The organism is Paenibacillus sp. 01T442 (assembly GCF_056398345.1).
In genome coordinates, this window is the sequence record NZ_JBFTPF010000001.1 from 403,700 (window position 1) to 461,370 (window position 57,671).

Sequence of the window (57,671 nt, forward strand, 5' to 3'; positions counted from 1 at the left end):
TCATCGCAGCCATCGTGATTATCATCATTTCGATTGCGGCCAGCTACTTCATCTACACGAAAAAGGATGTTCATACCGTATAAATGCGGGGGAGAGGAGGGAACAGCACGTGAATATTTTTTGGCGAGAACTGAAAACGTATCGGAAATCGATGATTTTTTGGAGTCTAGGACTCATTTTTCTAATCGCAAGCGGCATGAACAAGTATCAAGCAACGGCAGCGAACGGACAGATTAATGATCTTATGGCGGAAATGCCGAAGTCACTCCAAGTGATTATGGGTGGCGGCGCGTTAGATTTATCGAAGGCTAGCGGTTATTTTGGCATCTTGGTCCTATATTTCTTGTTAATGGCAACGATCCATGCGGCAATGCTGGGTGCTAATATCATCGCGAAGGAAGAGCGGGACAAGACGGCAGAGTTCCTATTCGTGAAGCCTTTATCCAGGCATCAAATCATCACTTGGAAGCTGCTAAGCGCTTTAGTGAACATACTTATTTTTAACCTCGTGTCATGGATTTCGAGCATGTTGATTGTTGGGGCTTATAGTAAAGGTGAGGCCGTCAACGGGGATATCTCGATCGTCATGCTAGGTATGTTTATTCTACAGCTGCTCTTTCTAGTCATCGGAACATCCATTGCAGCCGTTAATCGGAATTCCAAAAAAGCAGCTTCGCTGGCAACAGGCATCATGCTCATCACGTTTATCTTATCCATTGCCATTGATTTCAACGATAAGCTGGCATTCTTGAAATATGTAACCCCGTTTAAATTCTATGAGGCGAAAAATATCATGTATGGAGGTGGATTTGATGCCGTGTATGTCGTTATCTCCACAGTCCTCATTGTCCTGTTAACGGTTGTTACGTATGTTTCCTTTAAGAAACGAGATTTGCACGTTTAAAAAGTAGAAGGACCTTTCACCCTATCCATCGCTGGATGCGGGCAAAAGGCCTTTTTTATTTTATGAGATTAATGATTGAATGATAGCTTATTTCTTTAGATCCAAACGCACATCGCGACCATCATCTTGGACAGACAGCTCTTTACCCGCAGCCTTCAGGGAATTGACATGATTCACCCAAGCGTCTAGCATGATGGCACCATCTTTCCAATCCTTCACTTCACCAAATACCGTAAAGCCATCGCCTGTGCCAGTAGCCATGAAATCATTGGTTGTTACTTTGAACGTACGATCGGTATTGAACTTGCCATCGACATAGATCGGAGTGCCATCTGCCAAAGTGATTTTGGAATATTTCTCACCAAGCGGCTTCGTATTATCCCATTCAACCTTCAAACCTGAGAATTGAATTGCTGGGAGACTTGTATACTTGTCCGTAACTTCGAGTGCTTTTTTGATTTGAGCAGCAGTCATTGTACCCGTTACGTTGTAATTGCCAAAAGGAAGTACTTCGAACATTTCGCTGTAAGTTAGTTCACCTTTGTCAATATCCGTGCGAATACCGCCAATATTCGTGAAAGCAATATCGGATTTCTCAGAAGCACGCATCGCATCTGTGATGCTGTTGCCTAACTGTGTTGCCCCGTCGCGATCAGCCCCGCCATTTGCTTCAAAGCGGAAAGATTTACGATTTAGCGGCTCTGCAACTACGACTTCTACTTCGCTGGATTTCCCCGAAATTTTGGCTTTATAGTCTTCGACCGTTTGGTGAATGTTCGCGTCAGCTGTCGTTAGGTTTGTGTATGTTTCCAGCAAGCTTGCATTGGAGGATACGACTTGCTTGGTGGATTTGTCTACAAAGAGTTGAATGTGTCCAACCGCATAAAGCCAGCTTTGAGCCTCAACAACGGGAATGCCATTTACGATTCCGGCTACACGCATGTGGGAGTGACCACCAACAATCGCATCTAAGGTGCCATTTCCAGTGCCTTTTGCAAGATCAGCAAGTTCACTAATGATTTCAGCGGACTTCTGGTTTTGCTCACCTGGGAGGTGGGAGGTAACCATGATGATATCCACACCTTTAGCGCGAAGCTCGGCTGATAATTCTTTGGCCAAAGGAACTGGATTTACAAAAGAAAGGCCTTCGATGTTCGTTGATTTTGTAGTTGTCGTCGTTTGTGGCGTTGCGAAGCCGATGATGCCGATTTTCAGGCCATCTTTTTCAACTATGACATAGGGCTGTGTCCAGTCCACGCGTTTACCTGTTTGATCATCGATAATATTAGCCCCAAGGATAGGGAATTTAGCCCTCTTAATATTATCGATCAGAACGTCACGGCCGAAGTCGAATTCATGATTTCCGATAGCTGCAGCATCATATTGTACTTGCGCCATCGTATCCATCACGGATTGGCCATTCGTTGTATTGGAAATCAGCGTACCTTGCCACGCATCTCCGCCGTCAACTACGACGGTTCCTTTGGGATTCACAGCACGGAAATCCGACACGATACCGCCTAATGTTTCGATACCGCCTTGACCTTGGTTGCGCTTTTTATCGAAGCCGACTTCGATTTTACCGTGAATATCGTTCGTTGTTAAAATATCAACCACTTTAAATAAAATAGGTTTAAGCGCCTTAGCGACTTCATCGCGCGTTACTTCAGCAGTAGGATTGAAGTTACCGTCGAGTGTAGGTGTGAAAATTCCGCTAATGACGGCATAAGCGACATATGGGCGGGAGTCTTTGGCTATCGATGCGGAGTCTTTGAAGTAGTTCAACACATTCTCATTTACTTGTGGCAGTTTGCCGCCAGTTACGACTTTCACAATTAACTCAGCTAGCTCTTGACGAGTCACAGAAGCATTCGGATGAAAGGTACCATCAGCAAAGCCGCTAATCAGTTTAGCAGCAACGGCATTCGCAACCGCTTGTTTTTGCCAAGTCGCAATGTCCGTGAATGTTACTGTACTCGAATCAGCACTTTGCAGCTTGGCAGCACGGTTAATCATCGTTACCACTTCAGCGCGAGTAGCTGCATTTGCACCACGGTAGTCTGTATCTCCGTAACCCTCCACAACGCCGTTATCAATGGCAAGACGCATATCGGATTTCATTGAAATAGGTGAAGTTGTTGGTACGGTTGTTTCGGCAAATGCTAGACTGCTAGCGAAGGAGCCAGTGAGAACGGTTACAAGCGCCATAGCCGTAAGGCGGGTAGTAAATGTTTTTTTCATGTGTTAAATATTCCTCCTCTATATGAATAGAACAATGGTTAATAAGTTCGTCTTTTAGTATAAAGGAAATGCTAGATTATGAGAAGTAAAGAAATTATTAACTATTTAGTAAGTAAAAGAGGGTGCCCCAAGCCAGGAATGTGGCGGGGCACCCTCTTTGCATATCGCATACTGCTGTGAAAGATGCAAAAGTGCAACCTTTTTTACCCAATTACCCGCACTAACTGAAATGCTTGCAAATGTGCAACTATTTTTGTCGGATTCCTGATTTTGGCACCTATTCGGGCTTAAAGGATGCTTTTTTGCACTAATTTCTCTATGTTTAGCTATTCTCGCCGAGAATAAGTGTACTTTCGCATCTTTGCCAGGTTAGAATGCGCTTCCTGCGCTCTTTACAAGCTTCAGCTTTCTACAAAGAGATTACTCCTGCGCCGCTAAGCTCATTTCCACACACATAAGGATAAACGCGCCAGCGCCGTGCAAATCGTTCTCGCTTGTAGGACGGGCGATGTAGTGAGCGTAGTCCCCGATTCCCGTACCGATACAGATCTGGCCAATGATCACATGACCGTTCTCATCAAACTTCAGCGTATCGATGACGCCTTGATAGCCTTTCCATGCATAGGTCAAATACTTCGCATCCAAATAGCCGAATCGTACAGCTTTGGCAATGGCATGCACATATAAAGCGGTGCAGGAGTTTTCCAGCCAATTATCCGCCATGTCACCTTTATCCACAACCTGATACCATAAGCCTGTCGCGGCATCTTGGAATGGGATCAAAGCGATGAGCAGGTCTTGAAGAATGCTCGTTAACTCAGCTTTATCTTTGTGGTCCGCAGGAAGGTACTCGAACATTTCCAACAAAGCAACAGGATACCAGCCGATCGCGCGTCCCCAGAATTCTGGTGCCAAGCCTGTTACAGGATCAGCCCAAGCTGCAGCTTTAGTTTCATCCCATCCGTGGTAAAGCAGACCGGTGTTAGGGTCCTTGGTATGCTTCTCCATGAGAATAGCTTGATAGGTCATCATGTCAAAATACGCAGTTTCGTCGAAGGTTTTACCGAACTGCGTAGCAATCGGCCCCGCCATGTATAGGCCGTCCAGCCACATTTGATTCGGATAACGTTCCTTATGCCAGAAACCGCCGGATGGATTGGTTTTCCATGCTTTTAATAGGGGAACCAATGTGTGCAAGGCTTTCTTATACCGTTCATCGCCAGTTTTCTCATACAGATTAAAGAGCAGCACGCCAGGCTGGATATCATCCAGCTCTTCCGGATTGTACTTCTTGATGCTGCCGTCAGCGAGGATTTGGCTATCCACCCAACGTTTGATATACGTATAGTATTTATCGTCGTTCGTTTCCCGCCAACATTTCTCCATACCTGATAGGAAAACACCTTGATGATAATGAAACCGATCTGGCGGAAGCTGTTCGGGCTCAAATTTGGCCATTAACGCTTCGCATGCCTTCTCCGCCCATTGGAGGGGAGTTAGTGCTTCTTGGGTCGTGTTATTTATTTGGATGTTGTTTTCTGAAGTTTGCATCTTCGTTTATTCCTCCTTCAATCTACTTAAGCTTATCTTAGCAGAGGAAAATGTACATTTATTGCGGAAATACGCAATTTCTTCTTATATCTTGCAGGATATGAGGAGAGGCGTATAATAAATGGCAAACGGAGTGAAAGGCGAGTAGAACATGGAAGATTTTCAATTCGATAACGGCGAAGGTTCCTTCTCCGTATCTTATCGCAAAGCCTTAAGTCACAATATGCCGGTTAACCATTTTCACAGTACCTACGAAATCTTCTATTTGATGTCCGGCAAACGGACGTTTTTTATAAAGGACAGGACGATGATCATCGAAGAAGGGGATGTTGTCATCATTTCTCCGAATATCCTTCATCGAACCACCAATACGGAAATGCCGAAGCATGAGCGGCTCATTGTGAATATTCATGAGAGCCAGATGACCTCGGTGAATGGTGCCTATCGGGATATCTTTCAGCCCCTTTTTGAGCATGCCTACTTCATCATAAAATGTCCGCTGCAAGACAAGATTGCGATCGAGTCGGTTGCTCAGAGCATTATGCAGGAAATGCAGGAAAAGAAGCCTGGCTTCGAGATGTTTGCGCAGACGTTGGTGCTGCAGTTGCTCATTATTTGCTGTCGGCATGCCCAACAAAATGCGCTGGAACCCCTGGAACCTCCTAGCCCTATGCACGAGAGAATCTTAGAGGTTGTTCGTTATATGAACACCCATTACATGCAGGATCTGCCGCTGCATCTGTTGGCGGAGAAATTTTATGTAAGTCCCTATTATTTAAGCCGATTTTTCAAAGAAGCAACGGGGTTTACGTTCGTGGAATATTTGAACAGCGTTAGGATTAAGGAAGCGAAAAAGCTCTTGGAGCAAACTTCGCTGAAAGTAAGTATGATTGCCAGAAAGGTCGGCTTCGGCAGTGTAACGCATTTTGGCAGAGTTTTCAAATTGGTGACGGGACATGCCCCGTTGTATTATAGGAAGGACAAATAGGAGAAAGGCAGCAGGACCGCTGGTTCGGTTTCTGCTGCCTTATATTTCACTTACAGAATGGCCCATATCTAGCGATAAAAATAGCATACGCGTCATCGGGTAATTGCAATATATCACCTGTGGATCGCATGTGTTCTTTGATATGTTCAAGTAGTGCAAGAATCCCATTTCGATGAACATCTTGAAATGCGAGATTGTCCCGTTCTTGGGGATCCTTTGCCGTATCATACAATTCAAGAAATATTTCGTCCTTAAACCAATCCACGATGAGTTTATGATCTCCTTCGATTACACATCGCTGGAAATTGCCTCGGGCTCCGTTACCGTCAAATTGGATGAAGAGACGCTCACGGTTTAATTGTTGTCCATGCACAAGCGGTAATAACGATGTACCTGCAACGCCCTCAGGAATCGGAATGTCTAGATAGTCGCATAGCGTCGGTACGATATCGATGGCACTGACAAGTGCATCCGAATCCGAAGTCTCAGACTTGAATCCATCAGGGAATTTCAGGAATAACGGCGTACGTACAGATTCTTCATACATGCACATTTTCTGCCATAAGCAGTGGGAGCCAAGCATTTCGCCATGGTCGCTAGTGAAGATCAGAAGTGTATCGTCATAGATCCCTTGTGTCTTCAGTTCTTCGATGATTCGTCCTACGCAGTCGTCGAGCAGCCGGACAAGTCCGGCATACACGGTCCATATCCGATACCACTCTTCTCGAGAGTAACGTACCCCGATTGCACCGGTCAGGTTATAAAGCTGAAGGGGAGACTGATTCTTCGCCCATTCGCCCACATTGTCCGGAAGCGTAATATCTTCTTGGGTATACATAGAATACCACGGATCAGGAATATCCAACGGTGGATGGGGAGCCAGGAACATAGCGCTCAGGAACAGCGGCTTCGTCTGATCCCGCTGTTGCAAGGCATCCAGCGTATCGTTCAAGATGAAGCCATCGAAGAATGCGTCAAATCCTTCTTCATATCGGCCTGTCGTGGGAATGGAGTAGGCAGCCACACGGGTAGTCGTTCCGCCTGCCATTTCTGGAACAAGTCCTTGGAAAGAAGCTCCGCCAGGTGCTCGTTTTCCTTGCTCTTTGAGATATTTGGCGTATCGACCTTCGAGCGGCAACCAATGGGTCTGAGAGTGTGCAGATTGATCGAAACGATCCTCTGTCAACAGATGCTGTTTGCCAGTATGCCAGCTGTCCCAGTCTTTTTCAAGGAGCTGATAGAGATTGGGTGTGTTGCTGCGTACATGTCCATGAGCAGCATCTTGCTCATCCCAAGGATTGATTAAACAACCGGTTTGGTTCGGATACCGCCCCGTAAAGAAGGATCCGCGAGCAGGAACACATAGTGGAGAGGCGCAGTAGGCACGATTGAATCGGAAACTCTCCTGCGATAGCTTGTGGATATTAGGCGCGAACTGGGGGGAGATTAGGTCGGCACGTAATTGGTCAGCCATAATGATCACGACGTGCGGCTTCGTTGGTTTGTTCATGCACAGTTCAACTCCTATATCGTTCAAATCCTATACTAGAGTTCACTCTACGTGTGCATAATGAAGACTGTCAATAATGTGAACGTTGAAATCACGAATAGAAGATGTAGATGGGAATTGGATGATTGCAGAAGTTGGTTTTGGGTGATGCATCCATGATATGGCTGATTTCTAAACGCTAGCCGGCTAGCTAAGATAGATGTGTAACCGCTGCTACATGGGGGCAAATAGGGAGGATGAAATTAATATGCAAAATCAAAAGTCATCAGGTTCAAAACGAAACCAAAAGGCAAGCCTGCTGCTATCATGTCTCTTGGTTGGCAGTCTAGCTGCTGGGTGTTCCAATCAAGGTACTACATCTACTAGTACAAGTGAAAGCGCTGCAACAGCAAAAAGTACGGAAAAGATCAGTTATAAATATTGGTCACCGCTTAATCCGAATGCGGCATCCGTCGTCAAAACGTTAGGCGAGGTAGAGATGTATAAGGAACTGGAGAAGCGTACGGGTATTCATGCGGATTTCTCTCATCCGCCACAGGGGAGCGAGAAAGAGCAGTTCAACCTATTAATTGCATCCAGAGATTTGCCTGACTTGGTTGAATATGACTGGTTAACGTACCCAGGCGGCCCGGAGAAAGCCATTAACGATAAGGTTATTATTAAGTTGAATGATCTGATAGATAAGAGTGCGCCTAATCTGAAGAAGTATTTGAACGATCACCCAGAGGTTACGAAGCAAGTCAAGACGGACAACGGGACGATGTATGTCATTCCGTCACTTGGAATTGGCCAAAAGAATACATTTAGCGGCCCCCTTATTCGTAAAGATTGGCTGGACGAACTGGGTCTGGCAGTTCCCGAAACGCTGGATGAATGGACCAACGTGTTGCGGGTATTTAAAAGCAAAAAGGGCGTAGCGGCGCCGTACACGACCTATATTGATAAAGCGGATCCCAATAAGCTCAATGACTTCATCTCAGGCGCATTCGGTATTGGGAGAGATTTCTACCTAAGTAACGGCAAAGTGAAATACGGTCCGATGGAGCCTGCCTATAAGGATTATCTGAACTTTTTGCGTGGATGGTATAAGGAAGGTTTGATCGATCCTGATTTCGGAGCCAATGACAAGAAGACACTTGATGCTAAAATGACTTCGGGTAAATCCGGCACGGTTTTCGGGTTTGCAGGCAGCAGCATTGGCGTCTACATGAAGGCTGGCGTAGAGAAAGATCCTAAATATAATCTGGTTGGCGTACAATACCCGGTACTTAAGAAAGGTGACGAACCGCAGTTCGTCAATAGAGACTTTAATTATCGCTCCAAAGGAAGTGTAGCCATTACGGCAGCAAATAAGCATCCGGAAGAGGCTGTGAAATGGCTCGACTTCTTGTTCAGTGAAGAGGGGCATATGCTGGAAACTTTCGGTATTGAAGGTTCGACCTATAAGATGGAAAACGGCTATCCCAAATATACGGACTTGATTATGAAAAATCCGGATAAGCTGGCTGTGTCTCTAGCCATGACCAAGTATACACGTGCCAACTACCCGTCTCCCGGCTTAATTAACGATGATCGTTATCTGGAACAGTTCTACGAACTGCAACAACAGAAGGATGCCGTCCAAGTATGGGGGAAATTCGAGAAAAACGTAGATAAAGTTAAAATGCCTCTTGTAAGCGCTACGCAAGAAGAATCGGAACAGTTGGCTAAAATCATGGCGGAAGTAAGAACATTCAGCGATGAGATGTATACGAAATTTATTATGGGTTCAGAGCCCATCGACAACTTTGATCAATACGTTAATCAGTTGAAGAAGATGAATATCGAGAAAGCCATTCAATTACAGCAGGCATCGGTAGAACGTTACAACAAGAGATAGCATGGAAAGGGTGTAGGATATGCCGCATTTGCAAACGAACCAAGCAAGTGCGGCAGATGTTCGTAAACTGGGGGCTCCCCCGGCTGCGGGCTTCTGCCGACTTGCTATGAAAGACATTGTACGGAACAAAGCGATTTATATCATGCTCATTCCCGTTCTCCTTTATTATGTTATCTTTCAATACGGTCCCATGTATGGCGCTGTGATTGCTTTCAAGCAATTTGATTTGGCTAAAGGCGTATGGGCCAGTCCGTGGGTAGGATTTGATCATTTCCGAGACTTTTTCCAGGGTTACTACTTCTGGAGGGTCATCCGCAATACCCTTGCTATCAGCTTATTACAGTTGGTGTTCGCATTTCCCGCACCAATCTTGCTCGCACTATTATTAAATGAACTTTCGCGAAAGTGGTTTAAACAGCTCGTTCAGACCATCACGTATATGCCTCATTTCATCTCCCTAGTTGTTGTCTGCGGCATGATTGCTCAATTCACATCGAGAGATGGCATCATAACCGATATCGTTGTCTGGCTGGGAGGAGAAAGAACGTCCCTGCTTGCACATGCGGACAACTTCCGAACGATCTTCGTTACATCGGGCATCTGGCAGCAGGTTGGTTGGGGTTCTATCATTTATCTAGCCGCATTGTCTGGCATTAACCCTGAGCAGTATGAGGCTGCGACTGTAGACGGGGCGGGGCGGTTCCGCAAGCTATGGACGATTACGATCCCTGGAATTCTTCCCGTTATTGTTATCCTGTTTATTTTACAAATCGGTCATATGATGGATGTTGGCTTTGAGAAGATCGTCTTGCTGTATAACCCAAATACGTATGAAACAGCTGATGTCATCAATTCCTTCGTGTATCGGCAGGGATTGGGAGGCAGCTTTGAATACAGCTTTACAACCGCAGTTGGCTTGTTCCAATCACTCATCAACTTCACTTTGCTCATAAGTGCCAATTATATTAGCCGTAAACTGAACGAAACGAGTTTATGGTAAACCGTAGATAGAAAGGAGGTTAGAATGATCATGCATAAAAAATCATACGGATCTATCGTGTTCGATGCTTGTAATGTCGCTCTAATGTGTCTGTTCATCATTGTCACAGCGTACCCTTTCCTATATGTTATTGCGGCTTCGTTTAGCAACTCAGATTTGCTTATGAGTCATAATGGCTTATTATTTAAACCACTTGGCTTTCAATTCGAGGCTTATAAAATGGTGCTGTCCAATCCGAATATTGTTTCTGGATACCGGAATACCCTGATGATTGTCGTTGGTGGAACGATTCTCAATGTATTCTTAACATCACTTGCTGCATATGCGTTATCACGCAAAGCGCTGATGTTTGGGCGCCCCATTATGATCGGTATCGTGTTTACGATGTTTTTCTCTGGCGGTTTGATTCCCACTTATTTGCTCGTGTATAATACACTCCATCTAGGGAACAACTTGCTTGCCCTTGTTTTGCCAACAGCTATATCCACATGGAATTTAATTGTGCTGCGAACGTCGTTTGCGGCTATCCCTGAAAGCTTGCTTGAATCAGCTAAAATGGATGGCGCCGGAGAATTTACGACTTTGTTTCGTATCGTCGTCCCTTTATCCATGCCCGCAATTGCCGTTATGATTTTGTTTTACGGTGTGGGACACTGGAATTCATGGTTCCCGGCAATGATTTATTTGCGGGATCGTGAATGGTATCCACTGCAACTCATTATGCGAGAGATTCTTCTGCAGAATAGTGTGGACTCCATGATGGGAGCAGATGATAAATTCTCGGTTGGCGAGAGTATTAAATATGCCACGATCGTAGTTGCTACCGTGCCGATTCTGTTGGTATATCCGTTCTTGCAAAAGTACTTTGCAAAGGGAGTCATGGTCGGGGCTATCAAAGAGTAATAGAATGCTAGAGGGAACGGGGGTGATCGAATTGAAGAGAATAATCAAATTTAATCGTTGGAGCATCTTGTGGTCATGGTTTCTCTCCTATTCCCTCATCCTGCTGATTCCTATTTTGATTGGTTTTTTTGTGTACGTGCAAGTCCGGCAACTGGTGGAAACTGAGATCAATCGTGCGAATGCGGCACTTCTTGAGCAAGTCAAACAAGTTCTGGATGGGCAAATGGATAGCATTAATCGAATGAGTGTACAAGTTGCCTTCCTGCCTCAGGTCAGGGGGCTGCTTTATGCGGAACAGCCGTTGACTGAACAAACGAGGTATTCGATTACGTTGGCATTAAATGAGTTTAAAAACTTAACAGTGGCGCACGAGATGGTCGCGGATTCTTATATTTATTTTAGAAAAGGTAACTTTCTTCTCTCGCAAAGCGCTGTCTACGATCCTGATGATTACTTTGAAACACATCATACAACGAGCAAAAACGCGAAGAATGAATGGTATTCCCTCCTGAACCACAAGTATATGGGAGATCTGGTTGTGTATCCGTACACGAACGATATTGGCGTAACCAAACAAGCAATTCTCTACATGCGTTCACTGCCGGCAGAAGACCGGGGAGAGTCGCTTGCAACGAGTGTGTCCGTATTGGAGTTGGAACGATTCCAAGAACCGATTCAGAAAGTAAACTGGATTAATCAAGGATCTGTTTTTATTCTTAATGAAGAGAACGGTGTTCTTGCATCTACCAAAGATATACGTCTGCCTTCTTCTATTTCCTATGGTCAATTGTCTGGGAAAAGTGGTACAGTCTATGAAACTTGGGATGGGGAAGAGATGGCCGTATCTTACATATCCTCTGATAGCGCCAGGTTGAAATATATATCTGTGCTGCCTGTAAAAGTATTTCAAGAGAAATCTTCCTATATTCGTAATCTGACGATTGTTGGGCTTCTGGCTACGCTCATGATCGGTGCGGCGACGGCTTATATGCTGGCGAGACGCAGCTACCACCCCGTTAACAAACTTGTTCGATCGCTTTCAAGCCAAGCTCAGTTTTCGATCGCTGAAGTTAAGAATGAGTATTCGCTTATCTTTCATGCACTTGATCAGCAAAATAAAGTGCTGCGCAATTATTTGTTTGAGCGTTTGATGAAGGGGCGGCTGGAAATGAATTTCCCGCTGAGTGAAGCCTTGGAAACGCACGGCATCACCTTTGTTGGCGAACGTTATGCCGTTCTGCTTATCAATATTGAAGATTACTCGGAAATGTTCAAAAGCCAGCACGCAGATAATGAGAGTCAGCGGAAATTTGTTCAAATGATCGTCGGCAATATCGTCGAAGAGATGTGCAGGCAGCAACACCTCGCGTATACGGCAGATTTGGACGATATGTTGGCTTTACTGATTAATGTGCAAGATGGATCGGATGAAGAGGTACAAGAGGAACTTTATCGACTGATTGGTGAGGCACGACAAATCATCGAGACGAAGTTCAATATTCATTTTACAACGGCAATAAGCCGTATTCATCTGTCGACCAGCGGTATTCCGATGGCTTATCAAGAAGCATGGAAAGCCATGGAGTACAAGATGCTGATGGGGAGTACGGAGATCATTCAATACGAGCAGCTGCAAAGTCATGAACCTGACTATTGGTTTACGTGGGAAAAGGAACAACGGCTGATCACCGCGATTAAAGCAGGAGAATCCGTGTTAGCGCTTGGCATTCTCGACGAGGTATTTGACGCTATGCATGCTCATAAGCTTCTGCCCATCGAGATGGTCCGATGCTTCCTCTTCGATATGGCTGGGACCGTGATGAAAGCTTTGTACGAAGCAGACTATAGCCGTGTTTCCATGACAGATCATCAAAAGTCCTTATGGCGATTATTGGAATGTGAGAATGTGAACGATATTCAAAAAGGTTTGTCCGATATTTTGAGGCAGATTACCAACGATCTTAGTCAGAAAAAGAACCGACCTTCCGGTCTTGTGGACGATCTGACAGCCTACATCCAGTCACACTACCAGGAAGCTAATCTTGGCGTGGCCGCCATCGCGGAGCACTTTGGTATGAATCCGGTCTATTTGACCCGTGTATATAAAGAGCACACTAAAGACACTTTATTGGATGCTTTGAATAAGGCAAGAATACATGCAGCGAAAAATCTGCTCGCAGATAGTGAGCTTCCCATTAAAGATATCGCAGAGCAGGTTGGTTTCTTCAGCAGCAATACCTTTATCCGAACGTTTAAGAAAATGGAGAGTATCACACCGGGTATGTACAGGGATATGCTGAAAGGACTTATGGAGACATGATAATTTGTGATAAGAGGTAGGGCTAAGCCCGCCTCTTATTTTTTTTGTAGATCTAAATTACTCAAAGCTGTAACAGCATCTAGAATAAGCTTGGCGTAAGCTTCAGCACCCTTACCTGTTAAGTGGACACCATCACTGACAAACCAATCCGGCTTATTTGCACTATAGGAATACCAGTCGACGAGTTTGACATTCGCATGCCCTCTACTAACACCGGCTAAAGTACCATTTACCACATATTCCCACTTTTTGGGTACTCGTGTATTGATGAGAATAATCTTGCGGTTTTCTCCAATCGTCTCGAGCAGAATATCAAGCTGTTCCGAGGTAAAAGGTCCATTCGTACCGAGGTGAATAACGACAATTGGATTTAATTTGTTCTCGGCTTTGAATTGCTGGATGATGTCAGGAGCTTGCGATAGTTGCCGACTGACTTTCCCGTCTACGGTAATCCCTGGAATCATTTTCTCCAAAACTGGAGCAGCGCCCAGCATGACGGAATCCCCGATAGCTGTGACACTTGGGGTTAACAGAACAGGATTATAAGTGCCAGAAGCGTTCACTAGGGTAGGGCCTGTCAATACATTTGAATTCTCAGCTTTAGGCGATGCCGTTGGGGCAGGACTAGGGCTGGTGAGCCCAGCTGGATTCTCAACTTTAGGTACCGTCGGGACGGGACTTGTCCGTGCAGGTGAATTGTCAGCTTTTGGTGATGCTGTTGGTGTAGGAGGACTTGTCAAAGCAACCGAAGTCTTTCCTCTAGGTGTAGATGTCGGGACAGGGCTTGTCGTTTCTGGCGGTTGGTTAACGACAGGAGAAGAAGTCAGGACTTCGCTCGATAATTCAGGTGATTGAGTCGCAGGCGAGGCAATCGCAGTTAATTTCGTCAAACTTTGGGAAGAGACTACAACCTCAGTGCTGCTCAGATTTATGATTTTGGAAACGCAGATCAGCATAAGTAGGACTAGCGGTACGGTTCTAACTAAGAACTTAAGTGGATGCTGGGTTATCATCCCATTCGACCGAAATTTGATCATTTTGGACCAAATGCCCCAATTACCAGTTCTAAATGGGGATTCAATGAAGGAGTAGGACCATGCAGCTAATCCGATACTCAGCGTGAGCTGAATCATGAGGAGAAAGTAGTTTGTATCCGTATTCGAACTAATTGGATTCGTTATGATGATCACAGGATAATGCCAAAGGTAAATGGAGTAAGAACGTTTACCGATCCAGCGTAGAGCCTTCCAGCCGAGAATTTTGCTAACCAAGGTAGATGGGCTTRCTGCCGCTGCTATAACGAATGATGATACGAAGGAAAGGATGAGCATACCACCGGTGTACAGCGATTGATCGTATTCTCCGGTTCGAATAAACATGTAGATAACAATTAATAGTCCAATTACACCCGTCATATCTATCCACAAACGATGTTTGCGTAAGTTAGGTTGGGCAAGTTTACTACTTGGCCATAGAAATGCAAGGGATGCACCGATCAAAAGCCCGAATGCCCTTGTGTCCGTTCCGTAATAGACTCGGCTTGGGTCCGTGCCAGGTTCATATAAAAGCACCATTGCGACGAAAGAAAGAATGGCTCCGGCGAGTGTAAGTAAAACAAACTTACCGCGTGTTGGGCTAAAGAAACGACTTAGGCCAATGACAAGCAGCGGCCATAATAAATAAAATTGCTCTTCAATGGCGAGCGACCAAAGATGCCCTATAGGCGAAGGAGGTCCGAAGCTCTCGAAGTAAGAGATGTGGTGAAAAATGTTGTACCAGTTGCTTGTATATGTTAACGCCGACCAAATATCCCCCTGTATGGCAATTAACCTCGGGATATCCGTAATTGCTAAATAGACGGCAACAGCAACTATCATAGCCACCATTGCCGGAAGCAATCTGCGGATGCGACGAATCCAAAACCTTTTTAGATCGATACGTTGTTTATTCTTGCGCTCTTCAAGCAGCATATCCGTAATCAGGTAACCGGAGAGTACAAAAAATACACTTACCCCTAAGAATCCCCCTGAGGCCCATCCCCAGTTGAGATGATAGCTAATTACAGCAAGAACTGCGAGCGCCCTGATCCCATCCAATCCAGGCATATAAAGCCGATGATTTTGTTTGATTTCCTTCATGTTGATAAATCCTCCAATGTGTCAATTCCTGAAAACAATACTTCTTAGACTGTGTTCTACTTCTTGGAGTTCAAAAAGAGTAAAATTTTTTCTTTTAGTTGGATTTGGTCTGATGTGCTGTAGCTACATGCGGGTTCATTGAAATTTCCAAAGCAATAGGTCATATTGAAAAAGATGTATATGTCAACGCTGCAATGAAGTTACTGAAAGTACTATTTTATTAAAGGGATTGTGGGAGGAGCTGTTAAGGGGTAGAAGGATTCTTCAGAGTTTATCGTGAAGGGAGCGAATGGATGAAATAGATCTGAAAAAAGAACAAAAACTGAAGAGAATCGAGCAAAGACAGCGCACTAAGAAAACGTTTACAATAAGCTTGTAAAACAAATTTATGAGCGGGGGTATTAGATATGAAAAAGAATTTAATCGTCAGTATGTCTGCCGATATGCTGCCGAAAATGCTGCTGACGTTGGAGGCGTATCTGGAGCGTGTCAACGCCGATGATTTATTGGACATGAAGGGCTGGAACCTACTTGACTGGGCACCGATGGATCAACCTAATGATGGTATTGTCACACATCAAAATGTGATGCTGGTGAAGGCACTGGAAGAAACGGCAGCCATGGCAGCGTTCGCTGGTTTGCCTGAACAGGGGACAGTATGTGCGGAGTTCGCTGTCAGAGTGAAAACAGCGATTAATCGGCATCTCTGGAGTGAGGAACGCGGCGCCTATCTCGATTGTATTCATCCAGGAGGTCGCCGCTCGACGATCTTCAGTATGCAACCGCAAGTCATGGCGCTGCTAGTCGGCGTTGCGGGAGGAGAGCGAGCTGCAAGACTGAATGAATACTTGACCGCCACKCCTGAAGGATTCGTGCCGATCGGAAGCCCGTTTATGTCTTTCTTCTATTATGAAACGTTGATGAAATCGGGCAACGTACAATGGATGCTCGATGACATGCGTGAGAACTTCGGCTTTATGCTCGATAATGACGCGACGACATGCTGGGAAATGTACGGCCACACGACGATGAATCGTGCGAACGAGAATGATCTGACGCGCAGTCATTGCCACGCTTGGTCGGCTGCTCCGGGATATTTCCTCGGCGCTTATGTGCTAGGCGTGCGTCCTGCTGCACCAGGGTGGACGAAAGTGATCATCGAACCCATGATCGGCGATTTAAGTTGGGCGAGTGGAACGGTTCCGCTGCCGCAAGGCGGGTGTATCGATGTCGCTTGGAAAGCAGAGAAGGGGGAGATTGCTTCGCTGGTTATTACAGCGCCCGCAAGTGTAGAACTCGATATTCGAGCACCGGCGGCGTGCAGTGTTGCAGTTAGTCGGGTGAGAGAACTTCCAGCCGTGTAACTTGGAGATTGGCAATAACAAACCATAAAGACGGTTATTAATTCGATGCTGAATCAGAAACCGTCTTTTTGCATTAGAAGGGCCATTGATGGCAAATGCGCACACGTAAGTCGATAAAATCGACTTACACGCGGCCGGCGGAGCAAATTAAAAGTCCAAAAAGTCCACCTATACCGTCGATTTCGTTCTCCCTCTCTTTGAGCGTTTTCTCATAAGATAGAGGTACGAACAATGGGAGACGACGAAGGAGGAAAAAGCATGAATCTAGCTTGGCAGCTAACGAACCTAAGAACGAATGCAATGGTAAATCCACTGGGGGTGGAAACAGCAGCTCCCCTATTAAGCTATATTATCGAAGCTTCTGCTCGGAACCAGCGTCAAAGTTGTTATCAAATTCTAGTGGCGTCTACCAAGGCCAAACTCCAAGATGATATTGGCGACATGTGGGATTCAGGTAAAGTAGCGGGAAGCGCGACTAGTAACATTCTCTATAGCGGAACCGAATTAGCTTCGAGGCAAAGGGTATATTGGAAAGTTCGGGCATGGAATGAAGCGGGCGAAGTGTCAGACTGGAGTGAAGCTTCCCAATGGGAAGCGGGGCTTCTTCATGAAACCGATTGGGCTGGTAAATGGATCGGACAGGGAGAGACGTGGGAAGGTAATCGTTCTGTGGTTCCTATGTTCGTGAAAGAGTTTGAGGCAGCGTCGGGTAAAAGAATTGCTGAAGCCAGACTCTATATCAGTGGATTGGGGCTGTTCGAGGCTCACTTGAACGGCACTAAAGTGAGTAACCACTTTTATGAACCAGGTGAAAGTGATTGCAGAGATACCGTGTTTTACGTGACCTATGATGTAACTGATCATTTGAAGTCAGGGAATAATGCGATTGGTATTCTGCTTGGCAACGGCATGTACGGCAATTATTCCGAAGTCAGCACACAAACGGGAGATCGTCTCCGCTATACGAAGTCAGATGGCATTGAGCTAAGCACCTCGTGGCAAGGTTTGTACGGAAGATTGAAAACGATCGCGCAAATGGAAGTGAAGTACGAAGATGGTTCGGTCGACACAACGGTTACAGATGAGAGTTGGGTATTCACGGAGAGTCCGACAACATTCTCAGGCTGGTTCGGCGGTGAAGACTATGATGCGACGAAAGAAGTGATAGGCTGGAATTGTGCAGGCATAGCCAGGGACAACTGGCAACCCGCGCAAATGATGGAGCCGCCGATGGGCAGGCTATCAGCTAGAGAATGTCCCCCTATTACAATAGCTGAAAGCTATCAAGCTGCATCGGTTACGAAGCTGGCGAGTGGCAATTATCTCGTGGATATGGGCAGGAATGGCGCCGGGATCCCCGAAATCATTTTAACTAATACCACACCTGAGGTGGCTGGCGGCAAGATTACCTTGTATCCAGCGGAAGTTCTAACGAGCGAAGGCGGAGCCGATCCTCATAGTGGCATACAATACATCGAGTGGGGAATTGTTTACAATAGCTATGTGCTAAGCGGCAAAGGAGAAGAGCGGTGGCAGCCAACTTTTTCATACCAAGGATATCGCTATTTAGAAGTCGAACTAAGTAGGGAGCTGGCTGACTGGGTTCCGGATGTGTCTCATTTCATGAACCATCTGCTGCGAACAGAGAATGAGATGGTTGGCACATTCCGAACGTCAAGCGAGGATATTAACACGATCGATACCATAATTACACGTGCAATTGAGAGTAACATGTACAGTGTTCTAACAGATTGCCCGCATATGGAGAAATTAGGATGGGCCGAAGTTAGTCAGTTTATGTTCAATTCCATTTCGTCCACCTTTGATATTCAGGCATGGATGAAGAAATTTACCAAGGATATGATGGATTCGCAAGAGGATAGCGGAGAAGCGATAGCGATTGCTCCTGAATACCAGCGCATTACGTTTCTGTACAAAGATCCAAACTGGGGCGGTGCACTGATCCTGACGCCATGGCAGATCTACCAGGTGTATGGGGATTGGACGATTCTGCAGCAAGCTTATCCGAACATGAAGGCCTATGTTGCTTATCTGAAAAGCCAAACGACAGACCATCTTCTTATCGGTTATGCTCAGATTGGTGAATGGGGAGCCTATGATACCTCGACACCTACCGACTTTGTGGCTACGTGTGCTTATTTCCGAATTGTGAATACTGTGGCTCAAATATCAGGCGTCCTAGGGCAAGCTGAAGATGCAGCTTACTATATGGATCTGGCAGCGGATATTCAGGCAGCTTTTAATCATGCTTATTATGATGTGGCGACGGGTATCTACGGTTCAGGCAGTCAAGCGAGCTATGCTTGCGCGTTATTTAGTGAATTGGTCGAAGAGCGATATGTTCCGCGGTCTGTAGATTTGCTTGTCCAAGCAATCGAAGCGACAGACTTTCATTTGAGTACAGGCGAAGTTGCGCTCAAGCAGATGCTAACCGTAGTGGCGGACCAAGGCCGTAATAATATTGTCTATAAAATGGTCACGAATAAAACGCAGCCAAGCTACTTGTACTTTGTAAGCCAAGGTGCCACAACGTTGCCCGAATATTGGGACATGGTTCGTTCGCAAAATCATTGCATGATGGGACACGCCAAGGAATGGCTGACCCGTTCACTTGCGGGGATTTCACCGACATCGCCGGGGTATGACTCCTTCGAGATCAAGCCGTACTTGCCAACGGATTTGGCTGAAACCGAAGCATCCTTGAAGTGCAATTATGGGATGATTGCCGCGCATTGGATCAACGACACAGCTAATCATCGAATAACTTTAAAAGTAACCATTCCCGTTGGTCCTGAAGCAACCGTGTATGTCCCTAAGTGCGGAGATATTCTTCGCATGGATGGGCAAGAAATCACAGCTGCTTTGGATGGTAGCGGTTCATACTTTGTCGTAGATCGAGTAGGATCAGGGACGTATGTATTTACGACAGAAATAGCGATTTAAGGTTGGTTAATATTATCTGGCCTATGGCCGTGGGAGAGCACTTATGCTGCCATTCATGCAACTATTGCAAAAACAACCCATACGGCCTTATGTCCGCTATGCGCATCATATGCTTCAAGCCTTGCATATGGTTCCGCGAATCATTTTCGATCATGAATTGGTGTGGATTGAAAAGGGACGTGGCAGCCTTACAATTGGCGAGTCATCCCTTCCATATCAAAAAGGGGATGTATTACTGATCCCTCCTGGGACTGTCCATACGTTGTCTGGCCCCTTTGAAGCGCATAAAGCGATCCACTTTGATTGGGAGCATCGACCTGAGGCGCAGGAGGCACTCGATCAGCAGATGGATGATCAGGAAGCAGGAAGAGTTCGCCATAAACGCGGCTCTCTTTGGCTGCCTCACGCCGTTGTCTTCCAAGCGGTAGGCCTTGACATCGTAGCTGCCATCGATGAAGTTGTTGACGCCTACCAATCTGACGCTAATTTCAAGTCGCTCCAGCTTCAAGCTGCCTTCAGCCGACTGCTCCTTCATCTTGTAGTGGATGTAGACGAAAGACGGATATCGTATGATCAGCTTGTAGCACAGGACCCTCCTCACATGGCGATTTCATTGGAGGAGAAGGCAGAGATCACKGGGTTAGCGGATCAATTGATGACACGGGTAGAGATAGCGGATGTGGATCCATGCCTCTTGCAAGAATTGATCCAGTCGATTCCACTAGGTGAAGCGCAGATAAGACGCCTATTCAAAAGACAATTCGGTTACACACCGCACATGTACCTTACGCTGCTATGCCTGAATAAGGCACGCAAGCTGCTCCAAGAAAGCTCAACATCTGTACAGGACATTGCTTATGCTTGTGGCTATGAAGATGCCAAGTATTTCAGTCGATTGTTCCACAAGTTGGAAGGTGTCGCGCCCGTGGAGTTTCATTCGCTGCATAAGCGAACGTAAGAGTCGCAGTTGCAAGAAAGAGACCAACCTCAAGTAGTGAATTCTACTTAGGGTTGGTCTCTTCTTTTTTGAAACTAACACTCTCACCAACAATTTCTAATAGTAATCTAATAGTCTTCATTTACTATACAGATATTAGGACAAGCAACTAATTTATATAACTAGAACGGAGATGGATACGATGGAATCAAAACTTCAGCAGAAAATTGACAGCTTGCGATTCGAAATGATCAATCAAGCGGCGATCAATGGTAGCCTAACACATGAGAAAGTCGTATCCATTAGTCAGTTGTTAGATCGATACATTGTGCTATACCAGAAGCTTATCCTCAAAAAAGCAAAATTAAAATTAATTAGTTAACTATGGCATTCATAACGATTAGCTACTCATTTTGTGGATCTGGGGCAGGTTGTTCTTCGGCTGCAGCGACTTCATCAATTGCTTCTTCATTCACTTCATTCGTCTCTTCACTGACTTCGACTTCAGCGCTGTCGCTTGCTGTCTCGCTTGGAGCTGCATGCTCACCCGCAAGTTGTTGAAGCGCTTCTAATCTGCTGCTCAAGCTCTTAATTCTTTCATCCGCTTGGTTGCCAGCGCCAGATAGTTGCTGCGCATGACGGAGCAAGGATTGTACTCTTTTAATTTCGGCTGTATGTGCCATCGTTATGTTGCCTCCCCATAGTCTCGTTCATTTTATCTAACACCAAGGAAAACTATCATCCATAGAAAAGTGTATACTTTTCTATCTTGTACTACAAGAGAAATTAGCATGGCTGCCTATCGTACCAACGAGTGAGGATTGAAGAACACTTTTTCTGTCAAAAATAGGAGTAAAACTCTTTCAGACAGATGAGTGGTGACTATGAAGGATTTAACATTTAAAGCTTTGGCCATAACGAATGAAATTGATTTGAACAAAATTGCCGCCTATTGCGGGATTCCCAAAAAATTTACGTGGGAACAGCCTTTAAGTTTAAGAGGTGAAATCCTTTCTAAGATCCTCCATAAAGATATAGGTGGATTCCAACAAGTGTTTGTGTTTTCTTTCGGAAGCGTCGTCTTCGTTAATCACGTAGACAAGGGAGAAATAACGAACTTCTTGAAGTTTATTCAGACATTTGAACCAGAGATCGATCTTCAACATTCCGAGAAATACACGGAAAATTACAGACTGCACACCGAGCAAATCAATAACATGGAATTGACTGACAAGTATGTCGTAGTCGCTGAATATGAGCCCTATTATCCGGAGTTAATCTCGACCGTCCTTGCCAAATCAGTTGCACTTGAAAAGATCGAGGAACAGCTTGGAAAAATTCACGATAGTCTTGAGATTATGATCGATAGACTTGAAAAAGGGAAGCTTCGTGTAGGCAACAAAGAATTAGCAAGAACGACAGCACAAATCGTTCGTCATGAATATAACACCCTTGCGTATATCATGATATTGGATAAACCTGATTTGACTTGGTCAAATAGCTCAGCGGGCCATTTTTACGATGAGATGATCGAATTTTTTGAATTGAATGATCGGTTCACCATTCTTAAAAGCAAAACGGACATTTTGTATCACATTTTGGAAKGTTTCTCAAACATTAGTCACTCCATCCGAGGCCTCTTCGTTGAATGGATCGTTGTGATTCTCATTGTTATTGAAGTGGTACTAACGATCTTGCAAATCTTAGGTTGGATTCCCTCACATTAACCCAAAGCGGCCCCTTCTAGGAAGAGGTCGCTTTTTGCGCTGGGCTTTTGTATGCTCGCGTCTTCCTATTTTTGTAACAATTCAATAGGAAAAAGGGTAGGCTTTGTTATATAATAAAAAAAAGACCGTACGGTTCGGTTTTTAAAAAAAACAGAAAGTATAAAATTCAAAGTACAGAATTTCCTTCTAAGCGTGGCGATGCTGCAGAATTTGCGCCAATCGAACGCTAGCGCACAAATATTGTGCGCAAGGGAAGTATCTCGGCCTGCGATCGCACGCTACCGCACAAATATTGTGCGCAAGGGAAGTATCTCGGCCTGCGATCGCACGCTACCGCACAAATATTGTGCGCAAGGGAAGTATCTCGGCCTGCCATCGAACGCTAGCGCACAAATATTGTGCGCAAGGGAGGTATCTCGGCCTGCCAATCGAACGTTAGCGCACAAATATTGTGCGCAAGGGAAGTATCTCGGCCTGCTATCGAACGCTAGCGCACAAATATTGTGCGCAAGGGAAGTATCTCGGCCTGCGATCGCACGCTAGCGCACAAATATTGTGCGCAAGGGAAGTATCTCGGCCTGCGATCGCACGCTAGCGCACAAATATTGTGCGCAAGGGAAGTATCTCGGCCTGCTATCGAACGCTAGCGCACAAATATTGTGCGCAAGGGAAGTATCTCGGCCTGCCATCGAACGCTAGCGCACAAATATCTGGCGGGGCATGCTGCCTATTCTTATTGAAGCTCCTCTTTAGAAAGGATGAAGGTATGTCCACTAGTAAAAAAGCTTACCTATTCATGTTATTAATTACAGCTGTATTTATCGTGTACGTCTTGTACGCCAACTTTGTTCATGATCCGCAAGCAACTGCCTTTCTAGGCCATAAAGAAACGCTTAAACGAGCTTTACACACGGAAGTTTGGCTGAAAGTGATGAATGTACACGTCATTTTCGCATGTATGGCTATGCTGTCGGGGGCTGCTAATATCTCTTCAGTTATCTTGAAAAAGTATCGTAAATTCCATCGTATGAACGGGTATTTCTACTTGATCTCCGTGGTCATCGTTGACGTCACTTCCGGTTATATGGCGCCATATGCGACAGGCGGGAAAGCTAGCAGCATGGGGTTTAACTTGATGAATATTGTGTGGCTGGCTATGACCATCGTCGCAATCGTAAAGATCAAGAAAAAACAGGTCAATCAACATCGCAAGTGGATGACGAGGAGTTATGCTTTCGTGTTTACGAATCTCACGATTCATACCATAACTGCGCTGCTCCATAATGGGATTGGCCTTACGTATACAACCAGCTACACCGTGGCCGTGTACGGATCGATCCTCTGTCTCATGGTAGCTGCGGAGATCGTTATTCGTACTGTTTTTAGAAAACCTAGCACGACAATGATCTGAAGGAGAGATGCTGCCATCGAAGGTTACAGGCAGACGAGTGCACTGAACAAGCGCAGAGAAAAACGGCTGCTAATGAGCCTTGTAGGTCATGAGCAGCCGTTCAATATGTTGACGAGAATAAGCCACATGTCGGTTGTCCCGAGTAAGTCTGCTAGCCATTATGCCGCCTTCAATGCTTGAAAAAATAAATGAAGCTACCGATTCTAATTCCATCTCTGGTTGAAATTCCCCGTTGCTCACTCCTTGTGCAAGCAAAGATTGAAGGAATCCAGACATTTGGGTGTAAGCCTGGGCAGCATGATCTCGAAGAACAGGGAAGGAGTGGTCGCTTTCGACCGCTGTATTTAAGAACGGACATCCACCTTGGATGGGTGGGTTATGGACGGTGTCGCGGTACACATCGCACATCGCTAGAATTTTGCCAATAGCCGTGTCCTGAAGTTCGATGGCCGCAGCGAACTGCTGCCATAAGACTTGTCCAGCGTATTGAAAAGCTTCAATCGCAATATCGTCTTTGCTGGTGAAAGTGCGATAGATCGCTCCTTTGGTTAAGCCAGTCGCGTCCATAATATCTTGCATCGTCGTGCCCGTGTACCCTTTATCATTAAAAAGAACAGCCGATTTCTCAATGATGCGGAGTTTCGTTTGTTCACCTTTGCGCATGGGGATAATTCCTTTCTAACCAAACTGACAATGTTAGCCCAATTATAACACATCGCAATGCACCTGATTACTCTTTCGCGGTTCCCTCAGCAAGCCCCCCACATTCTTCCAAAAAAAACGTTGCAAACGATTCAAATCCGATGTAAGATACAAATAAGCAAAAAAGCAAACGCTTACAATTAATAGTATTAAACCGGTTTAACAAACCAAAACAGGGAATTTTACATCTTAGGAAGAGCACTCGCGTTCCGTGTGTTAAGCGCTTACATTTTTTATTAAAACGGTTTAACTACATACATCTCATTTTTTTTAATATCTTATTAAACCGGTTTAAGGATATTCTACCTTGGGGGTGAAAGGTACCGATTTCTAATTAAGCGATGAGGCAGAAGGAAGAACAAGTTTAACATTATGGAGGGGATTGGCTTGAAAAGAAGTGGTTTGTTTATTGGGATGATGTTGATATTTGCAGTTGTTTTTGCAGCATGTGAGAGTGAAAGTGAACCAAAAGCAAGCTCAGCAGTGAAAGAAACAACAGGTCCAGTTGCATCAGCGGCTACAAAGATAAGCGGATTCAAAGAAGCCCCGATGTTAGCGAAGCTTGTTACTGCAGGGTCGCTTAAGCAAGTAACGGATCGGATGCCTGTTAAGGAAGATATTATGGTCGAGAAGGTAACGGATGAAATCGGGAAATACGGCGGCGACTGGAAAATGCCTTGGGGTGGACCGAATGATCGCTGGGCTGTTGGTCAACCTACGGAGGAAGCGTTATTTCGTTTCAATAAGGACGGAAGTGCGGTTGAGCCTAACGTTGCCAAAAGCTATGAAGTCAACAAAGACTCAACAGAATTCACGATCCATTTGAGACAAGGCATGAAATGGTCAGATGGTGTGCCTTTTACAGCTGACGATGTCCTTTTCTATTGGGAGCATATGCTCACGAAAGAGACTTTCGGTAAGAAAATTTATGATGCCTATTACTCTGTCGACCCTGTGTCGGGAGAAAAGGCTTTAGCCACAGTGACCAAAGTGGATGATTACACTTTTAAAGTTACCCATAAGTATCCTAGCGTACAATTTTTGGAGCGTGTGGCCATCGATAACAAATGGTTCTTTGCGCCGGCACATTTCCAAAAAACGATATTGCCTGAATTTGTAGGTGACGCGAAGGCGCTTGAAATTGCGAAGCAATGGGGTTATGCCGATGTGAAATCTTTCTTGGTAGCAACGGGCTATTACTACTGGGTTAACCCGCAAATCCCAACCTTAAGAGCTTGGGTAGCTAAAAACGATCCGAATAGTGATCAATTTATTATGGAGCGTAATCCCTACTATTGGAAAGTAGATAGTGAAGGAAATCAACTGCCTTATATGGACCGTATCGTGGCTACCAAAGTACAGGATCCAGCACAAAGAGTTCTTGGCGCATTAGCTGGCGATTATAATCTGCTTGGGTTTGACTTTAAAGATTTCACCGTATTAAAAGAAAATGAGAAAAAAGCAGGCTTCAATGTATTGGCTTGGACGACAGCAGCATGGTCAAGTACGGGGCTTCAGTTTAATCAAACCATTGCTGATCCTAATCTGCGTAAGCTTTTCCAAGACATTAAATTTAGAGAAGCTGTTTCTGTTGCGGTTGACCGCAAAGAGATTTCAGAAATTGTTACGAACGGCTTAGGGGCACCTCAACAGGCTTCCGTTCCAGAAGGCTTGGTTGGCTACCAAAAAGGCTGGGCCGATCAATGGAGTAAATTTGATCAAGCGCGTGCGAATCAGCTTCTGGATGAACTTGGTCTGACAAAACGTGATAAAAACAATTTTCGTTTAAACGCTGACGGTTCTGATCTAACCATTACGGTTACTGAGAACACGACGAATACGGCAACCTTCTTGGAATTAGTCAAGAAATATTATGAACAAGTGGGTCTCAAGGTAGATATCAAAGTGGTAGATGCCGGTACGCATAATGATCTCAAATATGCCAATAAGATTGCAGCAACGACAGAAAATATTTCGCTTGTCAATGTGGCGTTTAGACCGGATACACTTGTACCACTGCGCGTATTAACACCATGGCTTGGCAATTATGGCTTGTATACGTCTTCCAATGGTAAAGAGGGAGTTAAACCGGAAGGTGACATCGCGTTAATTTTGGATTACTGGAATAAAGTTAAAGCATCGTCAACCAAAGAAGAGATTACGAAGTGGAGCAATGAAATCATTAAACTCAATCAAAAGAATCAATGGCTGATTGGTTACACGGGCCCAACACCAAATCTGATTGTTGTTTCAAACAAGATGGGCAACGTGCCTAAGAATTTAATCTTTGCTGATGAATTCCGCAGCTTAGGTCATGGACATCCGTCTCAATTCTTTATCAAACAATAGGTCGTTGTTTACGACATACTGGGGAAAGTCAATTTCCCCAGTATTCGTTTCAAGAGGATCATCGAATTAACCGGAGAGGACAGGATCGAGATGCTCCAATATATTTTAAAAAGAATAATTTTGGTCATACCCGTTGTTTTTGTAATATCGGTTATTGTCTTCTATATCATTCAGTTGCCGCCTGGTGACTATGTTTCATCATATGCGGCGAAGATGTCCGCGGCTGGTGAGATCATGACGCAACAGGATATTGCTGAAATGAGATCAGCCTTAAAATTAGATCAACATTGGTTTATACAGTATTTGGAATGGATGAAAAACATTTTCACCGATTTCAACTTCGGATATTCGTTTAGCTTTAACAGGCCTGTTATGGATGTGATATCGCAATACATGGCGTTAACTCTGATCGTTTCTCTAGCGACGATGGTATTTACGTACGCGGTAGCGATACCAATTGGGATCTATTGTGCAGTTAAGCAATATTCCATTGGTGATTATATTTTCTCGGCATTCGGTTTTCTTGGTATGGCTACGCCTCACTTTTTAATGGCCATCATTCTCATGTATTTGTCCTATGTGTATTTTGGTGATCCTTTGTTAGGCTTATTTTCAAATGAATACGCGAGTGCGGCATGGTCGATGGGCAAAATTCTTGACTTGCTGAAGCATATGATTATCCCTGTTATTGTCATAGGTTTGGCGAATACAGCAGAGCTCATTCGAGTCATGAGAGGGCAAATGCTGGACGAATTAAATAAGCCGAATGTGGTGACTGCTCGGTCCAAAGGCTTATCAGAAACGAAAATATTACTGAAATACCCGACGCGCGCTGCGCTCAACCCGATCGTAAGTACGCTTGGATGGTCATTAACGTCCATTTTTACAGGTTCAACGATTACGGCGATTGTTCTGAATTTGCCTATTCAAGGTCCAGTCATGTACAACGCATTACTAGCTCAGGATATGTATCTGGCAGGCACGTGGTTATTATTTATGGCCGTGTTAACGGTTGTGGGAACATTAATTTCGGATATTTTGTTGGCATGGCTTGATCCCAAAATTCGCACGGCATTCCGAGGTGTGTGACCTATGAAACCAATAACATCAATAGGAAATCAAATATCGACCAGATTCAAGCGTCCCAAAAACAACGATGTCTACTACAGCTCACAGTGGCGTCTTATTTATCGCAGGTTGAAAAAACATAAATTAGCTCGTGTCAGTTTAATTATTTTAGGCTTATTCTACCTAGCTGCTATCTTTGCTCAGTTCATTGCACCTTATGGATTACAAAGCTATGACAGTAAATATGTCAATGCGCCCCCTACGAAGTTGAGCTTCAAGGATGCGGAAGGCCATTTTCATATGAGACCATTTGTTAATGAGCTCAAATCAGGCAGAGATCCTGTTACACTGCGGAAAATGTTTGTGCAGGACGAAAAGGTTCGTCATCCGCTGCGTTTTTTGGTAAAAGGGGAAAGCTACAAATTTCTCGGTTTGATCCCAACGAAGACGCACCTATTTGGTGTAGATGAGCCCGGTCGTATCTTTCTTTTCGGTACAGATGGCATGGGGAGAGACTTATTGTCGCGTGTTGTTCTGGGCAGTCAAATTTCATTAAGTATCCCGCTCATTGGCGTGTTTATAAGCTTCGTCTTAGGCTTGTTTATCGGAGGCATCTCCGGGTATTTCGGTGGATGGATTGACTCCGTTATTCAGCGGTTCATTGAAATCATTCGTTCCTTTCCAACGCTTCCTTTATGGATGGCCTTATCCGCTGCCATACCAGCCCGCGTTCCCGTAGTGACCATGTATCTGTATATCGTCATCATCTTTGCATTTATTGGTTGGACGGATTTAGCGAGGGTTGCGAGAGGGAAGTTCATTTCGTTAAAGAATGAAGAATATGTATTAGCAGCTAAAATCGCAGGTGTTGGCGACGCTAAAATTATTATAAAGCACCTTTTGCCTGGATTTATCTCCTATTTGGTTGTGGCGACGACACTTGCCATCCCGGGTATGATTCTGGGGGAGACAGCCATGAGTTTTCTAGGACTTGGCATACGATCTCCTGCGACCAGCTGGGGTGTATTGCTTCAGGAAGCACAGCAAATTGAGAATATTGCTTTGTATCCATGGAAGCTAATCCCTCTCGGATTTGTCATTGTTACCGTATTAACGTTTAACTTTCTAGGCGACGGTTTGCGTGATGCAGCTGATCCATACAAGAAATAAACTAAGGTAAGGCGGGGAATGTCATGACAAAAGCTGTTATTGATTCACAATCCGAACTACCCCTACTGTCTGTTCAAGACCTCAAGATACATATCCAGATGGATAATGGGGAAATGAGGGCCGTAGATGGCGTTGATTTTGATATAAAAAAAGGGAAAACGCTTGGACTTGTTGGCGAGTCTGGCTGTGGGAAAAGTTTAACCAGCAGAGCGATTATCTCCATTAATCCGAAAGAGTGCGAAACTTCCGGTAAAATTGTGTATCACTCTACGTCGGAGAAGGCGTTAAATGAATTAAATTTGTTATCGCTTGATACAAAGGGCAAGCAGATTCGATCCATTCGCGGCCGGAAAATTGCGATGATCTTTCAAGAGCCGATGACGGCATTTTCACCGATGTATACGATTGGCAATCAGATCATGGAATCGATCCTCATTCATCGTACCAAAGATAAAAAAGAAGCGAAAAAAATTGCGCTTGAGATGTTAAGTAAAGTGGGCATTTCAGATGAAGCCAAAAGATTTGACCAGTATCCGCATGAATTTTCGGGTGGTATGCGTCAGCGAGCCATGATCTCCATGGCTTTATCCTGTAATCCGGAATTGTTAATTGCCGATGAGCCGACGACTGCGCTCGATGTCACCATTCAAGCCCAAGTGATGGAGCTTATGAAGGGGCTTCAAAAAGAGTTTGGCATGGCAATTCTGCTTGTAACGCATGATCTAGGCATTATTGCAGAGATGTGCGATGAAGTAGCTGTCATGTATTTAGGGAAGATTGTCGAGCAATCGACTGTTGGTGAAATTTTCAAAAATCCCAAACACCCCTATACCAAAGGCTTGCTCAATTCAATGCCTAAATTAGCTGGCAACCGAAATAAACGGTTAGAATCGATTGAAGGTACCGTTCCGATGCCGATCAATATGCCTCCGATGTGCGGTTTCTATGACCGGTGTAAGGATCGGATTGAAGGGGTATGCAACAAACAATCGGTTCCCAAAACACGAATTTCTGATAACCATATGGTTAGATGTTTCCTTTACACGAAGGAAGGTGAGGAGCGTACCTATGTCTAAACCTATTTTGAAAGTAAACCATCTAATCAAAAACTTTGAGGTCAAAGATAAAAACAAATTGTTTGCTAGACCTTCATCCGTCCGTGTGTTGAACGACGTTTCTTTCGAACTTATGGAGGGAGAAACGCTAAGTATCGTCGGTGAATCAGGCTGTGGGAAAACAACGCTAGGCCGTTGTATCGTAAGGGGAATGAATGCTTCCTCTGGGGAAGTCATTTATCATACGGAAGGTGATGAGCAAGTCGATTTTCTAGGCCTTCGCGGGAAAGAATTCAAGAAATTCAGAAAAGATATTCAGATGATCTTTCAAGATCCGTATTCCTCACTAAGTCCGAGAATGAGTGTGTATGACATTATTTCGGAACCGCTGCTCGCCAACTTTAAGCTAACGAAAGCGGAGCTGGATGAGAAAGTTACCTTAATTGCTGAAAAGACGGGGCTGAATGTCAGCTACCTGAAGCGTTATCCGCATGCCTTCTCCGGAGGACAGAGACAGCGTATCGCGATTGCGAGGGCACTTATTTCCCAGCCTCGACTTATCGTTTGCGATGAAGCGGTATCGGCCTTGGATGTTTCGATCAAAGCACAAATTATTAATCTGTTGAAGGATCTGCAGAAGCAGCTTCAGATTACGTATATTTTCATCTCGCATGATTTATCTATCGTTCAAAATATTTCTGACCGTGTAGCGGTGATGCACTTGGGCCGGATTGTCGAGTTAGCACCTGTGGATGCACTATTTCAATCACCTAAGCATCCCTACACAGAGGCGCTTCTATCGGCCGTACCTGAGCCTGACCCAGATTATAAGAAGGACCGTATCATTCTAGAAGGTGAAGTACCGAATCCGGCCAATCCTCCGAGCGGGTGTCATTTCCATCCTAGGTGCATGTACAAGACTGACAAATGTGTGAAAGAAGAACCAAAGCTGCAGGATGTAGGCAACAATCATTACACGGCTTGTCATTATGCTGACCAATTAAACTTAAGAGGTGTCGCTGCTCATGTATAAACCAACAACGAAGGACCATATGCCGATTGATCCCCATGCGAAGAAGCTAATTGTTTTCCTAGACTGTGGAGATACCATTATTGATGAAGGAACCGAAATTAGAGATGACCACGATATTGTGATTAAAGCAGATCTGATTCCTGKGGCTGATGTGATGGTGAGGACACTTGCTGAACGTGGCTATATACTGGCTCTTGTAGCTGACGGCAGGGCGCAATCGTTCAAAAACATGCTAACGGATCATGGCTTGTATGATTATTTTACCACGATGATTTATTCCGAAACGATTAAGGACTCGAAACCAAGTCCTCGTATGTTTAAAGCCGCGATGGGTGCGCTGGAACTCACGGAGCAGGACTGCTCCAGAATCGTCATGGTTGGTAATAACCTAAGCCGTGATGTGAAAGGCGCCAATCAAATGGGGATCACGAGCATCTTCTTGAGCTGGACGTCAAGATATCCGAAGGTGCATGAAGACGAAAGTCAAAGACCTGCCTATACCATTAGCAATCCGGTAGATTTAATTGACTTGGTCGAGAAGCTTAATGCACAATTGGAATAAACGGACATTGTAACGAAGGGATGTTTACCCGAACATGGCAAAAATTGATGATGTTGCAAGGCTAGCGAAAGTCTCCAAAGGGACAGTTTCTAATGTCTTTAGCCAAAAAAGACCGACAAGCAACGAAGTCAGAGAGCGTGTGATGAGTGTTTCTAGACAATTAAATTATGTCCCTAATCATACTGCGCGAAGCTTGGTTACCAAGAAAACGATGGCCATTGGCTTAACCATACCGCACGGCAGCTTCTTCTTTAGTGCATTTCATACGCAGTTTATCAACGGGGTCATTCTGGAGGCAGCTTATTATGGGTATAGGGTCCTGTTAGATATTATTCCTGTACATGAGGTGAAAACGCCATTTTTGACGAGTTATCCGATCGATGGTGCTGTTGTGATGAGGCCTACAGCCAATGATGAACGGATTAATCTCATGCATATGGGACAGATCCCTTTTGTGACGGTGGGTCATGTGATGAATGAAAACATAGAACATTCTACAAGTGTAGATAACGATAATGTACAGATGATGTCCAATATTTGCGAGTATTTAGTTGGCAAAGGCCATAAAGATATTATGTTTTTGAATGCGAATGAGCATATGACCGTATCGATTGATCGCAAAGCTAGCTTCATTGAAGCCATGAAGGTTCATGGGCTAGATGTAGAGGAGCACATGATTCATCATAAGCCTCCTGAGCTGAACTCGAGTGAATACATGGATTATGGCTATGAAGAGACGATTGATATTCTCGGTAAGCAGAAGAAAAAAGTAACCGCGATTATTGCCGATGATGACCGTACCGCATTCAGTGTTCTTAATGCCATTAAGGATCTTAATCTTAGTGTTCCTGGAGATGTCTCTATCTTTGTGATATGCGGAGATAACTCGATGATGGTGCAATCGAACCCGTCTTTGACGAGTATGGATTTGCAGCCATCCGAATTAGGTGCCCAATCTGTCCGATTGTTAATGCATCAATTAGGTGTGCTGCAAGGTGATTATGATGAAAATATCATTGTTGAAGGCAAAATTATAGAGCGAAATTCAGTCTCGACGATTGGTCACGAGGAAGATCGCAAATAAGGGAGCGAACATGATGAGTACTAAACAATGGCGTGTAGGCATTATTGGCCTTGGCGGTATCGGTGATTACCATATGAACAATCTTGCGAAAATTGCCAATACCAACGTTGCCGCCATCTGTGATGTGAATGCGAAAGCGGTGGAACAGGTCGGTGAGCGGCTGAATTTGCCAGCTGAGAAGCGATACACGGATTATCGAGCCCTCATAGCCGATCCTGACATCGATTTCATCATTTCAGGGGTATCCAATAAATTTCATTGTGACATCTTGAAAGTGGCGATTGCATGCGGTAAACCGATATTTTCGGAGAAGCCTTTTACCCGAACCATGGAGGAAGCGGATGAATTAATAGCCTTGTATGAGCAAAATCCGATCCCCTGCATGATTGGATTTTCATATCGGTATAGACCTTGCTTCCAATACGTGAAGCAGCTCGTTACGGACGGTGCTTTAGGCCGGATCCGACATATCGCTGCGCATTATTTACAAGAAGAGAACGCGCCAATGTTTAACAAAGCGTACACATGGCGATTTAATAAAGCCATGGCGGGATCCGGCATTTTAGCGGATATCGGCTCGCATATGGTGGATGCGGCGCGCTTTTTTGTAGGCGAATTTACGCAGGTGTCAGGTATGATGACCACATTCACGGATCGCCGGTTGGATAAGCGAACGGGGGACTACGCCGAAGTCGATGTGGATGATTTTACTGGCTTCCAGTGTGTACTAGAAGGCGGCGTGATGGGGTCATTTTATACGCATAAGAATGCGATTGGTACGGGTAATCAATTCAACGTTACCTTGTTTGGGGACTTGGGGACGGTCCGAATGTCAGTCGAGAAGCCGAATGAAGTTCATTTGACGCTCAGATCGGGCGAAAATCTACAACTGACCGAATCTGTCATTCACCTGGATGAGAAATCGGTGAAGCCGATGCTGCAGGACTTTGTAGATTATTTGGAGCAAAAGAACTCTTCTTCGCTCCCGACTCTTATCGATGGATACCGTAACCAACAAGTGCTGCAAGCTATCATAGATTCAGCGCAAGACGGCGTAACGAGAAGCTTATCACACCATTCATATGTGAAAAGGGAGGAGCTCGTATGATCCGAGTCACGATATGGAATGAATTCCTTCAGGAGCAAAGGAAAGAAGAGGTAGCTCGGATCTATCCCAAAGGCATGCATGGAGCTATTGCTGATGGCATTCGTCAGGATGGATTTGAAATAAGCTGTGCAACCTTCAATGAGCCTGAGCATGGGTTAACCCAAGAAAAGATGGATCAGACGGATGTTCTTATTTATTGGGGACACGTTGAGCATAAGGGCTTTCAAGATAACGTCGTTGATCGTATATGCAAACGTGTACATGAGGGTATGGGGCTGGTCGTACTTCACTCTGGTCATCATTCCAAATTGTTCCGCAAACTGATGGGCACTTCCTGTGATCTTCTATGGAGAGAAGCGGACGAGAAAGAGCGATTGTGGGTCATGGATCCCTCCCATCCAATCGTAGAGGGKATTGGACCGTATATCGATTTGGAAGAAGAGGAAATGTACGGAGAGCATTTCGATATTCCTACACCGGAGGAATTAATCCTTGTCAGTTGGTTTCAGGGGGGAGAAGTGTTCCGCAGCGGATGCACGTATCGTCGCGGCCAAGGGAAAATCTTTTATTTCCGTCCAGGCCATGAGACGTATCCTACCTACCACAACAAAGATGTGCAACGCGTCATTGCCAATGCTGTGAAATGGACAGCCCCGATTCTAAGGGAAAAGACGTTTTATGGGCATCACGCGCCCCTTGAGGAAATCAAGAAGTAGTGAGTTCGTTGCAGATAAAGCTTCTTTCATGGTGAAAGAAGCTGTTTGTCTTGCGAATTCAGTCACATACAAGAAGGAAGTGGCCCGGCATGACGGCAACAGCAAGTATTTGGACCATTAGTCACGGAGAACTGCTTTTGCGACTGGTGATGGCCGTTCTCATGGGGGGAGCCGTAGGGATCGAGCGGGAATTGCATAACCATGCGGCAGGATTCCGGACACATATTCTGGTCTGTTTGGGATCTACTACGATCATGCTTCTCTCGATATACGGATTTTCTCAATTTGTGAATGAACCGAATGTTCGGCTAGATCCGGCGCGACTCGCGGCTCAAGTGATCAGTGGTATTGGATTTATCGGCGCTGGTGCTATTTTGCGGAATGGCTCGGTCATCAGCGGCTTAACGACAGCAGCTTCGATTTGGGTCGTAGCCGCCATTGGTTTGTGCATTGGTGCCGGCTTTCAATATGCAGCCTTTTGCTGCACTGCTCTTCTATTGATCAGTCTGCTGGTCCTGAATAAATGGGAGAAATATCTCATGCGCAACCGGCGAAATCAAGAGTTGTCGATTAAAACCCGGAATAACCMGATCGCCCTTGGTCAAATCGTCAATACGCTCATAGAAGAGGGACTTCAAATCGTCAATGTGAAAATGATTCGACATGAAGCAGCGACGGCTACGGATGACTTGGGAGAAGCTTCGATCTTGCATATCCAGTTCGTTCTGAACGTTCAGAACCCTGTCAAACTCATTTTGGCAATGGAACGGATACGCGCCTTAGATTTTGTAATTGGGACAGAGTCCGATGTAAGATCATTGGATAACATCGGTCGAGTAGTCAGTCAGGCGCATTCCTAGAAAGGGGATGCCAACTATCCTAGGTTGAGGTGAAAGATGTTGAAGACATATCCCTTACTAACGGCACATACGGGGTGTATGGGCACACCTGATAATAGTTTGCTTTCCATAGAAACAGCGCTACTTAGCGGGGCAGATATTGTGGAAGAAGATATCTTAATCACCTCCGACGGGGTCCTTGTGCTTTCTCATGATGATCTTGTTTATTCGCTAGATGGAACCTTGTTTAAGATTTCTCAAATGCGTTTTGCTGAACTTAGTCAGTTGGATATCAAAGCCCATAACGGGTCACCTGGCGAAACGATGCGCATCTTATCTTTGGAGTCAGTTATTCCCCTATTGCAGGCTTCCGATAAGAAAATGAATCTGGATGTGAAATCGGATGCCTGCATTGAACCTGTTGCCCGATTCGTTGAAAAGAACAGATTAGTGGAGAGGATCCTTCTAAGCGGATGTGAAACCGATCGTGCCAAACAAGTTAACAGAACGGATCATCGCTTACGCAAATTGCTGAACGTAAAGGCTTCCTTATTTCAAGCCAAAAATGAGATGGAAGCCGTTCAAATTAGTTGCGAGGACGCTTTGAGCGCGAATTGCTTTGGTCTCAACGTGAACTATCGTGTTGTAGGGCCCGAGGTCCTTCAGGCTGCAAAAGATCACGGTCTTGATGTGTACATCTGGACGGTCAATACAGAAGCGGAGATGAAGCATTTTATTGAAATGGGCGTTCAATCTATCACTTCTCGAAATATTTCGGCTTTGGTGCAAGTAAAGAAGGGGGATAGATGATGAATACGAAGCGAACAGTGAGGCAACTAGAGAAAATATATGTTGTTTTTAAAACTCACGTAGACTTGGGTTTTACGGATTTGGCCAGTAACGTCGTCTCCCAATATAGAGAAGAGATGATGAACGACGTTCTAGCAGTATGTGAGGACACAAGGAAGGATGGACCGGACCACCATTATGTATGGACACTGCCTGCATGGATGCTGAAGGAATGTTTGGATACGCCGGATATGGATAAAAAGGAAAGAATGGAGGCCCTGATTACGAACGGACAACTGCGTTGGCATGGGCTTCCCTTTACGACACATACGGAGTTTTGCGGCACCGAAGAATATATCAGGGGATTATACATCTCGGAAAAGTTACGTGATCACTATGGACACACGGCTATTTCCGCCAAAATGACGGATGTCCCCGGTCATACGTGGATGCTGCCTACCTTATTGAAAAATGCAGGCATTGAATTTCTGCATCTAGGCGTAAATGCTTGTTCATCACCGGTTGATTTGCCTCGGCTGTTTCATTGGGAAGGTCCGGATGGCAGCAGGGTCTTAACTTATTATTCCAAAGGGGAATATGGCACAGACCTGACGCCGCCTGAGGACTGGCCCTATCCCATTTGGATAGCGCTGCTGCAAACGCAAGACAACTATGGTCCGCAGGATGGCTCTGTGGTGCAAGACTTGTTGGATGAGATTGCGAGTAAGTATCCGGATACCGAGGTGAAAATCGGGACGATGGACGATTTTACACGCGATTTTGTGGCCAGGGATTATCCAGATATCCCAGTGATTCGCAAGGATTTAGCCGATACCTGGATTCATGGGGTTGGAACGTATCCCGAGGAAGTGTCCCGTGTACGGAGGATGCGCTCGGATATTGCAACACGGGAAAGCTTAGCAACGCTCGAGCAGCTGCAAAGCATCCGTGGTGGTGATGATCATAAGAATGCCATAGCGGAGGCTTATGAACACACGCTGCTATTCGGCGAGCATACGTGGGGAATCGATATTAAATCGAATTTATTGCCTGGCCGCAACAGCCAGCGCGCTTTTGGGAAAGCTGCGATTCAGAAAGACCGTGCCATGTTTCCGGAGTCCTATCTTAAGACGGAGGCTTCTTGGGCCGAACAGAAAAACTACATAGATCAAGCTGAGAAAGCGCTCCACGAAGTGCAGCCTTTTACAGCCATAGATTCGAATGTCATTGGTGTGTATAATCCGCTTGCATGGGAGCGGCAGAATGCGAAGATCACGCTGCATAATCATAAGCGGGGTACGCTCACAGATAGAGAAACGAGGGAAGCCTATTTCGTTAATGAAACGGGCGAGGCCTATATTGGTGAATTGGCACCAATGGGGTATCGAACTTTTGAGTATGCGGAAAGCTTGGACGACGTTCTTGCAGGTGCAATCGCGGTGAAAGACGCTGAGAACGCGATATTAGAAAACGATGCGATACGCATCGTGGTCAGCATGCAAACAGGCTGTATAACCAGCTTTTATGATAAGCAGAATCAGAAGGAATGGGCCCTAAATGGAAAGTTCGCGCAATACGAATACGATGTTTACGGGAAAGAGGAGATTTTGGATTTTGTAAAAGCATACAGCTATGATCTCATGGATTGGTATGTAAACGATTTCGGTAAACCGGGATATCCTCGAATCGAGCATAAGCGTTATGGGCTGGAGCTTGCAGATGTTAGGATCTCCAATGGTGAAGGCTGGGGCAGCATTGAAATTGACTTCACGACGCCAAATGAAAGTTACGAGGAGTTTGGAAATGGCGAAGGAATCGGCATCTCGATCCGCTTGGAAGCAAGCCAACCTTTTGCAGATATAAAAGTGGTAGTTGATCGTAAAGCAGCTACTGCGTATGCCGAGAGTGGGCATTTCACGTTCGCACTAAATGCGGATCAGCCGAATTATCGGTTTCAGAAATTAGGCAGCGTCGTCAATCCGCTCGAAGATATTGAGAAAGGTGCGAATTCACGGCTTCACTGCGCTAGTCAATGGGTTGATGTACAGGATGAACAAGTGGGATTAACGATCATTCCTTTCGATACACCGCTATTTTCCATCGGTGAAAAGKGGATTTACCAATATGCCAAAGAAGTGTACGTTCCTGAACAGCCAAACCTACATTTCAACTTATTTAACAATCAATGGGGGACGAATTTCCCGCAATGGATCTGCGGCAGTTTCCAATATGCCTTCCGGATTGTACCTCATGCGGGGGATTGGAGGGCAGGACGCGTACAGCAGCTAGCCGCCGAAGCATGCATGCCGCCTCAGGTGACCGTAGGTTGGAAGCTGGAAGGACCAGCAGGGTATCGTTTCCTGAAAGAGGGCGTAGAGGGGATCCATGTGTTATCCTTCAAAAAAGCGGAGCAAGGCGACGCTTACGTCATACGATTCCAAAACCTGCTCGATATGCACGTAGCGGTGAAGCTTCCATTTACCGAGTCTCTTGCAGATGTGAAGAAATGTGATCTGGTCGAACGTACGAAGGAAACGAAAGTTGAATTTGGTGGAGATCATCTCGCCGTGACCATGAATCCTTTTGAAATTAAAACGTTGAAGCTTTGGTTTGTTTGAAGCGGATGAAGAAACAGACAGCTGGTGTGCAGCTGTCTGTTTTTCTTTTATTAAAAAAACGCTATTCGTATCCAACTTCGTTTGGTAAAATGGCAGTGTCGATATTATCGTAAACACAATTCTTGTTATAATTCAAAGCAATCTATCCGACCGGGAGGAAAAGCTTGACAATGAAACAGACATGGACCAAATTTGCTAGATTCATTCTGGGGGCAGTTTTGCTAGTTTCCAGCGGCTACGCTTTGTTGGGGTATGATGATCAGGCTACCGCTTCTACACCTATTGTTGTAATCTCACCTCAGCAAACAGTCATAACGAACACGACAACGGAAGTCGTCATGCAAGCCCCAATTGGCGCCAAGATTGAGATTTTTGAGGGCGAAGAGATACTGATTAAGAAAGACGTTGAGGGATATTCGGTTGTAAAGATGGCCTTGCCAGCACTTAGCAATGGTGTACATATGCTTACGGCACAAGTGCTAGTAGGCATGGATTGGCATCATTTCACATTGCCTCCTTTCGTTGTTCATCAAAGCGGAGCGTTCACGATCGAAGATATCTCAACGATTGCTTTAGAGTTACCTGATCATCAAGAATGGGATATGAATGGCGATAACGAGTTTGTTCCCCAAGATGAGATTGCCTATTTACTTTCTAGGATGGACCCCATCGCAAATGTAAATCCTATTGATGATCTGAGTGTTGTCCAATCAGCTACAACAGCCACATATGCGACCTTTACGTATAGCAAGCCAGTTGGGGCGACAAGTGTGAGTTTGCTTAGGAAGCGTGCGAGTGACGAAGATTTTATTACAGTAGCGTCGCTAAGCGTTAACGAAGCGACTTATATCGTAAACGGGCTTATGCCGGACACGACATATCAATTTAAATTGGATGTAATAGGTGGCATACATGCGGGAGAGTCGAATGCTGTGTCTGTTGTGACAGCAACAGAGATTCCACCTGTTCAACCAGAGGCTGGGCCTTATCAGGCTTTAGATTTTGATGGTGTCGATGATTATGTGCAAATCACGCATGACGAAATTTATAATTCTTCGTCGTTTACGATTGAAGCTTKGGTGAAACCGGAGGCTTTTAAATGGAAGACAGGAATTGTGTCTAAGTATCAAGAACACAATCAGGCTTCCTTTACGCTTCGATTAAGCGATGGTCCACCTATTTATAATGATTATAATAAAATCAACTTCAGCGATGGAGGGGATCTTGATTCAGTAATCAACCTTGAATTGAATAGATGGTACCATTTGGCAGCTTTATACGATGGAACTTCTCGCACCATGAAGTTGTATATAAATGGCGTACTGGATTCCCAGATAGGGAATGTTGGTTACAGTACAAACTCCTCCCCAATGACCATCGGCGTAGATTTCTTAGATAAGTTGAATTCAAACCAAGCTGCTCGATATTTCAACGGCCAAATCGGTGAGGTCAGATTCTGGACAGTGGCCAGATCAGAAGCTCAAATCCGAGCAGACATGAACAACCATGCTGAAACACAAAATGATCCGAATCTTGCAGGATATTGGACGTTCAAAGATGGAGCCAATGATGAATCCGGCAATGGTCGACATGGATCCATTCATGGTAATCCTGCAACGAATTAAATAGACGACTGCCGATTCATCTTTAGATGCATAAACTACAGCTAATTTGCTTGAATCTGACGTATTTTCGTGAATAGATGGAAAAGGTACATTTAATTTGTATGAAACTTGAAGAAATGAGCACATCGAAGGAATTTACCTACAGGAAATACAGTTAATCTTTCGAATTCGAGAAATCCGCTTCAAATACATGGAGAAAATCCAGTTAAATTGCGGGRAGCAGGTTCCTTACTCATCGCTCATTAACGAAAATCGAGGCTGTCTCTAAAAGTCTAATTGACTTTAGAGACAGCCTCTTTAAACTCATGCCGCTGCAGCATGCAGCCTACTTCTACTGCAGCACCGCTGTTGCCAAATACGTGCGCAGCGAGAGAAGGATCGCCTGCTCCCGCGTGGTATTCCCTTGCGGATCGAGCTTGTTGCCAGCGTCCCCATTCATGATGCCGTAGTTCACAACGAAGTTCATGGCATCCTGCGCCCAACTCGAGATGGAGCTGGAGTCGGTGACTGGTTGTCAATCCGAGCCCGAACGATTGCTTCAACTCAGGCAAGGCCCATGAACTGGCACCAGCAAAGATGTCCGGTACATTCGTAATAACGCCGCCCACTTTCGCAATGAGATCAGATGAAACCGTGATCTTCCCAATATCATCGAGGACGTTTAGTATCAGTGGTTTTACTGAAGGGGAGATTGGATGCCCGAATGAGAGATGTACCCTGCCTGCAGCGGTAAGTGTACGTGCGATCTGCAATTGTACCTAGCTATGTCGGAGAATTCTCCCCTACAATAAGCACAAAGAAAGCGAAATCATTATGGGGGGATTGCAATGATAAATGAAATGAAGTTCTAAATCAGCAATTTTCGAAGGAAATAGATGGAGTTTTTCCATTTAAACTGCATAAGCGACATCTCCAACTCGGCCACGCCACACTCGAACTAAGAATCAACCAACTGTAAAATAAAATTTGAACTTGGGTGCCCTCGCCATGTAAGATAGAGCCATAACAACAAGAAAAAAGGTGCATCTATGTGGACGTATACCGTAAATTTAGTTCGTGATTTATCGCCTAACGTGAAGCGGTTCATTGCGACGGAAAGCTTGTTTGGCGTCGGAGTCGGGATCTCTAGCCTCATCCTTAACTTACATTTATTAGACCTCGGTTTCACCAAAGGCGACATCGGCAAGATAACGTCACTTGGGGCATTGACCATTGGCTTGGCCAGCTTGCCGGCTGGGTTCATCGTGAAGCTTATCGGACGCAAAACGATGCTCGTCATCGGTATGCTCTTGGCATTCCTTGCACTCGTGCTCTTTGGTATCGGGACCAGTATTGTCGCGGTCACCGTCGCGCAGCTTGTGTATTCGCTTGGTATTACAGCGATTTTGAACTCTGAAATTCAATTGATTTTCCAATATTGCCGCACGAAAAAAGAGGAAACAAGTGCCTATTCGCTCTTGTTCGCGATATTTACGTTATTTACCGGACTCGGCACGTGGCTCGGTGGTTATCTGCCCGAATGGATGCCCGGACATACAACGATGTACCAATATGCCTTCTTCGTGGCTGGCGGATGCTTAGGCCTCTCGGGCATATTGCGGGGACTGCTGCTGCCGTCTAGTCATGCCAAGACAGAAGTCAATGTCACCGCAGCAGATGGGAAGAATGACATCGAAGCAGGGAAGCCCTCGGAGCGGCCGAAGAGAAGGCATGCTCTGTATTTCCTGTTGCTGCTTTCTCTGCTGATTTTCAACTCTGGCTTTACGTTCGGGATGCTGAGTCCGTTCTTGAATGTCATCTTGAAATTCCGATTCCAGATGGAGGATGGGAATATCTCCGGCGTGTTGGCGTTGTCCGGATTTTTCTTCTTTATCGGCTCAATCGTCATGCCTTACGTCGTAGAGCGATGGGGGAGCCGCAGGACGTTCGTGTTCCTGTTTCTGTACAACATCGTTGTCGTAGCGCTGATGGCACTCGTCATGCCGACCGCCGTATTCGCTATTCTGCTGCTTATTCGCGGGACGGGCTTCACGATGCTGAACAACTTGATGGACAGCGAATGCATGTCGGCTGTAGCGGAGGAAGATCGCAACCTGTTCGCAGGCATGCGGACCGTCTCCCGCAGCATCGGGAATACGATCGCTTCCTACTGGGCGGGCTACATATTGGCGGGCAATCATTATTCGCTGCCTTTCCTGCTGACCGCGGTAGCTTTGCTTGCCGGGTTTGCCATGTATGCTTGGTTCGTCCAGGGGAAGCTGGATCGCAGACTTCAAGGCCAGACATGATATATGAGGGGAAGTAAAGCCATGCTGGCAAACAGAGTGTTTCAAAAACTAGGCTTACAGATGAGCCCGGCAACTAAGCATAACTTGTATAGTGATTTTGGTGCAGCCTGTTTATTTAGTCTCTTTAATGTGGTCTTTAATCAGTTTTACATCGCACTTGCTATTAGACAAGGGGCTACGAATCTGGAAGTCGGGATTTTGGCAGCCGCTCCGGCGATTGGACTGCTGTTCTCGCCGATTTGGGCAGGGAGAATCGAACAATCGAATCCCAAACCTTTTGTCATCATCCCGAATCTAATTGGCAGGTCGCTATTGTTGCTTCCGGCATTTTTTGGTGCTCCCAGCGTCTATGTGGTGACGGCCATCGTTTTTTACTTACTAATGGGCATACAAGCACCGGCGTATCCTGCGCTAATTACACGCATGTATCAGCCTGAATTGCGCGGCCGGCTAATGGGCTACGTACGAGTGGCCATGGGAGCTATTATGATTCCACTTGCCTACTTAGTCGGTTCGTGGACGGATAAATCAGGACCGAGTGGACCGCTGATCACTGCGGCCATTACAGGTGTTATATCGATTCTTTTCCTAGCCCGCGTTAAGGAGATTGCTTTACCAACGACAGTATCGGCTCGTAAATCCACTTTTAAGGAACAACTCAAGCTTGTGAGAAATCACCGGGAGCTGGTTGTATTTTTTGCAGCAACGACATTGACTGGCTTCGGTAACATATTGGCGAGTCCCCTCTATCAGATCATCCAAGTCAGAGAGCTGCAGTTGAACAACATTGAAATTGCGCTTGCACGTATTTCCTATTATGTGTGTTTATTGGTGGCATATTTCGTTGTTGGTTGGGTGATTGATAGATTCTCTGCGAAGCAAACGTTGGTCTATGGATTAGCGGCGTTCGCGATTGTTCCTTTACTGTATGGGATTTTCGGGAATTATCCTGCTGTGATTATTGGCAGCGGAATCCAGGGAATAGGCGATGCCATCTGGGATATTGGAATTCTTGCCTATATTTTTCGTGTTGTTCCTGGAAGAGAGGCAGTCGTTTTCGGCCTGCACTTAATGCTGTTTGGTATTCGCGGCTCTATCGCGCCATTAATAAGCACGGGTCTATCCGATTACTTGCCGATTTCAGTGTTGTTAATTGCGGCTGCCATTTGCGGGTGCATAGGAATCCTTATCTTTTTGCTGCAAAAAGATAACAAAGAAATGACGGAATCGCTGCCCCGTCACATGTAGGTAAAAAAGAGTGAAGGAGGGCCGCTAACCGTGATTCCCTATTTTAAACGGGTATATGAAGCATGGATCGACTATCCGCGAAGAAGAGGCGAGGTCATTCGTGGCCACTATCAGATTGAACGCTTCCTAGGGATGGGGATGGTTTCAGCTAACCATCGACTTGGGCTTGTAAGCGTTCGAGAACACGCCGCTTGCGATACAGCATTTTCGCGGCTTCGCCTACATCCTTCAGCGTCCCGCGGTTGATCCAAGCGCCGAAGAGAATTCCAGCAATCGGAATGAGCTGAAAGAGCTTCTTCCATCCCCAATTATCGCGGTACGTAGCGAATACCTCGCGCCAGCCCTGAAGCTGAGAGATCATCTGCACACTCTCCTTATCCACAGAGGCATAGTTCGCCAGCTCATCGAGAATGGCCTTTTTGCCCACAATGTCGGAGGATGAGAATTGCAGTACCTTGATCGTGAAGATCCGTTCCTGCTTATCTTTGGGGTCATAGCCATAGCAAATAGCAATTTCCTGAATGGTTTTCAAGGACAGTCCAAGGATGGCTGGAATATCGATTGCGAGTGTGAGGATCCCGCCGATACCCGTCGTTGCGCCTTGCAAGGTAGCGATTTTCGAACGACTTTGGACAATTTCATCAGCGGTCACATCCAAAATCTGAAGAGGTAAAGTAGTACCTACCTTTTCGATCGTAAGCCCTTCAGAATGCTCATCTCGCTCACCTCTACTCCGCTCAAACACTTCTTCAACATGTCGCAGAGTCCCCTTTTCAGAAATCAAATACCGTCCACCTGCTTGCAAATAATTCCCGAGCTCGTCCAAGGCTTCACCTATTTTTTTATTCAAAAACTTCGGCGTTAAGCGGTCCAGCACTTGGAAGGGCAACCGTCCAAGCTTTTCCCAGAACCAAAGATCTTTCTGTTCCGCTTCCCAGGCTTCTATTTCATGAAGAGCTTTGTGCAGCTCAATTGTAGTTTCTGGATGGTGATTGCGTTCAAGATCATTCATGCTATACACAACTCCTTTCTACATCGTATACGTAACTTATTGATTTAGGATGCAGCGGCCCTCAAAAAAGTAAAGTTATTTTCTCATAGCATTCCAAAAAATCTTAGATATTGTGCACGACCACCTTCCGATATACTGAGTATCAGAACCGGTTCGAACGATCAGTAATCAGCATATAACGGGAGGGTCATCCGATGAAAAAAATATCGACGATGCTTGTATCTGTAGGTTTGGCAGCTTCCATGGCGCTCACAGGTTGTGCAAGCCAAAATGCAAGCGATACCAATGCGTCCGCAACACCAGTCACCAAGCAGGAGAAAGTGAAAGTGAGAATGGCTTACTGGAACAAAGAGGATAGCGTGAAGTCGCTGTTAGATTTGATTAAGCAAAAGCTTCCGAATATTGAACTCGAGTACCAATTTATCGATAATAAGCAGTTTGATAACATCGTAGCTACCCAGTTAGCTGCACAATCGGGTCCAGACATCATTTCGGTGAGTCCACCGACCAGTGCCAAGTATGCGAAATTGGGTTATTTGGCAGATTTGAACTCGCTCGCGGATCGCTACAATGATGCAGGGAAAAACGTCTATACGCAAGATGGTAAGCTATATGCGCTCCCTGGAATCAGCTGGTTTGAGGGGATTTTCTATAACAAAGAGATATTTGACAAATATGGCTTGAAACCGCCAACAACATTCGATGAGGAATTGAAATTGCACGAGTCGCTGAAAAAGAATGGCGTGAAGCCGCAAGCCATGGGGGCCAAGTCCTGGGAGCCGATGATGAAGTCTTCGATGGGCCTTGTCATGAACGATTTCTTGTCTAAACCAGAGAACAAAACCTTCGATGTGCAATACGGCTTAGGTCAAAAAATGCTCGAAGGCAGCTGGAACAGTGCACTAGAGAAATGGACGGAGCTAATCAAGCAAGGCTACATCACACAGGATATGCTGGGTGTCGACTATGATCAAGCGCTGGATGAATTCGCGACAGGCAAGGCTGCGATGTGGGAGTCTGGACCTTGGGCTATGGAAGCCATCAAGAAAAAGAATCCGAATATCAAAGTGGATATGTTTCCGTTCTATGGCTCCACGCCAGGAGCAGGCTGGTTAATTGGAGGCCCAGGTGTAGGCTTTGCTGCGAACAGTAAATCGAAGAACGCGGATGCTGTGAAACAGGTACTGGATTTGATCTCCACACCGGAAGGACAGAAAGCTTTCTGGAATGATAACAAGGGCGGCAGCAGCTACTTGAAAGGTGTCGAATTTGAGATGCCTAGCGAATACGAGAGTGTGAAAGCAACCTTCAAAGCGGGTAACGTATATGCGCCGTGGAACAATTGGGGCGACAACGCACAGTCCATTATCGAAGATTATGGAAAACACTTCCAAGAGTTGCTTGGTGGGAAAAGTGATGTCAGCCAAACACTTAAAGCGACAGACAAGAAGACTGCTGAGTTAATGAAGAAATAAATAACAAGGTAATTTCATATTGAAACCTACGGCGGTCCTTTGGCAACACCAAGTGGCTGCCGTAAGTTTTCTAGAGGGGTGGATGGCTGTGCGACTGAAACTGCTGCGAAGAGAATTGAACTATGGCATGCTGATCCTGCCTGCGCTAGTGTTCTATCTCGTGTTCGCCGTGTATCCGTTTCTATCGATGTTCTATTATAGTGTGACGGATTACTCGATTTCCAAAATGACTGACTTGAGCTTCGTAGGTTTCAAAAATTACGAGAGTATTTTCAATAATGATTTGCTGCTCGCAGGTTTCAAAAATTCACTCATTTATGCCCTATTAATGACGGTATTTCAAACGGCATTCGGCCTTGTGCTGGCTGTTTTTCTAGATCGTAAGCTGCTCACGCGCAATGTGCTGCGATCCGTATTTTTTCTTCCTGCGGTTTTCAGCCCGCTGATCATTGGATTTCTATGGAATTATTTGATGTCGACGTCAGATTTCGGCCTAATCAACAATGGTTTGACTGCACTAGGTTTAGCAAAAATTAATTTCCTCGGCGATGCCGATCTAGCACTCTATTCTGTTGTTGTCACGCAGTTGTGGCAGTGGACGGGGTGGGCCATGGTTATTTTTCTGGCTAATCTGCAAAGTATCCCGAAGGATTTGTATGAAGCTGCCGATATCGACGGTGCCTCATCGTGGAAGCAGTTCTGGAAGGTGACACTGCCGCTTATGCAGCCATCTGTTAATGTCGTAGCCGTTACAGCTATGATTGGTGGACTTAAAGTATTCGATATCATCCTTGCCCTAACGGATGGGGGCCCAGGCAATGCGACGCAGACGATTATGACGGCTTATATCAAGACGTCTTTCAATGAAGGTTTTTATAGTAAGGGAGCTGCATCCGGTGTTGTATTCTTCGTTGTTGTTATGTTCATCACGACAGTCATGATGCGCGTACTTGGGAAATGGGGGAAACAAATTCAATGAACATGAAGCTTTCCTCTCGTGAGCGAGCCGTTAATGGCTCTTTCGAAGTGCTATTGATTGTCATTGCTGCTTTATTCTTCATCCCCGTGTATTATCTGATCGTTACGACCTTCAAAACACCGGATGAAGCAACGTTCAGTCCATTGTCTTTGCCTACTCATTTTAACGTAGATAATTATATCTTAGCTTGGAAAACGATGAGATTCCCGCGCGTATTTCTCAATACGCTCATCGTGACGGGGGTATCCGTCGTTGGAATTATTTTGCTTTCTTCTATGGCGGCGTACGCGTTAGCTCGGAGAGTGCATGCGCTGAACAAGTTTATTTTCTACTTATTTCTAGCAGGTATGATGGTTCCGTTTCAAATGGGACTGGTTAGTCTATATAAGCTAATTAACAGCCTAGGGCTGATGGATAACCTCTTGGCCGTCATTGTGGTGAACATTGGGAACGGCTGTGTCATTGCGATATTTTTGTTTCACAGCTTTATCAGCACTTCTGTGCCGCTGGAGCTAGAGGAAGCTGCTTTTATCGATGGGTGCTCGGTGCAGGCGACATTTTGGCGAATTGCTTTTCCACTGCTAACGCCGGTGATTGCGACTGTCGCGATTGTCACGACGTTGAATGTGTGGAACGATTTTATGAATCCGCTGCTGTTCCTGCAGTCGCGAGAAAACAACGTTATTCTACTGGAAGTGTTTCGAAATATCGGACAGTTTTCGGTGGATTGGACTAGCTTGTTCCCGATGTTGCTACTAGGTGTAGCACCACTCCTTGTGTTCTATCTGCTGATGCAGAAGTACATGATTAAAGGCGTGGCGGCTGGGGCGCTGAAGGGATAGGAAGGAAGATGAGAATGGTTTATCGTTTGCCTTATGTACGCTGTTGATCCTGTTTGATAAAATGGAAGCAGGGGGGATTTCACATGTTCCGCATACTAATCGCAGATGATGACAAGATTGAGCGGGAAGGGATCAAGTTCCTGATGGCTAAGTACGCTTTCCCTTTCGACATACTGGAGGCGAAACACGGCAGGGCTGCTTTGGAGTTACTCCAAGCACACGACGTGGACGTGCTGCTCACGGATATCAAAATGCCCTTCATGGACGGGTTGCAATTGGCCCGCGAAGCTAGGGCGCTGAAGCCTCAGCTCAAGATTCTGATTCTGAGTGGACATGGGGAATTCGACTATGCGAAAACAGCGATCTCCCTGCAGGTGTCGAACTACTTGCTCAAGCCTATTGAGCCGGAAGAATTTCGTACGGTCATAGCCGCTGTCGTTCAGCAGTTGCAAGAGGAACAGTCGGCCAAGCGGCAACAGGAGGATTGGCAGAAGGTTTACGAAGCAGGACTCGTCTACCAGCAAGAGAAACGGCTGCGCAACCTGATTCAAGACCATGCGGATGATCCGGATGCGGATTCCCGCAAACGAGCAATCGAAGATGTGCTGCGCATTATTGAGAAGGAATATGAGAAGGATCTGAGCTTGGATTATTTGTCCAAAAGTGTGCATTTATCCGCCAGCTATCTCAGCCATACGTTCAAAAAAGCGACGGGCGTCAGTGTCGTTAAATATATTACACAGTACCGGATGGAGAAGGCGAAATATCTACTTGATCAAAGCAACTATAAGATTAACGATGTGTATAAAATGGTCGGGTTCTCGGATATGTCTTATTTCGGCCTGACATTCAAACAGAGCTTCGGCATCACACCTAAGCAATACAGGGAAAAGGTGCGTCTGCCGTGAAACATCTTCTCGCCTATTTTCGCAACAGCACGGTCAGGAAGAAGCTCATTATTACGTACCTCGTCGTGATTATTATCCCGATTCTCGCTTTGGGGATCTATGCGTATCAATCGTCCAAAGGTTACCTGAAAAAACAGCTCATGATTGGCATGAACCACACCGTTAGCCAAACGGCTCTTAACTTGGATCAGAAGATGGAGAAGTCAGGGAATTTCATTTCTTTCATGGTTTTTAATCCTATCGTGAAAAAGGTAACAGGCTCCGAGCTGCCGGATATTCTCAGTTATACCAAAGAGCTTAACGACAACATCGAGCCGACGATTTGGTATTACATCAACATTAATCGGGAGATGAAAGACGTTCTCTTTTACTCGGATTATACAGGCAAACAGATCGGCAACTTCATCTATCCCAGCGAGGCTGTCCGAAATACCGCGTGGTATCAAGAGGCGAAGAAAGTAAGTAAGACGCAGTGGTACTATGATCAGCAGCAACAGGTGCTTTTCGCTACGCATAACATTCAGAAGAGTGATAATACCACGTTTGCTGGTGTTCTGTACGTGAAGATCGATTACGATAAAATGTTCGAGAAGCTCGACCAGGTCTACGATGGTGAGTACGGTATCCTGATTACGGACAGTAAGCAGCAGGTGATTTATGCGGGGGAGGCAGCTTCCTCCTTAAGCGAAAAAGCGATAGGGGATATTGCAGCTCAAGCTGAAGGGCAATTCCGTATGCAGGGCAAAGAATATTTGATGACGCGCAGCTCGCTCATGAATTCGGGCTGGACCTTCACATATTTTATGCCGACGACGAGCATGATTGTGGATACGAAGGATATTTTGAAAGCGACGGCTTCCATTATTCTGATTTGTATGTTGGTTCTGTTATGTATCATTTGGTTGTTCTCGCGAACCTTGGTGCGGCCGATTCATGCCTTGAAAAAGAAGATCAGCATCGTGGAGAATGGTAACTTCGATGTGCCGATAGTCGCTAATGCGACGGATGAAATTGGGCAATTGACGCAGAGCTTTGCCGACATGGTGAAGAAAGTTCAAGATTCGATTCAGGAAGCAGTCCAAGCACGCATGCTGGAAAAAGAGGCTGAGCTGAAAGCGCTCCAGGCACAGATTTCGCCGCATTTCTTGTATAATACCTTGTCCATTATTAACTGGAAGGCCGTTCAACGAGATGCCATGGACATCAGTGTAGTTGCCAATGCATTGTCTAAATTTTATCGGACGAGCTTGAACAAAGGCAATCACMTCATTCGCATTCGGGATGAAATTGGCAATATCCAAGCGTATCTGGCGATACAGCTCATCATGCATGACGATGAATTCGAAGTCATCTATGAGATCGACGAAGCGGCCTATGATTGTGAGACGGTTAATTTCATTTTGCAGCCGATTGTCGAGAATGCGATCATTCACGGACTGGATGAGAAGGAAGAGGGAAGCAAGCTTCTTCGCATTGGTGTTGAATTTGTCGGGGATGAGATTCATTTCATTGTGCAAGATAACGGCAAAGGCATGGAAGCTGCGGTGCAGGATCGTTTGCTGCATGCGGAAGGCGGCGGATATGGGCTGCGCAATGTGCAAGAGCGAATTCGGCTATATTTTGGCGGGGATTATGGCCTTACCATAGAGAGTAAGCTGGGTGTCGGGACGACCGTGCGTGTCGTGATTCCGATGAAGCGATAGTGACAGCAGGAGGTGAGTGTGCCTTCCTGCTGTTTTTTATGTTTCCGCGGAGGCTGGCGTAGGGGAGATAGTCGACTAACGCGAGTGAAAAAGCGCTCCGCCGCCCGCGTAAGTAGAAAAAATCGACTAACGCGAGTGAAAAAGCGCCCCGCCGCCCGCGTAAGTCGAAAAAATCGACTAACGCGGTTGAAAAAGCGCTCCGCCGCCCGCGTAAGTCGAAAAAATCGACTAACGCGAGTGAATCGGCGCTCCGCCGCCCGCGTAAGTCGAAAAAATCGACTAACGCGGTTGAAAAAGCGCTCCGCCGCCCGCGTAAGTCGAAAAAATCGACTAACGCGGTTGAAAAAGCGCCCCGCCGCCCTTGTAAGTCGAAAAAATCGACTTACAAGGGCGGCGGAACGGTGGTTTTTTTCAAAATAATAGAAAGTATAAAATTCAAAGAACAGAATTCCCTTTCTTTAGGTGGCGATTTTGCTGACTCTACGCCAATCGCCCGCTAGCGCACAAATAATGTGCGCAAGGAAAGCGCCCCGACCGTCCATCGTTGGTAGCGCACAAATAATGTGCGCAAGGAAAGCATCCCGACCAGCCATCGGCGCAGTCGTATATTTTTCACGAAAAAAGACCGAATTATCGTAGGATTCTAAAGAATCTTAGATATTTTGACTGAAAAGAATCCCTATATAATGATGACGTAAGCGGTTACTAGAAACACAAAACGTATGAGGAGGGTAATTGGCAAGGAAGACGCGATATTCTAATTTAAACGAGAAAGGAATTGAGACAATGATGAAAGCTAAAATGATGAGCTTGTGTATGTTGTTTGTTTTGCTGCTAACGGCAGTGCTGCCCATTCATGTATCTGGAGCTGATTTCCCTGCGAATCCGATTACTAAGACCGGTTATACGCTTGATTTCCAGGAAGAGTTTGATGGCACAACATTGGATACGAATAAATGGCTTCCGTACTATCTTCCCCACTGGACAACGCCGGCTGACCGGGAATTGGGAGCTAAGGCGCGGTACACGATTGCAAACGGGGCCTTGCAAGAACGCATTGATGCAGATACACCAGCATGGAACCCGACTTATGATTCTACCGTGAAAATATCCAGTATTCAGACGTATGAGAAGGACAACTGGCATAAATTCAACGGATCGATGCCGAATAATCATCATGAAGCTGATTTTAATGGATATAGCACGATGTATGGCTATTTTGAAATGAGAGCCAAGAATGCGAATGTCGGCGGCGGGGGGCATCAGGCCTGGTGGATGGTTGGTACGCAGGATACTAGCAGCGCTTCGGCCAATCCCGAAATTGATATTGTCGAGACGTTCTTCTCGAAACCGAATACGTGGCGAATCGCTGGATATGGCTGGGGGGATCCTAATTTTCTAGGTAACTGGGTCTCCTATGAAGATCCGGTTCCAAGCGGCGATCAGTCTTCCGAGTATCATATCTATGGGATGGAATGGACTCCTACACAGCTTAACTTCTACTACGATAACCAGCTGTACAAAACGATCAATGATGCGCCTAACATGCCGATGGGGATGATTTTGGGAATCTATACCGATGCGGGTTCAGGTGTGCATAATAATGTGTGGCCAAAAACATGGAGTGTAGATTATGTCCGTGTATGGAAGAAGAATGGCGGCTATCCAACGCCGTATTATCGTATCAAAAATCATCAAACTGGCCTATATATGCATACGAATAGTCTCACGGGGAACGTAGAATACGGCAATGTACCAGCTACAGATTATAGCTCCCAGTGGTCCAAAGAAACGACGGAGGGCTATACCCGATATAAAAATAGATCGACTGGCCAATACATGCATTTGGAGAATATGAACGGAAATGTTCAGTATGGCACTGTGCCAGCGACATATTGGAGTTCACAATGGACAGAAGAAATTGTCTCGGGCTATACTCGAATGAAAAATCGGTGGAAGGGCACCTACATGCACACGGAGAATAACACGGGTTTGGTGCAGTATGGAACTGTTCCTACAACGTATTGGACCAGCCAATGGACCTTTGAACCTGCTAGTTAATATCTAGTTAATCGTACTTTAAGTCTGCCTGAAACCAGTTAACCCTAACGTAGGGGCTTGACTGGTTTTTTTAACTTGCTCGCCTGCATAACCCTCCAAACATTTACAAATAATACCTATGTTTACCGAATGAGGAGGGTATGGATGCAATGAATGAAGGCTTTAGAAGTAAACGAGGAATTATCCTCTCGATCACCCTGTTGATTGCCATGATAGCTTCTGGATGTACGCAGAATAAAACGGTCAAAGTCGGCATCGAGGAAAATTTCCGCCCCTATACGTATACAGATGGTGGCGAGAAGAAGGGCTTTGAGGTGGAATTATGGCAAGCACTCGCTAAAAAGTCGAAGCTTACCTACGAGTTGGTTCCTATGGAAATGGGTGAATTGAATAAAGGGCTGAAGTCTGGTGCTATTGATTTGGCCATTGCGGGGAAGACAATTACGGATGCACGCAGTAATGATCTTGAGTATTCCGATCCTTATTTTCAAACAAACTTAGTGATTCTTACTGCTTCGGAGAACGGGGTGATCAAAGGGAAAGATGATTTGGTCCAAAAAGCGATAGCAACCGAAAATGGATCACCGGGATTTTACTATGCGAGTGAAATTCAAGGCGCGAAAATCCACGGCTTTTCAAAAATCTCCGATGCCTATGAGGAGTTAAAAAGTCATAAAGCAGACGCGGTTATCGTGGAGGAACGCAATGCCCAGGATTATATTAAAAACACAGCGCAAGGGTCCGTGAAAATAGTAGGAGATCCGTTCAATAAAGAAAGTCTAGCTATTCTTGCTAAAAAGAAAAATAAGTACCTCGGAAGAATCAACGAGTCACTCCAATCGATATCCAAAGATGGCACTTACGAAAACCTGTATACGAAGTGGTTCACAGGCAAACCGAAAATGATGCCGAATAAAATCAAAAAAGAAGTGGAACACGACTTACAACATGAAGCATGATAAATGATTCAATAAGAGCTGTCCGATAAGTAGATTCTTTCTACTTCAGGATAGCTTTTTTCATTGTCAGCATTGTTGCCTAGCAGGCGTTGACTTTGCTGAGGGGGATAAATGCATGTAAAATATAATTGTCTCATCTTAGATTTGAACGAAGGGAGTACATATCGATGATCAATAATCGCAACTGGGCGGGCAATTACACGTACAGCGCCGCCAATTACCATGTTCCCGCGAACATAGAAGAAGTACAAGCATTAGTAGCAAGCAGTCAACAAATCAAGGTGCTTGGTACGCGCCATTCGTTCAATGGCATCGCTGACTGTACGGAAAGCTTGATTTCGCTTGAGAAGCTGAATCGTGTGATCTCGCTTGATCGAACGAACCACCGGGTAACGGTTGAAGCAGGCATTCGCTATGGCGAGCTAGGCGAGTATCTTCACGCGAATGGGTACGCGCTGCACAATCTCGCTTCTTTACCTCATATTACAGTTGCAGGCGCATGCGCCACTGCTACACATGGTTCTGGTGATTGCCATGGCAATTTGGCGACAGCTGTTCATGCCATGGAAGTGGTCATCGCGGATGGGAGTATCGTGCTGTTCTCCCGTGAGCATGAAAATGGTCATCTTGCTGGTGCAGCCGTAGGACTAGGTGGATTAGGTGTTGTCACGACAATCACCTTGGATGTAGTCCCATCCTTTCAGATGTACCAACATGTGTACGACAATGTGCCATTAGCGCAGCTAGAAGAGCACTTCGATGACATATTCTCCAGTGGCTATAGTGTCAGTCTTTTCACAAACTGGCAGGAATCTTCGTTTAATCAACTGTGGAGGAAGCAGGTAACGATGGATCAATCCTCCGCTCCAGAGCAGGTGGAAGCTGAGTTATACGGGGCCAAGCTCGCTGATGCACATCGTCATCCCGTGCCAGGTCACACCTCCGAGAATTGCAGTGAACAGATGGGAATACCAGGGCCTTGGCATGAACGGATGCCGCACTTTCGGATGGATTTCACCCCAAGCGCAGGGGAAGAATTGCAGAGCGAGTATTTCGTGCCTCGCCAACATGCGTATGCGGCACTGTGTGCGCTCGACAGTATCAAAGAGCTCATCTCGCCTCTACTGTATGTTTCTGAGGTACGTACAATTGCGGCAGATGATTTGTGGATGAGTCCCTGCTATAAGCAGCAGATGGTCGCTTTTCATTTTACATGGAAACCGAATTGGGAATCTGTTAAACAAGTGCTGCCTATCATTGAACAGCATCTCGAGCCTTTCGAAGTTCGACCGCATTGGGGCAAGCTGTTTACGATGTCGCCGGCCCGCGTGCAGTCAATGTATGAGAAGCTACCAGACTTTCAGCAACTGCTTCGCCAATGCGACCCAGATGGCAAGTTCCGCAATGACTTCTTGAAAACGTACATCTTGGGAGATTAATAATGAAAAGAATCGGCTGCTTCCATGCCCATTACTCGAATATTGAGCATATTGACAATGCCCTGCGCAGTTTGGACGTGGAGCTCATTCATTATGTAGATCCGGGTCTGGATCGAATCAAGCTGGATGCGGATTTCACGACCGAAATGGCTCAAAAGAAAGTGCTCGACACGCTGAATTGGATAGCGAATTGCCACGTAGACGCGATTTTAATAACATGCACTTTTTTTACCGCCATTTACGATGAAAATGTTCATCCTTTTCCAATTCCGATTATCAAAATCGATGATCCGCTGTTCGAAGAGATCTGTCAGCTGGATCAGCCTGCGATTGTTGCTTTCACGAATCCAAGCACCGTACAAGGAACGATGAACCAGATAACCCTTTACGCCGCTAAGAAAGAGATCGCACTTGAAGCAGCGCCTGCCCTTCTGGCGAATACCTTTGACCTCATCATGCAAGGGAAGAAGAGTGAATACATCCAAGCTGTCACAGATGGATTGATCCTTCTGATCGAGGAAAATCCAACGAAGCGCGTGGTTGCTGCTCAGCTCTCGATGGTTCCAGCGGCTCAGGCTGCGGAGAAGCAAACGAAGCACGTTGTTGGCAATCAACTCGTTTCATTAGCCACGTATCTGAAAGAGGTTTTAGCTATCTAAGTTGGCCTTAGTCAAACAAAAAAGCCCCGATCCTTCTAGGATTCGAGGCTTTTTTGGCCTATTTACGGGATGACGACCGTATTCTTTTCTTTCAGCGTGCTAATGTCGTTCGCCTTAATGAATCCGTTCGACACGGTATACAGGGTGTCACCGATATAAAGAACGCGTTGCACTTGTTTATCACCAGCATAAAAATGCTGACCCGCTTTACTCAGATCTTCCTGCGAGAGATGGGTGATGCCGCCGCGGAACTGGAATCCTTTTTCCAAATCAAGGTTGTAAACGTACGCCCCTTGGAAAGCGAAGCTTCCATATGCGTTAGCCGAATTCTTCGAATTGGTAGTCGCCGGGTCGAGTTTCATCACCGAAACAGGGAAGGAAAGTAGATTTTTCTCTTTAGAAAAGAGCAAAGCACGATGATTGTACAGCAACTCAGAATCCGTTCCCCGATCGCCGATCAGCTCTGTAAATTTCTCCTTCGGATTATTCACATCAGATACATCGAATAAAGCTACTTTCATGCCCTGATAATAGGCGATGGGTTGTGAGCCTGCCGCGTTTTTGTTTTCAACCTCAACCGTATCCTTGCCGAAGCCAATAATATGGTTTTCATCATAAGGATGCAGATAGTTGCTGTAACCTGGGATTTTTAATGCCCCTAACAATTTCGGCTGATCCGGTTGCTTTAAGTCTAAGACGAATAGCGGGTCGGTGTTTTTAAAAGTAACCATATAAGCGCGGTCGCCCATGAAACGGGTAGAATAGATGCGCTCGCCTGGCGCGATGTTTAAGATCTTGCCTTCCTCTTTCAGGTTGGCGTCAAGGATATAGACGTGGTTTTTCGATGTGCCCTCATCTGTCCGCCAGACTTCTCCCGTGGTTGTAGCAAGTCGAAGGTGTCCGTTATGCTCATCCATCGAGAATTGATTGAGAAGATGACCAGGTACTTTGCCGGTATTTTTATACACAGCTTTCCCTGCGTTCAGTCCGAACTGATAAAGAATAGTGTCCTGCTGTTGATCTTCATAGGTTGTGGCCGCCACGTATAAGTTCTCTTCCGAAGCGTACACGTTCTGTCCCGAGCCGAGGTACGAGGTGACATTCATCGTCTGCGTCAGATCGCCCAGATTAAGACCTCCTACGAGCACATAGTTAGGCTCGAGGGCTTTGGGCAAATAGTAGATTTGATCCAACGGAATTGAAGTGAAAGAATCACCTGCCGAGGAATCTCGGTAAGCTGGGGCTAGTTCTTTTTTGGCGTCATCCGTATTCGCCTTTTCACGGTAGTAATAGTAATTGACATATTTATTGGCGATAAAATATAGCGATGTCCCGATTTTACGGGAAGAAATATAGTTTCCTTCAAGCTCAACTTCTTTCAGTAACTTCAGGTTGCTCCGATCCGTGAGATCGTAAACCATGACCTTCGTCGTTGCCTGCGATCGGATCGGTGAAATCATTCTCTTGTCTACAATGCCGATAGTTTTGCTGCTGTTGCTTGTGGCCTCATTATATGGCACGGGTATGAGGTTTTGATAGGATT

46 protein-coding genes (2 of these 46 running past the window's edge) are annotated in these 57,671 nt (G+C 45.6%); 37 read left to right on the forward strand and 9 right to left on the reverse strand.

Annotated elements, in window-relative coordinates; translation table 11 throughout:
* Window positions 1–83, forward strand: partial view of an ABC transporter permease subunit gene (locus tag AC1DLM_RS01705; protein WP_477568877.1) — the final stretch only. 715 nt of this gene lie to the left of the window's left edge; 83 of the gene's 798 nt are visible here — the last part of the coding sequence; its start codon lies beyond the left edge, outside the window; its stop codon occupies window positions 81–83.
* Between the two features lie 26 nt (window positions 84–109).
* Complete coding sequence (locus AC1DLM_RS01710) at window positions 110–904, forward strand: ABC transporter permease subunit (RefSeq protein WP_477568878.1); 795 nt, start codon at window positions 110–112, stop codon at window positions 902–904.
* A gap of 87 nt (window positions 905–991) precedes the next feature.
* Here the strand turns inward: AC1DLM_RS01710 and AC1DLM_RS01715 are convergent, their stop codons facing one another.
* Together AC1DLM_RS01715 and AC1DLM_RS01720 are read right to left on the reverse strand one after the other, a co-directional pair.
* Complete coding sequence (locus AC1DLM_RS01715; RefSeq protein ID WP_477568879.1) at window positions 992–3,145, reverse strand: 5'-nucleotidase C-terminal domain-containing protein; 2,154 nt, start codon at window positions 3,143–3,145, stop codon at window positions 992–994.
* A gap of 420 nt (window positions 3,146–3,565) precedes the next feature.
* Entirely contained in the window at window positions 3,566–4,696 is a 1,131-nt protein-coding gene (locus AC1DLM_RS01720) for a glycoside hydrolase family 88/105 protein (protein WP_441987769.1), read from the reverse strand.
* Window positions 4,697–4,847: 151 nt separating this feature from the next.
* Here AC1DLM_RS01720 and AC1DLM_RS01725 point away from each other — a divergent pair, with 151 nt between their 5' ends.
* Window positions 4,848–5,684, forward strand: coding sequence for a helix-turn-helix domain-containing protein (locus AC1DLM_RS01725; RefSeq protein WP_477568880.1), 837 nt, complete (start codon window positions 4,848–4,850; stop codon window positions 5,682–5,684).
* Window positions 5,685–5,730: 46 nt separating this feature from the next.
* On the opposite strand, the gene AC1DLM_RS01730 is transcribed toward AC1DLM_RS01725, so the two are convergent.
* On the reverse strand, window positions 5,731–7,194 hold the full coding sequence (locus AC1DLM_RS01730) for a sulfatase family protein (RefSeq protein ID WP_477568881.1): 1,464 nt from the start codon (window positions 7,192–7,194) through the stop codon (window positions 5,731–5,733).
* Between the two features lie 247 nt (window positions 7,195–7,441).
* Between AC1DLM_RS01730 and AC1DLM_RS01735 the strand changes: the two genes are divergently transcribed.
* From AC1DLM_RS01735 to AC1DLM_RS01750, 4 genes are all read left to right on the forward strand, one after another.
* On the forward strand, window positions 7,442–9,073 hold the full coding sequence (locus tag AC1DLM_RS01735; protein WP_477568882.1) for an extracellular solute-binding protein: 1,632 nt from the start codon (window positions 7,442–7,444) through the stop codon (window positions 9,071–9,073).
* 106 nt (window positions 9,074–9,179) lie between these two features.
* Window positions 9,180–10,073 (forward strand): ABC transporter permease, encoded by an 894-nt coding sequence (locus AC1DLM_RS01740; protein ID WP_441987848.1) that lies wholly within the window; start codon window positions 9,180–9,182, stop codon window positions 10,071–10,073.
* Window positions 10,074–10,100: 27 nt separating this feature from the next.
* A complete protein-coding gene (locus tag AC1DLM_RS01745; RefSeq protein WP_441987849.1) occupies window positions 10,101–10,976 on the forward strand; it encodes a carbohydrate ABC transporter permease in 876 nt (291 codons plus the stop codon).
* A gap of 31 nt (window positions 10,977–11,007) precedes the next feature.
* Window positions 11,008–13,296, forward strand: a complete 2,289-nt coding sequence (locus AC1DLM_RS01750) for a helix-turn-helix domain-containing protein (RefSeq protein ID WP_477568883.1) — start codon at window positions 11,008–11,010, stop codon at window positions 13,294–13,296.
* Window positions 13,297–13,331: 35 nt separating this feature from the next.
* Here AC1DLM_RS01750 and AC1DLM_RS01755 read toward each other — a convergent pair whose 3' ends face one another.
* Window positions 13,332–15,434: an acyltransferase family protein gene (locus tag AC1DLM_RS01755; RefSeq protein ID WP_477568884.1), complete on the reverse strand. Its 2,103-nt coding sequence runs from the start codon at window positions 15,432–15,434 to the stop codon at window positions 13,332–13,334.
* A 407-nt stretch (window positions 15,435–15,841) separates the two neighbouring features.
* Between AC1DLM_RS01755 and AC1DLM_RS01760 the strand changes: the two genes are divergently transcribed.
* From AC1DLM_RS01760 to AC1DLM_RS01775, 4 genes are all read left to right on the forward strand, one after another.
* On the forward strand, window positions 15,842–16,798 hold the full coding sequence (locus AC1DLM_RS01760) for an alpha-L-rhamnosidase-related protein (RefSeq protein ID WP_477568885.1): 957 nt from the start codon (window positions 15,842–15,844) through the stop codon (window positions 16,796–16,798).
* A gap of 258 nt (window positions 16,799–17,056) precedes the next feature.
* Window positions 17,057–19,762: a family 78 glycoside hydrolase catalytic domain gene (locus AC1DLM_RS01765; protein ID WP_477568886.1), complete on the forward strand. Its 2,706-nt coding sequence runs from the start codon at window positions 17,057–17,059 to the stop codon at window positions 19,760–19,762.
* 43 nt (window positions 19,763–19,805) lie between these two features.
* On the forward strand, window positions 19,806–20,720 hold the full coding sequence (locus AC1DLM_RS01770; RefSeq protein ID WP_477568887.1) for an AraC family transcriptional regulator: 915 nt from the start codon (window positions 19,806–19,808) through the stop codon (window positions 20,718–20,720).
* A gap of 181 nt (window positions 20,721–20,901) precedes the next feature.
* Complete coding sequence (locus AC1DLM_RS01775; RefSeq protein WP_477568888.1) at window positions 20,902–21,081, forward strand: aspartyl-phosphate phosphatase Spo0E family protein; 180 nt, start codon at window positions 20,902–20,904, stop codon at window positions 21,079–21,081.
* A gap of 22 nt (window positions 21,082–21,103) precedes the next feature.
* On the opposite strand, the gene AC1DLM_RS01780 is transcribed toward AC1DLM_RS01775, so the two are convergent.
* Window positions 21,104–21,382 carry a hypothetical protein gene (locus AC1DLM_RS01780; RefSeq protein WP_477568889.1) on the reverse strand — a complete coding sequence of 93 codons (279 nt, stop codon included), beginning with the start codon at window positions 21,380–21,382 and terminating at the stop codon, window positions 21,104–21,106.
* Between the two features lie 201 nt (window positions 21,383–21,583).
* Between AC1DLM_RS01780 and AC1DLM_RS01785 the strand changes: the two genes are divergently transcribed.
* Complete coding sequence (locus tag AC1DLM_RS01785; RefSeq protein ID WP_477568890.1) at window positions 21,584–22,426, forward strand: RMD1 family protein; 843 nt, start codon at window positions 21,584–21,586, stop codon at window positions 22,424–22,426.
* A 766-nt stretch (window positions 22,427–23,192) separates the two neighbouring features.
* On the forward strand, window positions 23,193–23,837 hold the full coding sequence (locus AC1DLM_RS01790) for a DUF2306 domain-containing protein (RefSeq protein WP_477568891.1): 645 nt from the start codon (window positions 23,193–23,195) through the stop codon (window positions 23,835–23,837).
* A 69-nt stretch (window positions 23,838–23,906) separates the two neighbouring features.
* On the opposite strand, the gene AC1DLM_RS01795 is transcribed toward AC1DLM_RS01790, so the two are convergent.
* On the reverse strand, window positions 23,907–24,500 hold the full coding sequence (locus AC1DLM_RS01795; protein ID WP_441987781.1) for a TetR/AcrR family transcriptional regulator: 594 nt from the start codon (window positions 24,498–24,500) through the stop codon (window positions 23,907–23,909).
* 426 nt (window positions 24,501–24,926) lie between these two features.
* Here AC1DLM_RS01795 and AC1DLM_RS01800 point away from each other — a divergent pair, with 426 nt between their 5' ends.
* From AC1DLM_RS01800 to AC1DLM_RS01860, 13 genes are all read left to right on the forward strand, one after another.
* The gene (locus tag AC1DLM_RS01800; RefSeq protein ID WP_477568892.1) at window positions 24,927–26,888 is read left to right on the forward strand and encodes an ABC transporter substrate-binding protein; all 1,962 of its coding nucleotides are present in this window, start codon (window positions 24,927–24,929) and stop codon (window positions 26,886–26,888) included.
* Window positions 26,889–26,978: 90 nt separating this feature from the next.
* Complete coding sequence (locus AC1DLM_RS01805) at window positions 26,979–27,977, forward strand: ABC transporter permease (protein WP_441987783.1); 999 nt, start codon at window positions 26,979–26,981, stop codon at window positions 27,975–27,977.
* Window positions 27,978–27,980: 3 nt separating this feature from the next.
* The gene (locus tag AC1DLM_RS01810) at window positions 27,981–29,126 is read left to right on the forward strand and encodes an ABC transporter permease (protein ID WP_477568893.1); all 1,146 of its coding nucleotides are present in this window, start codon (window positions 27,981–27,983) and stop codon (window positions 29,124–29,126) included.
* 23 nt (window positions 29,127–29,149) lie between these two features.
* Entirely contained in the window at window positions 29,150–30,202 is a 1,053-nt protein-coding gene (locus AC1DLM_RS01815) for an ABC transporter ATP-binding protein (protein ID WP_477568894.1), read from the forward strand.
* Entirely contained in the window at window positions 30,195–31,214 is a 1,020-nt protein-coding gene (locus AC1DLM_RS01820; protein WP_477568895.1) for an ABC transporter ATP-binding protein, read from the forward strand. Before AC1DLM_RS01815 ends, AC1DLM_RS01820 begins: the two co-directional genes overlap by 8 nt.
* Window positions 31,207–31,776 (forward strand): HAD family hydrolase, encoded by a 570-nt coding sequence (locus AC1DLM_RS01825; RefSeq protein WP_477568896.1) that lies wholly within the window; start codon window positions 31,207–31,209, stop codon window positions 31,774–31,776. The genes AC1DLM_RS01820 and AC1DLM_RS01825 overlap by 8 nt, the downstream gene beginning before the upstream one ends.
* Before the next feature lie 34 nt (window positions 31,777–31,810).
* A complete protein-coding gene (locus AC1DLM_RS01830) occupies window positions 31,811–32,860 on the forward strand; it encodes a LacI family DNA-binding transcriptional regulator (protein WP_441987788.1) in 1,050 nt (349 codons plus the stop codon).
* Between the two features lie 10 nt (window positions 32,861–32,870).
* Window positions 32,871–33,968, forward strand: a complete 1,098-nt coding sequence (locus AC1DLM_RS01835) for a Gfo/Idh/MocA family protein (protein ID WP_441987789.1) — start codon at window positions 32,871–32,873, stop codon at window positions 33,966–33,968.
* Window positions 33,965–34,684 (forward strand): ThuA domain-containing protein, encoded by a 720-nt coding sequence (locus AC1DLM_RS01840; RefSeq protein ID WP_477568897.1) that lies wholly within the window; start codon window positions 33,965–33,967, stop codon window positions 34,682–34,684. The genes AC1DLM_RS01835 and AC1DLM_RS01840 overlap by 4 nt, the downstream gene beginning before the upstream one ends.
* 89 nt (window positions 34,685–34,773) lie before the next feature.
* Window positions 34,774–35,544 carry an MgtC/SapB family protein gene (locus AC1DLM_RS01845; protein ID WP_477568898.1) on the forward strand — a complete coding sequence of 257 codons (771 nt, stop codon included), beginning with the start codon at window positions 34,774–34,776 and terminating at the stop codon, window positions 35,542–35,544.
* A gap of 36 nt (window positions 35,545–35,580) precedes the next feature.
* On the forward strand, window positions 35,581–36,333 hold the full coding sequence (locus AC1DLM_RS01850; RefSeq protein WP_477568899.1) for a glycerophosphodiester phosphodiesterase: 753 nt from the start codon (window positions 35,581–35,583) through the stop codon (window positions 36,331–36,333).
* Entirely contained in the window at window positions 36,330–38,930 is a 2,601-nt protein-coding gene (locus AC1DLM_RS01855) for a DUF5054 domain-containing protein (protein ID WP_477568900.1), read from the forward strand. Before AC1DLM_RS01850 ends, AC1DLM_RS01855 begins: the two co-directional genes overlap by 4 nt.
* A gap of 170 nt (window positions 38,931–39,100) precedes the next feature.
* Entirely contained in the window at window positions 39,101–40,555 is a 1,455-nt protein-coding gene (locus AC1DLM_RS01860) for a LamG domain-containing protein (RefSeq protein ID WP_477568901.1), read from the forward strand.
* Window positions 40,556–40,827: 272 nt separating this feature from the next.
* On the opposite strand, the gene AC1DLM_RS01865 is transcribed toward AC1DLM_RS01860, so the two are convergent.
* Complete coding sequence (locus AC1DLM_RS01865; RefSeq protein ID WP_477568902.1) at window positions 40,828–41,307, reverse strand: hypothetical protein; 480 nt, start codon at window positions 41,305–41,307, stop codon at window positions 40,828–40,830.
* A 276-nt stretch (window positions 41,308–41,583) separates the two neighbouring features.
* On the opposite strand from AC1DLM_RS01865, the gene AC1DLM_RS01870 reads away from it, so the two are divergent.
* Both AC1DLM_RS01870 and AC1DLM_RS01875 read left to right on the forward strand, forming a co-directional pair.
* Complete coding sequence (locus AC1DLM_RS01870; RefSeq protein ID WP_477568903.1) at window positions 41,584–42,843, forward strand: MFS transporter; 1,260 nt, start codon at window positions 41,584–41,586, stop codon at window positions 42,841–42,843.
* Window positions 42,844–42,864: 21 nt separating this feature from the next.
* Window positions 42,865–44,091 (forward strand): MFS transporter, encoded by a 1,227-nt coding sequence (locus tag AC1DLM_RS01875; RefSeq protein WP_477568904.1) that lies wholly within the window; start codon window positions 42,865–42,867, stop codon window positions 44,089–44,091.
* A 148-nt stretch (window positions 44,092–44,239) separates the two neighbouring features.
* Here AC1DLM_RS01875 and AC1DLM_RS01880 read toward each other — a convergent pair whose 3' ends face one another.
* The gene (locus AC1DLM_RS01880; RefSeq protein WP_477568905.1) at window positions 44,240–45,103 is read right to left on the reverse strand and encodes an EcsC family protein; all 864 of its coding nucleotides are present in this window, start codon (window positions 45,101–45,103) and stop codon (window positions 44,240–44,242) included.
* Between the two features lie 194 nt (window positions 45,104–45,297).
* Between AC1DLM_RS01880 and AC1DLM_RS01885 the strand changes: the two genes are divergently transcribed.
* The 9 genes from AC1DLM_RS01885 to AC1DLM_RS01925 all read left to right on the forward strand — a co-directional run bounded on the left by AC1DLM_RS01885 (window position 45,298) and on the right by AC1DLM_RS01925 (window position 56,128).
* Window positions 45,298–46,578 (forward strand): ABC transporter substrate-binding protein, encoded by a 1,281-nt coding sequence (locus AC1DLM_RS01885; protein ID WP_477568906.1) that lies wholly within the window; start codon window positions 45,298–45,300, stop codon window positions 46,576–46,578.
* A gap of 82 nt (window positions 46,579–46,660) precedes the next feature.
* The gene (locus AC1DLM_RS01890) at window positions 46,661–47,557 is read left to right on the forward strand and encodes a carbohydrate ABC transporter permease (protein ID WP_477568907.1); all 897 of its coding nucleotides are present in this window, start codon (window positions 46,661–46,663) and stop codon (window positions 47,555–47,557) included.
* Window positions 47,554–48,399 (forward strand): carbohydrate ABC transporter permease, encoded by an 846-nt coding sequence (locus tag AC1DLM_RS01895; protein WP_441987802.1) that lies wholly within the window; start codon window positions 47,554–47,556, stop codon window positions 48,397–48,399. Before AC1DLM_RS01890 ends, AC1DLM_RS01895 begins: the two co-directional genes overlap by 4 nt.
* An 83-nt stretch (window positions 48,400–48,482) precedes the next feature.
* Window positions 48,483–49,307, forward strand: coding sequence for a response regulator transcription factor (locus AC1DLM_RS01900; RefSeq protein WP_441987803.1), 825 nt, complete (start codon window positions 48,483–48,485; stop codon window positions 49,305–49,307).
* Window positions 49,304–51,010 (forward strand): cache domain-containing sensor histidine kinase, encoded by a 1,707-nt coding sequence (locus AC1DLM_RS01905; protein ID WP_477568908.1) that lies wholly within the window; start codon window positions 49,304–49,306, stop codon window positions 51,008–51,010. Before AC1DLM_RS01900 ends, AC1DLM_RS01905 begins: the two co-directional genes overlap by 4 nt.
* 786 nt (window positions 51,011–51,796) lie before the next feature.
* Window positions 51,797–53,071: a family 16 glycosylhydrolase gene (locus AC1DLM_RS01910; RefSeq protein WP_441987805.1), complete on the forward strand. Its 1,275-nt coding sequence runs from the start codon at window positions 51,797–51,799 to the stop codon at window positions 53,069–53,071.
* A gap of 149 nt (window positions 53,072–53,220) precedes the next feature.
* Window positions 53,221–54,030, forward strand: a complete 810-nt coding sequence (locus AC1DLM_RS01915; RefSeq protein ID WP_441987806.1) for a transporter substrate-binding domain-containing protein — start codon at window positions 53,221–53,223, stop codon at window positions 54,028–54,030.
* Between the two features lie 167 nt (window positions 54,031–54,197).
* Window positions 54,198–55,469: an FAD-binding protein gene (locus AC1DLM_RS01920; RefSeq protein WP_477568909.1), complete on the forward strand. Its 1,272-nt coding sequence runs from the start codon at window positions 54,198–54,200 to the stop codon at window positions 55,467–55,469.
* 2 nt (window positions 55,470–55,471) lie between these two features.
* Window positions 55,472–56,128 (forward strand): hypothetical protein, encoded by a 657-nt coding sequence (locus AC1DLM_RS01925; RefSeq protein WP_477568910.1) that lies wholly within the window; start codon window positions 55,472–55,474, stop codon window positions 56,126–56,128.
* A 62-nt stretch (window positions 56,129–56,190) separates the two neighbouring features.
* On the opposite strand, the gene AC1DLM_RS01930 is transcribed toward AC1DLM_RS01925, so the two are convergent.
* Window positions 56,191–57,671, reverse strand: partial view of a beta-propeller domain-containing protein gene (locus AC1DLM_RS01930; protein ID WP_477568911.1) — the 3' portion only. It continues 868 nt past the right edge of the window; 1,481 of the gene's 2,349 nt are visible here — the last part of the coding sequence; its start codon lies off the right edge, out of view; the stop codon is at window positions 56,191–56,193.

Coding starts and splice junctions, on each gene's coding strand:
- AC1DLM_RS01875 (WP_477568904.1), top strand. CDS start 42,865: ATGCTGGCAAACAGAGTGTTTCAAAAACTAGGCTTACAGATGAGCCCG.
- AC1DLM_RS01740 (WP_441987848.1), top strand. CDS start 9,180: ATGAAAGACATTGTACGGAACAAAGCGATTTATATCATGCTCATTCCC.
- AC1DLM_RS01725 (WP_477568880.1), top strand. CDS start 4,848: ATGGAAGATTTTCAATTCGATAACGGCGAAGGTTCCTTCTCCGTATCT.
- AC1DLM_RS01775 (WP_477568888.1), top strand. CDS start 20,902: ATGGAATCAAAACTTCAGCAGAAAATTGACAGCTTGCGATTCGAAATG.
- AC1DLM_RS01720 (WP_441987769.1), bottom strand. CDS start 4,696: ATGCAAACTTCAGAAAACAACATCCAAATAAATAACACGACCCAAGAA.
- AC1DLM_RS01765 (WP_477568886.1), top strand. CDS start 17,057: ATGAATCTAGCTTGGCAGCTAACGAACCTAAGAACGAATGCAATGGTA.
- AC1DLM_RS01925 (WP_477568910.1), top strand. CDS start 55,472: ATGAAAAGAATCGGCTGCTTCCATGCCCATTACTCGAATATTGAGCAT.
- AC1DLM_RS01730 (WP_477568881.1), bottom strand. CDS start 7,194: ATGAACAAACCAACGAAGCCGCACGTCGTGATCATTATGGCTGACCAA.
- AC1DLM_RS01830 (WP_441987788.1), top strand. CDS start 31,811: ATGGCAAAAATTGATGATGTTGCAAGGCTAGCGAAAGTCTCCAAAGGG.
- AC1DLM_RS01895 (WP_441987802.1), top strand. CDS start 47,554: ATGAACATGAAGCTTTCCTCTCGTGAGCGAGCCGTTAATGGCTCTTTC.
- AC1DLM_RS01850 (WP_477568899.1), top strand. CDS start 35,581: ATGTTGAAGACATATCCCTTACTAACGGCACATACGGGGTGTATGGGC.
- AC1DLM_RS01715 (WP_477568879.1), bottom strand. CDS start 3,145: ATGAAAAAAACATTTACTACCCGCCTTACGGCTATGGCGCTTGTAACC.
- AC1DLM_RS01910 (WP_441987805.1), top strand. CDS start 51,797: ATGATGAAAGCTAAAATGATGAGCTTGTGTATGTTGTTTGTTTTGCTG.
- AC1DLM_RS01870 (WP_477568903.1), top strand. CDS start 41,584: ATGTGGACGTATACCGTAAATTTAGTTCGTGATTTATCGCCTAACGTG.
- AC1DLM_RS01815 (WP_477568894.1), top strand. CDS start 29,150: ATGACAAAAGCTGTTATTGATTCACAATCCGAACTACCCCTACTGTCT.
- AC1DLM_RS01735 (WP_477568882.1), top strand. CDS start 7,442: ATGCAAAATCAAAAGTCATCAGGTTCAAAACGAAACCAAAAGGCAAGC.
- AC1DLM_RS01920 (WP_477568909.1), top strand. CDS start 54,198: ATGATCAATAATCGCAACTGGGCGGGCAATTACACGTACAGCGCCGCC.
- AC1DLM_RS01835 (WP_441987789.1), top strand. CDS start 32,871: ATGATGAGTACTAAACAATGGCGTGTAGGCATTATTGGCCTTGGCGGT.
- AC1DLM_RS01885 (WP_477568906.1), top strand. CDS start 45,298: ATGAAAAAAATATCGACGATGCTTGTATCTGTAGGTTTGGCAGCTTCC.
- AC1DLM_RS01820 (WP_477568895.1), top strand. CDS start 30,195: ATGTCTAAACCTATTTTGAAAGTAAACCATCTAATCAAAAACTTTGAG.
- AC1DLM_RS01900 (WP_441987803.1), top strand. CDS start 48,483: ATGTTCCGCATACTAATCGCAGATGATGACAAGATTGAGCGGGAAGGG.
- AC1DLM_RS01780 (WP_477568889.1), bottom strand. CDS start 21,382: ATGGCACATACAGCCGAAATTAAAAGAGTACAATCCTTGCTCCGTCAT.
- AC1DLM_RS01890 (WP_477568907.1), top strand. CDS start 46,661: ATGGCTGTGCGACTGAAACTGCTGCGAAGAGAATTGAACTATGGCATG.
- AC1DLM_RS01880 (WP_477568905.1), bottom strand. CDS start 45,103: ATGAATGATCTTGAACGCAATCACCATCCAGAAACTACAATTGAGCTG.
- AC1DLM_RS01805 (WP_441987783.1), top strand. CDS start 26,979: ATGCTCCAATATATTTTAAAAAGAATAATTTTGGTCATACCCGTTGTT.
- AC1DLM_RS01915 (WP_441987806.1), top strand. CDS start 53,221: ATGAATGAAGGCTTTAGAAGTAAACGAGGAATTATCCTCTCGATCACC.
- AC1DLM_RS01810 (WP_477568893.1), top strand. CDS start 27,981: ATGAAACCAATAACATCAATAGGAAATCAAATATCGACCAGATTCAAG.
- AC1DLM_RS01795 (WP_441987781.1), bottom strand. CDS start 24,500: ATGCGCAAAGGTGAACAAACGAAACTCCGCATCATTGAGAAATCGGCT.
- AC1DLM_RS01790 (WP_477568891.1), top strand. CDS start 23,193: ATGTCCACTAGTAAAAAAGCTTACCTATTCATGTTATTAATTACAGCT.